Source organism: Vibrio salinus (assembly GCF_021272385.1).
In the GTDB taxonomy this organism is placed as follows: Bacteria; Pseudomonadota; Gammaproteobacteria; order Enterobacterales; family Vibrionaceae; genus Vibrio; species Vibrio salinus.
Genome location: NZ_JAJSDZ010000005.1, coordinates 576713 through 633612, shown reverse-complemented (window position 1 = coordinate 633612; position 56900 = coordinate 576713). Strand labels below are relative to the sequence as shown.

The 56900-nt window shown below is 42.4% G+C and carries 61 protein-coding genes, 1 tRNA gene and 1 riboswitch (2 of these 63 running past the window's edge); of the genes, 30 read left to right on the top strand and 32 right to left on the bottom strand.

The window, feature by feature from the left end; all coding sequences use genetic code 11:
- The 4 genes from rsxC to LRQ06_RS03060 all read right to left on the bottom strand — a co-directional run.
- On the bottom strand, nt 1-1647 hold the 5' portion of the coding sequence (gene rsxC, locus LRQ06_RS03075) for an electron transport complex subunit RsxC (RefSeq protein WP_232764971.1). The gene continues 690 nt to the left of window position 1, outside the view; only the first 1647 of its 2337 coding nucleotides appear in the window; it begins with the start codon at nt 1645-1647; its stop codon lies beyond the left edge, outside the window.
- 9 nt (nt 1648-1656) lie between these two features.
- The gene (gene rsxB / locus LRQ06_RS03070) at nt 1657-2247 is read right to left on the bottom strand and encodes an electron transport complex subunit RsxB (protein WP_232764970.1); all 591 of its coding nucleotides are present in this window, start codon (nt 2245-2247) and stop codon (nt 1657-1659) included.
- The gene (gene rsxA / locus LRQ06_RS03065) at nt 2247-2828 is read right to left on the bottom strand and encodes an electron transport complex subunit RsxA (RefSeq protein ID WP_232764969.1); all 582 of its coding nucleotides are present in this window, start codon (nt 2826-2828) and stop codon (nt 2247-2249) included. The genes rsxB and rsxA overlap by 1 nt, the downstream gene beginning before the upstream one ends.
- Before the next feature lie 351 nt (nt 2829-3179).
- Nucleotides 3180-3255 (bottom strand) — tRNA-Asn (locus LRQ06_RS03060).
- Nucleotides 3256-3832: 577 nt separating this feature from the next.
- Here LRQ06_RS03060 and uvrB point away from each other — a divergent pair.
- From uvrB to LRQ06_RS03045, 3 genes are all read left to right on the top strand, one after another.
- Nucleotides 3833-5869, top strand: coding sequence for an excinuclease ABC subunit UvrB (gene uvrB / locus LRQ06_RS03055; RefSeq protein WP_232764968.1), 2037 nt, complete (start codon nt 3833-3835; stop codon nt 5867-5869).
- Nucleotides 5870-6130: 261 nt separating this feature from the next.
- A complete protein-coding gene (gene luxO / locus LRQ06_RS03050; RefSeq protein ID WP_232764967.1) occupies nt 6131-7537 on the top strand; it encodes a quorum-sensing sigma-54 dependent transcriptional regulator LuxO in 1407 nt (468 codons plus the stop codon).
- On the top strand, nt 7537-7872 hold the full coding sequence (locus LRQ06_RS03045) for an Hpt domain-containing protein (protein WP_232764966.1): 336 nt from the start codon (nt 7537-7539) through the stop codon (nt 7870-7872). The genes luxO and LRQ06_RS03045 overlap by 1 nt, the downstream gene beginning before the upstream one ends.
- On the opposite strand, the gene LRQ06_RS03040 is transcribed toward LRQ06_RS03045, so the two are convergent.
- Nucleotides 7854-8753, bottom strand: coding sequence for a gluconeogenesis factor YvcK family protein (locus LRQ06_RS03040; RefSeq protein ID WP_232764965.1), 900 nt, complete (start codon nt 8751-8753; stop codon nt 7854-7856). The genes LRQ06_RS03045 and LRQ06_RS03040 overlap by 19 nt on opposite strands.
- A gap of 304 nt (nt 8754-9057) precedes the next feature.
- On the opposite strand from LRQ06_RS03040, the gene LRQ06_RS03035 reads away from it, so the two are divergent.
- A complete protein-coding gene (locus LRQ06_RS03035; protein WP_232764964.1) occupies nt 9058-9477 on the top strand; it encodes a CBS domain-containing protein in 420 nt (139 codons plus the stop codon).
- 162 nt (nt 9478-9639) lie between these two features.
- Nucleotides 9640-10407 carry a uridine phosphorylase gene (udp, locus tag LRQ06_RS03030; RefSeq protein ID WP_232764963.1) on the top strand — a complete coding sequence of 256 codons (768 nt, stop codon included), beginning with the start codon at nt 9640-9642 and terminating at the stop codon, nt 10405-10407.
- Nucleotides 10408-10490: 83 nt separating this feature from the next.
- On the opposite strand, the gene LRQ06_RS03025 is transcribed toward udp, so the two are convergent.
- Together LRQ06_RS03025 and metG are read right to left on the bottom strand one after the other, a co-directional pair.
- Entirely contained in the window at nt 10491-11300 is an 810-nt protein-coding gene (locus tag LRQ06_RS03025) for a hypothetical protein (RefSeq protein WP_232765463.1), read from the bottom strand.
- A 200-nt stretch (nt 11301-11500) separates the two neighbouring features.
- Nucleotides 11501-13534: a methionine--tRNA ligase gene (gene metG, locus LRQ06_RS03020; protein WP_232764962.1), complete on the bottom strand. Its 2034-nt coding sequence runs from the start codon at nt 13532-13534 to the stop codon at nt 11501-11503.
- Nucleotides 13535-13691: 157 nt separating this feature from the next.
- Here metG and apbC point away from each other — a divergent pair, with 157 nt between their 5' ends.
- From apbC to LRQ06_RS03005, 3 genes are all read left to right on the top strand, one after another.
- Complete coding sequence (gene apbC / locus LRQ06_RS03015; protein WP_232764961.1) at nt 13692-14759, top strand: iron-sulfur cluster carrier protein ApbC; 1068 nt, start codon at nt 13692-13694, stop codon at nt 14757-14759.
- A 168-nt stretch (nt 14760-14927) separates the two neighbouring features.
- Nucleotides 14928-15569, top strand: coding sequence for a uridine kinase (udk, locus tag LRQ06_RS03010; protein WP_232764960.1), 642 nt, complete (start codon nt 14928-14930; stop codon nt 15567-15569).
- 86 nt (nt 15570-15655) lie between these two features.
- Entirely contained in the window at nt 15656-17800 is a 2145-nt protein-coding gene (locus LRQ06_RS03005; protein WP_232764959.1) for an AsmA family protein, read from the top strand.
- Nucleotides 17801-17846: 46 nt separating this feature from the next.
- On the opposite strand, the gene cobO is transcribed toward LRQ06_RS03005, so the two are convergent.
- The gene (cobO, locus tag LRQ06_RS03000) at nt 17847-18446 is read right to left on the bottom strand and encodes a cob(I)yrinic acid a,c-diamide adenosyltransferase (protein WP_232764958.1); all 600 of its coding nucleotides are present in this window, start codon (nt 18444-18446) and stop codon (nt 17847-17849) included.
- Nucleotides 18447-18612: 166 nt separating this feature from the next.
- Nucleotides 18613-19290 carry an energy-coupling factor ABC transporter permease gene (locus LRQ06_RS02995; RefSeq protein ID WP_232764957.1) on the bottom strand — a complete coding sequence of 226 codons (678 nt, stop codon included), beginning with the start codon at nt 19288-19290 and terminating at the stop codon, nt 18613-18615.
- A gap of 38 nt (nt 19291-19328) precedes the next feature.
- A riboswitch (cobalamin riboswitch) is annotated at nt 19329-19527 on the bottom strand.
- 197 nt (nt 19528-19724) lie between these two features.
- Between LRQ06_RS02995 and nifW the strand changes: the two genes are divergently transcribed.
- Entirely contained in the window at nt 19725-20000 is a 276-nt protein-coding gene (gene nifW / locus LRQ06_RS02990) for a nitrogenase-stabilizing/protective NifW family protein (protein ID WP_232764956.1), read from the top strand.
- A 35-nt stretch (nt 20001-20035) separates the two neighbouring features.
- Here nifW and LRQ06_RS02985 read toward each other — a convergent pair whose 3' ends face one another.
- Complete coding sequence (locus tag LRQ06_RS02985) at nt 20036-20518, bottom strand: Lrp/AsnC family transcriptional regulator (RefSeq protein WP_232764955.1); 483 nt, start codon at nt 20516-20518, stop codon at nt 20036-20038.
- Between the two features lie 137 nt (nt 20519-20655).
- On the opposite strand from LRQ06_RS02985, the gene LRQ06_RS02980 reads away from it, so the two are divergent.
- Entirely contained in the window at nt 20656-21255 is a 600-nt protein-coding gene (locus tag LRQ06_RS02980) for a LysE family translocator (protein ID WP_232764954.1), read from the top strand.
- 158 nt (nt 21256-21413) lie between these two features.
- Here the strand turns inward: LRQ06_RS02980 and LRQ06_RS02975 are convergent, their stop codons facing one another.
- On the bottom strand, nt 21414-21617 hold the full coding sequence (locus LRQ06_RS02975) for a hypothetical protein (protein WP_232764953.1): 204 nt from the start codon (nt 21615-21617) through the stop codon (nt 21414-21416).
- A gap of 253 nt (nt 21618-21870) precedes the next feature.
- Between LRQ06_RS02975 and LRQ06_RS02970 the strand changes: the two genes are divergently transcribed.
- Nucleotides 21871-22335 carry a low molecular weight protein-tyrosine-phosphatase gene (locus tag LRQ06_RS02970; RefSeq protein ID WP_232764952.1) on the top strand — a complete coding sequence of 155 codons (465 nt, stop codon included), beginning with the start codon at nt 21871-21873 and terminating at the stop codon, nt 22333-22335.
- 37 nt (nt 22336-22372) lie between these two features.
- On the opposite strand, the gene LRQ06_RS02965 is transcribed toward LRQ06_RS02970, so the two are convergent.
- Nucleotides 22373-23629, bottom strand: coding sequence for an outer membrane protein transport protein (locus tag LRQ06_RS02965; protein WP_232764951.1), 1257 nt, complete (start codon nt 23627-23629; stop codon nt 22373-22375).
- A 659-nt stretch (nt 23630-24288) separates the two neighbouring features.
- Nucleotides 24289-25164 carry a LysR family transcriptional regulator gene (locus LRQ06_RS02960; protein ID WP_232764950.1) on the bottom strand — a complete coding sequence of 292 codons (876 nt, stop codon included), beginning with the start codon at nt 25162-25164 and terminating at the stop codon, nt 24289-24291.
- Nucleotides 25165-25444: 280 nt separating this feature from the next.
- Here LRQ06_RS02960 and LRQ06_RS02955 point away from each other — a divergent pair, with 280 nt between their 5' ends.
- From LRQ06_RS02955 to recR, 6 genes are all read left to right on the top strand, one after another.
- On the top strand, nt 25445-26542 hold the full coding sequence (locus LRQ06_RS02955; RefSeq protein WP_232764949.1) for a response regulator: 1098 nt from the start codon (nt 25445-25447) through the stop codon (nt 26540-26542).
- 21 nt (nt 26543-26563) lie between these two features.
- Nucleotides 26564-26932, top strand: coding sequence for a YbaN family protein (locus LRQ06_RS02950; RefSeq protein ID WP_308218811.1), 369 nt, complete (start codon nt 26564-26566; stop codon nt 26930-26932).
- Nucleotides 26933-27095: 163 nt separating this feature from the next.
- The gene (gene apt, locus LRQ06_RS02945; protein ID WP_232765461.1) at nt 27096-27641 is read left to right on the top strand and encodes an adenine phosphoribosyltransferase; all 546 of its coding nucleotides are present in this window, start codon (nt 27096-27098) and stop codon (nt 27639-27641) included.
- Nucleotides 27642-27662: 21 nt separating this feature from the next.
- Nucleotides 27663-29732: a DNA polymerase III subunit gamma/tau gene (gene dnaX, locus LRQ06_RS02940; protein WP_232764948.1), complete on the top strand. Its 2070-nt coding sequence runs from the start codon at nt 27663-27665 to the stop codon at nt 29730-29732.
- A 98-nt stretch (nt 29733-29830) separates the two neighbouring features.
- Entirely contained in the window at nt 29831-30160 is a 330-nt protein-coding gene (locus tag LRQ06_RS02935; RefSeq protein ID WP_232764947.1) for a YbaB/EbfC family nucleoid-associated protein, read from the top strand.
- A gap of 18 nt (nt 30161-30178) precedes the next feature.
- Nucleotides 30179-30781: a recombination mediator RecR gene (gene recR, locus LRQ06_RS02930; RefSeq protein WP_232764946.1), complete on the top strand. Its 603-nt coding sequence runs from the start codon at nt 30179-30181 to the stop codon at nt 30779-30781.
- A 32-nt stretch (nt 30782-30813) separates the two neighbouring features.
- On the opposite strand, the gene LRQ06_RS02925 is transcribed toward recR, so the two are convergent.
- Complete coding sequence (locus tag LRQ06_RS02925) at nt 30814-31062, bottom strand: YkgJ family cysteine cluster protein (protein ID WP_232764945.1); 249 nt, start codon at nt 31060-31062, stop codon at nt 30814-30816.
- Nucleotides 31063-31209: 147 nt separating this feature from the next.
- On the opposite strand from LRQ06_RS02925, the gene LRQ06_RS02920 reads away from it, so the two are divergent.
- The 4 genes from LRQ06_RS02920 to LRQ06_RS02905 all read left to right on the top strand — a co-directional run bounded on the left by LRQ06_RS02920 (nt 31210) and on the right by LRQ06_RS02905 (nt 33699).
- Nucleotides 31210-31641, top strand: coding sequence for a YcgN family cysteine cluster protein (locus tag LRQ06_RS02920; RefSeq protein WP_232764944.1), 432 nt, complete (start codon nt 31210-31212; stop codon nt 31639-31641).
- A 556-nt stretch (nt 31642-32197) separates the two neighbouring features.
- Nucleotides 32198-32827, top strand: a complete 630-nt coding sequence (locus tag LRQ06_RS02915) for a LysE family translocator (RefSeq protein WP_232764943.1) — start codon at nt 32198-32200, stop codon at nt 32825-32827.
- A gap of 49 nt (nt 32828-32876) precedes the next feature.
- Nucleotides 32877-33248 (top strand): MmcQ/YjbR family DNA-binding protein, encoded by a 372-nt coding sequence (locus LRQ06_RS02910; protein ID WP_232764942.1) that lies wholly within the window; start codon nt 32877-32879, stop codon nt 33246-33248.
- Between the two features lie 19 nt (nt 33249-33267).
- Nucleotides 33268-33699 (top strand): DUF2000 domain-containing protein, encoded by a 432-nt coding sequence (locus LRQ06_RS02905; protein ID WP_232764941.1) that lies wholly within the window; start codon nt 33268-33270, stop codon nt 33697-33699.
- A 33-nt stretch (nt 33700-33732) separates the two neighbouring features.
- Here the strand turns inward: LRQ06_RS02905 and LRQ06_RS02900 are convergent, their stop codons facing one another.
- The 11 genes from LRQ06_RS02900 to gap form a co-directional block, all read right to left on the bottom strand.
- Entirely contained in the window at nt 33733-34143 is a 411-nt protein-coding gene (locus tag LRQ06_RS02900; protein ID WP_232764940.1) for a GFA family protein, read from the bottom strand.
- Nucleotides 34144-34227: 84 nt separating this feature from the next.
- Nucleotides 34228-34830 carry a Fic/DOC family protein gene (locus tag LRQ06_RS02895; protein WP_232764939.1) on the bottom strand — a complete coding sequence of 201 codons (603 nt, stop codon included), beginning with the start codon at nt 34828-34830 and terminating at the stop codon, nt 34228-34230.
- Nucleotides 34820-34978, bottom strand: coding sequence for a hypothetical protein (locus LRQ06_RS02890; protein ID WP_232764938.1), 159 nt, complete (start codon nt 34976-34978; stop codon nt 34820-34822). Before LRQ06_RS02890 ends, LRQ06_RS02895 begins: the two co-directional genes overlap by 11 nt.
- Before the next feature lie 131 nt (nt 34979-35109).
- Complete coding sequence (locus tag LRQ06_RS02885; protein WP_232764937.1) at nt 35110-35346, bottom strand: thioredoxin family protein; 237 nt, start codon at nt 35344-35346, stop codon at nt 35110-35112.
- Nucleotides 35347-35356: 10 nt separating this feature from the next.
- Entirely contained in the window at nt 35357-36355 is a 999-nt protein-coding gene (locus LRQ06_RS02880) for a permease (protein ID WP_232764936.1), read from the bottom strand.
- Nucleotides 36356-36498: 143 nt separating this feature from the next.
- Complete coding sequence (locus tag LRQ06_RS02875; protein WP_232764935.1) at nt 36499-37098, bottom strand: sigma-70 family RNA polymerase sigma factor; 600 nt, start codon at nt 37096-37098, stop codon at nt 36499-36501.
- A 113-nt stretch (nt 37099-37211) separates the two neighbouring features.
- On the bottom strand, nt 37212-37973 hold the full coding sequence (locus tag LRQ06_RS02870) for a potassium channel family protein (RefSeq protein WP_232764934.1): 762 nt from the start codon (nt 37971-37973) through the stop codon (nt 37212-37214).
- Between the two features lie 154 nt (nt 37974-38127).
- On the bottom strand, nt 38128-38499 hold the full coding sequence (locus LRQ06_RS02865) for a hypothetical protein (RefSeq protein WP_232764933.1): 372 nt from the start codon (nt 38497-38499) through the stop codon (nt 38128-38130).
- Between the two features lie 114 nt (nt 38500-38613).
- On the bottom strand, nt 38614-39432 hold the full coding sequence (gene rlmA / locus LRQ06_RS02860) for a 23S rRNA (guanine(745)-N(1))-methyltransferase (RefSeq protein ID WP_232764932.1): 819 nt from the start codon (nt 39430-39432) through the stop codon (nt 38614-38616).
- Nucleotides 39433-39511: 79 nt separating this feature from the next.
- Nucleotides 39512-40396 (bottom strand): D-hexose-6-phosphate mutarotase, encoded by an 885-nt coding sequence (locus tag LRQ06_RS02855; RefSeq protein WP_232764931.1) that lies wholly within the window; start codon nt 40394-40396, stop codon nt 39512-39514.
- A 128-nt stretch (nt 40397-40524) separates the two neighbouring features.
- Nucleotides 40525-41520: a type I glyceraldehyde-3-phosphate dehydrogenase gene (gap, locus tag LRQ06_RS02850; protein WP_232764930.1), complete on the bottom strand. Its 996-nt coding sequence runs from the start codon at nt 41518-41520 to the stop codon at nt 40525-40527.
- A gap of 332 nt (nt 41521-41852) precedes the next feature.
- Between gap and msrB the strand changes: the two genes are divergently transcribed.
- Nucleotides 41853-42263, top strand: coding sequence for a peptide-methionine (R)-S-oxide reductase MsrB (gene msrB, locus LRQ06_RS02845; protein WP_232764929.1), 411 nt, complete (start codon nt 41853-41855; stop codon nt 42261-42263).
- Nucleotides 42264-42277: 14 nt separating this feature from the next.
- On the opposite strand, the gene LRQ06_RS02840 is transcribed toward msrB, so the two are convergent.
- From LRQ06_RS02840 to purU, 4 genes are all read right to left on the bottom strand, one after another.
- Nucleotides 42278-43102: a DUF2989 domain-containing protein gene (locus LRQ06_RS02840; protein ID WP_232764928.1), complete on the bottom strand. Its 825-nt coding sequence runs from the start codon at nt 43100-43102 to the stop codon at nt 42278-42280.
- Between the two features lie 237 nt (nt 43103-43339).
- The gene (ansA, locus tag LRQ06_RS02835) at nt 43340-44353 is read right to left on the bottom strand and encodes an asparaginase (RefSeq protein ID WP_232764927.1); all 1014 of its coding nucleotides are present in this window, start codon (nt 44351-44353) and stop codon (nt 43340-43342) included.
- Between the two features lie 117 nt (nt 44354-44470).
- The gene (sppA, locus tag LRQ06_RS02830; protein ID WP_232764926.1) at nt 44471-46318 is read right to left on the bottom strand and encodes a signal peptide peptidase SppA; all 1848 of its coding nucleotides are present in this window, start codon (nt 46316-46318) and stop codon (nt 44471-44473) included.
- A 193-nt stretch (nt 46319-46511) separates the two neighbouring features.
- The gene (gene purU, locus LRQ06_RS02825; protein ID WP_232764925.1) at nt 46512-47345 is read right to left on the bottom strand and encodes a formyltetrahydrofolate deformylase; all 834 of its coding nucleotides are present in this window, start codon (nt 47343-47345) and stop codon (nt 46512-46514) included.
- A 187-nt stretch (nt 47346-47532) separates the two neighbouring features.
- On the opposite strand from purU, the gene LRQ06_RS02820 reads away from it, so the two are divergent.
- The 8 genes from LRQ06_RS02820 (at nt 47533) to rnd (ending at nt 55193) form a co-directional block, all read left to right on the top strand.
- The gene (locus LRQ06_RS02820; protein WP_232764924.1) at nt 47533-47733 is read left to right on the top strand and encodes a hypothetical protein; all 201 of its coding nucleotides are present in this window, start codon (nt 47533-47535) and stop codon (nt 47731-47733) included.
- A 101-nt stretch (nt 47734-47834) separates the two neighbouring features.
- On the top strand, nt 47835-49757 hold the full coding sequence (yoaA, locus tag LRQ06_RS02815) for a DNA repair helicase YoaA (protein WP_232764923.1): 1923 nt from the start codon (nt 47835-47837) through the stop codon (nt 49755-49757).
- A gap of 13 nt (nt 49758-49770) precedes the next feature.
- Nucleotides 49771-50472, top strand: a complete 702-nt coding sequence (tsaB, locus tag LRQ06_RS02810; RefSeq protein WP_232764922.1) for a tRNA (adenosine(37)-N6)-threonylcarbamoyltransferase complex dimerization subunit type 1 TsaB — start codon at nt 49771-49773, stop codon at nt 50470-50472.
- Between the two features lie 44 nt (nt 50473-50516).
- Nucleotides 50517-50828: a chromosome partitioning protein ParA gene (locus tag LRQ06_RS02805; RefSeq protein WP_232764921.1), complete on the top strand. Its 312-nt coding sequence runs from the start codon at nt 50517-50519 to the stop codon at nt 50826-50828.
- A 33-nt stretch (nt 50829-50861) separates the two neighbouring features.
- A complete protein-coding gene (locus LRQ06_RS02800) occupies nt 50862-51413 on the top strand; it encodes a Slp family lipoprotein (RefSeq protein ID WP_232764920.1) in 552 nt (183 codons plus the stop codon).
- Nucleotides 51413-52246 carry an alpha/beta fold hydrolase gene (locus LRQ06_RS02795; RefSeq protein ID WP_232764919.1) on the top strand — a complete coding sequence of 278 codons (834 nt, stop codon included), beginning with the start codon at nt 51413-51415 and terminating at the stop codon, nt 52244-52246. Before LRQ06_RS02800 ends, LRQ06_RS02795 begins: the two co-directional genes overlap by 1 nt.
- Nucleotides 52247-52321: 75 nt before the next feature.
- Nucleotides 52322-54055, top strand: coding sequence for a long-chain-fatty-acid--CoA ligase FadD (fadD, locus tag LRQ06_RS02790; protein WP_232764918.1), 1734 nt, complete (start codon nt 52322-52324; stop codon nt 54053-54055).
- Nucleotides 54056-54065: 10 nt separating this feature from the next.
- Nucleotides 54066-55193 (top strand): ribonuclease D, encoded by a 1128-nt coding sequence (gene rnd, locus LRQ06_RS02785; protein WP_232764917.1) that lies wholly within the window; start codon nt 54066-54068, stop codon nt 55191-55193.
- Between the two features lie 74 nt (nt 55194-55267).
- Here the strand turns inward: rnd and minE are convergent, their stop codons facing one another.
- The 3 genes in view from minE to minC are tightly spaced (at most 18 nt apart) and all read right to left on the bottom strand, a layout consistent with a single transcriptional unit that may run on beyond the window.
- Nucleotides 55268-55531: a cell division topological specificity factor MinE gene (gene minE, locus LRQ06_RS02780; RefSeq protein WP_232764916.1), complete on the bottom strand. Its 264-nt coding sequence runs from the start codon at nt 55529-55531 to the stop codon at nt 55268-55270.
- Nucleotides 55532-55540: 9 nt separating this feature from the next.
- Nucleotides 55541-56353, bottom strand: coding sequence for a septum site-determining protein MinD (gene minD, locus LRQ06_RS02775; RefSeq protein WP_232764915.1), 813 nt, complete (start codon nt 56351-56353; stop codon nt 55541-55543).
- 18 nt (nt 56354-56371) lie between these two features.
- A protein-coding gene (gene minC, locus LRQ06_RS02770) for a septum site-determining protein MinC (protein WP_232764914.1) crosses the window boundary here: on the bottom strand, nt 56372-56900 show its 3' portion. 161 nt of this gene lie beyond the right edge of the window; 529 of the gene's 690 nt are visible here — the last part of the coding sequence; its start codon lies off the right edge, out of view — the gene reads right to left on this strand; its stop codon occupies nt 56372-56374.

The window sequence follows — 56900 nt, the reverse complement described above, 5'->3', positions numbered from 1 at the left end:
TATATCTGAGTTATCCGGTATATCTGCGTTCTGAGCGTCGCTTTGTCTCGCTTTGGCTCTTGCAATGGCGGCTGCAACTGCTGGTTTATTTTGTGGTGGTGTCTGTGCAGATTTCTGTTCTTTCACCCGGGCAATCGCAGCCGCAATGGCATCCTGTCCGTTATTTTCAGCTTGTAATTGGTGGCGTCTGGTATCTGCGGCTTTTTTAAATCGGTTTGCGCGCTCGTTTTTTTCTCTTTCCAAGCGTTCTTTTCTTTCTTCGAAGCGTTCTTTTGCCCGTTCTGCTGCACTGGCTTCCTGTTGCTGGGTGCGTATTTCCGCTTTCGCTTTACGATAGTAGTGAACCAGCGGTATTTCACTAGGGCAAACATAGGCACAGGCACCGCACTCGATGCAATTTTTTAAATTCAGTTCCTTACACTTATCATATTCTTCCGCCTTTGCATGCCAGTATAATTGTTGCGGAAGGAGTGAAGCCGGACAAACCTCTGCACAGGCTCCACAGCGAATACAGGCAAGTTCATTACTTGTGGGGGCTAATTCTCTTCTTGTCGGTGCCAATATGCAGTTTGCGATTTTCGTAATGGGCACCTGTCCATGAGGCAGGCTAAATCCCATTAGTGGTCCTCCCATAATGAGACGGGGTAACCTTTTATCTTCTTTATAGCCAAACTCGTCCAGTAATGACTGTATCGGTGTTCCCAGTCTTGCCCAGACATTTTTTGGTTGTCTGAAAGCATTGCCTGTCAAAGTGACCACTCTTTGTATGAGCGGTTCGGCATCGTATATTGCCCGCTTAATGGCGTGGATAGTTCCGACATTCAAAACCATCTGACCGATATCCGTTGAGCGACCGCCATCTGGTACTTCCAGATTTGTTAACACTTTAATGAGCTGTTTAGCTGCACCTGATGGATATTTTGTGGGAATCACCCGGATAACAATATCTTCCCGTCGGGATGCCGCTTTGTCTAAAGCTTTGATGGCTTCCGGCTTGTTATCCTCGATACCAATAACGGTGAGCTTTGGAAGCAAAATGTGCTCAACAATTTCAATGCCCTGAATGATTTCGTCGGCATGTTCACGCATCAATGCATCATCTGCCGTAATATAGGGTTCACACTCGGCGGCATTAATAATGAGAACATCAATTTTAGATTGTCCGGATTCGATTTTTCTGGCTGTTGGGAAACCGGCACCACCCATCCCTGAAATCCCAGCTTGTCTGATTAGCTCAACAAGTTCTTCCGGAGAATGCTGACGATAATCGGCGATGGGTATTTGGGGCAGCCATTTATCTTCGAAATCGGGTTCAATAACAACACAAAGTTCGGATAGTCCGGACGGATGAGCCACTGTACGAGGTTCGATTGCTTTGATAATTCCCGAAGTTGGAGCATGAACCGGAACGGTAAATGCGGTATCGCATTTTGTTAGTGGTTGACCTTTTAAAACTGGCGTACCGCTTTTCACCTGTAAACGGCCAACTTTGCCTATGTGTTGTTTTAAAGGCAGTATAATTTCGTTCGGAATGCTGGCAATTTCCAGTGGCGTTTTAGTTGATTGTTTTTTGTTTTCTGGTGGGTGAATACCACCATGAAAATCCCACAGTTTGCCGGCTTTAATTTGTTCTATTAGTGACAGCATTACCCGTCCTTACTTCACGGTGTTCTGAGTGTGTTGTTCTGTATCGGTAATATTAATGACCGGAATAGTGTCCAATTGCCATTTCCAACTTTCCGGAGTCGTTTCTACCGGAATCATGTCAATACAGTTTGTCGGGCAAGGTGCAACGCATAAATTGCATCCGGTGCACTCATTTTTTATTACGGTATGGAGTGCTTTCGTACTACCTACAATGGCATCGACAGGACATGCCTGAATGCATTTTGTACATCCAATACACATATCCTCGTGAATGAAAGCAACTTTTTTTATATCTTCATCTTCCAGTTCATGGGCTGATTCAGGTTCATCCACGCCCATCAGATCAGCAAGTTTTTTTATTGCGGCCTGCCCTCCCGGAGGACATTTGTTGATGTCATCACCATTCGCTATTGCTTCAGCGTATGGACGGCAGCCGGGATAACCACACTGGCCGCATTGAGTTTGTGGAAGTATCGCGTCAATTTGATCAACGATAGGATCGCCTTTTACTTTGAATTTGACAGAAGCAAAGCCAAGAATAGCACCAAAAATTGTAGCCAGAGCAACTACGGCTATCACAGCAATTAGTATAGTAGCCATTACAATTTAACCAATCCGGTAAAGCCCATAAAAGCAAGAGACATCAAACCTGCGGTAATCATAGCGATTGATGCACCTTTGAATGGGACAGGAACATCGGCAACATTAATTCTTTCACGAAGAGAAGCAAAAAGAATGAGTACCAGTGAAAATCCAAGCGCCGCGCCAAACCCGTATATAATCGATTCGATAAAATTGTGATTCTCATTGACATTGAGTAACGCAACACCAAGAACGGCACAGTTCGTTGTGATGAGAGGTAAAAAGATACCTAAAAGTCGGTAAAGCGTCGGGCTGGTTTTATGTACGACCATTTCAGTAAACTGAACAACGACAGCTATAACCAGGATAAAACTCATCGTTCTTAAATATTCGATATTAAGAGGTTGTAAAATATAGGTCTCTATCAGGTATGAACACACTGAAGCCAAGGTCAGAACAAATGTTGTTGCCAACCCCATGCCTATTGCTGTTTCCAGCTTTTTTGATACACCCATAAAAGGGCATAACCCCAAAAATTTTACCAGGACAAAGTTGTTAACCAGAACTGTACCGACTAACAACAACATATATTCGGTCATAGTGATATAAGATTAATAATCTGAATGCTTTATTATCCCGCTTTACCTTTCTAATAACAACCAAAGAAAACTAAGGTTTTAATCAATGTTTAAAGGGGAAATAGAAAGTGAGCTTAAATGTTTGAGTGATACGATAAAAAACTTTTAATATCAATGTAATGAAAGAAAATCAGAAAAACAAACCAATACATATTTAAATACAAAACCATGCTTTATTTAAGGTTTTATGGCTGTTGAGAAAAATACATTATGAGCAGTAATTATATTAAAGTTTCTGTTGTGAATTTCTTGCTTTGTTTTTCGGGAGTCATCAAACGAAAAAACCCAGTCATTTTGACTGGGCTTTAAATTTGGCTCCCCCTGCGGGACTCGAACCTGCGACATACGGATTAACAGTCCGCCGTTCTACCAACTGAACTAAGGGGGAATTCTGAAACGCCGCGAATGTTAACCACCCAGACAATCAATGTCAATGAAAGCATGAAAAAAAATATGAAAAAAAAGTCTTTACTTTCCTGTATCCCTTATCGTTTCTTACTTAGATGCGCTTATCCACTGATTTTGTGGATAAGTGTGTTAATTACCTTTGATTAAAATATACTGAAGAAATTTTAGAGTCACTAAATTAGCTGAGTAAGGTGTTTTTATTTTATTTAAGCTATTGATTTTTAATTATTAATTTTTGATATTCACAACCATTATCATATAAAGATTAACAATAAATCTTGACATGGAATTGACAAAAACGATCACGATTGGGGAAAACCAGTGGATTAATTTGGTGCAACTTATGAGGGATTAATTAAGAAATGTCTTTTAGGGGGGAAAGATAATAGCAAAACCATTTCAGGATAGCTATAAAAAAAACAGTTAATTCAAAATAGCTTCCAGTAATGATTGAATCTTATTATTGTATACGTAGAAAATCGGGTTATTCAGATGTCAAAACGTTATCAGGATAAAACGCTTCACTTTATAAAGTTGTAAAGATAAACGGAGGTGCTATGAGCAAAAGTTTCGAACTGGTTTCGGCATATCAGCCATCAGGCGACCAGCCAACGGCTATAACAAAATTATTAGATGGTCTGGATGCCGGGCTTGCTCATCAGGTGCTGTTAGGCGTTACTGGCTCAGGTAAAACATTTACGCTGGCAAATGTCATAGCTAAAGCGCACCGGCCTACAATTCTGCTTGCACCGAATAAGACTTTGGCAGCCCAGTTGTATGGAGAAATGAAATCTTTCTTCCCAAATAATGCGGTTGAATACTTTGTTTCTTATTACGATTATTATCAGCCGGAAGCTTATGTTCCTACCACTGATACATTTATTGAAAAAGATGCCTCTGTAAATGCTCATATTGAGCAAATGCGTTTGTCGGCAACTAAAGCCTTACTTGAGAGAAAAGACGCTATTATTGTGGCTTCTGTGTCTGCTATATATGGTTTGGGTGATCCCGATTCATATCTTAAGATGATGTTACATGTCCGGCGTGGAGATGTTTATGATCAAAGAGACATATTGAGACGTCTGGCAGAACTTCAGTATACGCGTAATGACATTGGATTCGAACGGGGTCAGTTCAGAGTCCGAGGGGAGGTGATTGATATTTTTCCTGCAGAATCAGAACAAGAGGCCGTCAGGATAGAAATGTTCGATGATGAAGTGGAAAATATCAGTTTGTTTGATCCGCTGACGGGAGCGGTTAATCAGAGCAATTTACCCCGGTTTACCGTCTATCCTAAAACCCACTATGTCACGCCACGAGAGCGACTTTTAGAAGCCATTGATAAAATTCAGGATGAATTACGGAGCCGAAAACAATATTTTCTGGAAAACAATAAATTACTTGAAGAGCAAAGAATCAGTCAGAGAACTCAGTTTGATATTGAGATGATTAATGAACTGGGCTTTTGCTCCGGAATTGAGAATTATTCCCGCTATTTAAGTGGTCGAAATGAAGGTGAGCCACCACCGACATTGTTTGACTATCTTCCTCATGATGGCATGTTAATTATTGATGAATCGCATGTTACGGTTCCGCAGATTGGTGCTATGTACAAAGGTGACCGTTCCCGGAAAGAAACGTTAGTTGAATTTGGTTTCAGGTTACCATCTGCTTTGGATAACAGGCCGCTTAAGTTTGAAGAGTTTGAATCACTGGCTCCTCAGACTATTTTCGTTTCTGCTACTCCCGGCCCTTATGAATCTGAAAAAGCATCGGGTGAGATTGCGGATCAGGTTGTCAGGCCGACGGGGTTACTGGATCCTGAGCTGGAAATCCGTCCGGTATCAACTCAGGTTGATGATTTATTATCAGAAATTCATTTACGTTCAGCAAAAGATGAAAGAGTTTTAGTGACAACGTTGACTAAGCGAATGGCAGAAGATTTAACGGAATATCTGAATGAGCATGATGTCAGAGTACGTTATCTGCACTCTGATATTGATACTGTTGAGCGTGTTGAAATTATCCGGGACTTACGTTTGGGTGAGTTTGATGTATTGGTCGGTATTAACTTACTAAGAGAGGGGCTGGATATGCCAGAGGTTTCTCTGGTCGCGATTTTGGATGCAGATAAAGAGGGCTTTCTGAGGTCTGAGCGTTCGTTAATACAGACAATCGGTCGCGCTGCCCGTAATATAAATGGCAAAGCGATTCTGTATGCAGATAAAATCACCGGTTCGATGAAACGTGCTATGGATGAAACGAATCGTCGTCGCGAAAAACAGAAACAATACAACCTGGATAATGGGATTGAGCCTAAGGCATTACATCGTGATGTAAAAGATATTATGGAATTAGGTGATATAGCGAAAGCTCATGGTCGAAATCGCAAACAATCCAAAGTGGTACCATTGTCTAAAGTGGCTGAAGAAGGTGCGTCTTATGAGAGTATGTCACCTCAGGAACTGGATAAAACAATAAAAGCGCTTGAGGAACAGATGTATCAGTATGCACAAAATCTGGAATTTGAATCTGCTGCTAAAAAGCGTGATGAAATTCAGCAACTGAGAGAGCAATTTATTGTAAATAGTTAGAAAAAAGAGACTGAACAGGTAAAAAAAAAGCCAATAGAAAATCTCTATTGGCCATTATTTGTGAATAATTATTCACTAACAACGTCAGTTGGCTAGGTGACTCTTTCGAGTCATATTAAATTAAGCACAAAGCATGCCAACACATTATGTCAATAAATGTAAGAATGAGAGCTTGTTTCAAGGTTTTTCTATAAATCTATTTGCAAAATGCAACTCAAGATGCAATTATCATGCAAAACGCAATGATTCAGTCGGCTAGAAATGCAGCTTGAAAATATTCCTCAAAAAACAAAATATGTCTTGATGGTTGAAGATACTGCCTCCGTAGCAGTACTTTATCGATCTTATCTAACTCAGCTTGATATTGATATCAATATCGTTGGAACAGGGCGGGAAGCGCTGGAAAGTTTAGCTCAAAGAGAGCCGGATTTAATTCTCCTCGATCTAAGGTTACCGGATATGACCGGAATGGATGTACTCAAAGAAGTGAAGCTGCATACTCCGGACGTGCCAGTAATATTCATGACCGCACATGGTTCGATAGATACGGCTGTTCAGGCGATGCGTTATGGTGCTCAGGACTTTTTGATTAAACCCTGTGAGGCTAACCGGCTGCGCGTTACCGTGAATAATGCCATCCGTAAAGCCAGTCATATTAAAGCCCATTCTGAGAGTAGTGTAGGGCAAAACTACAAAGGATTTATCGGCAGTAGTCATACTATGCAAGCGGTTTATCGTACGATCGATTCCGCTGCGGCAAGTAAGGCAAGTATCTTCATTACCGGAGAAAGTGGAACGGGTAAAGAAGTGTGTGCGGAAGCGATTCATGCGGCAAGTAAGCGAAGTGATAAACCTTTTATAGCGATTAACTGTGCCGCAATTCCAAAAGATTTGATCGAGAGTGAACTTTTTGGTCACGTGAAAGGCGCATTTACCGGTGCTTCTACTGACAGAAAAGGGGCGGCAGAACTGGCCGATGGGGGTACTCTGTTCCTGGATGAACTCTGCGAAATGGATTTAGACTTACAGACCAAATTACTCCGGTTCATTCAGACAGGGACATTTCAGAAAGTCGGGTCATCCAAAATGAACAGTGTTGATGTCCGTTTTGTATGTGCTACAAACCGTGATCCATGGAAAGAAGTTCAGGAAGGACGTTTTCGGGAAGATTTGTATTATCGGTTGTATGTTATTCCATTGCATTTACCTCCATTAAGAGAGCGTGGTGATGATGTTATTGAGATTGCTTATTCATTGCTCGGTTTTATGGCTAAAGAAGAGGGAAAAGATTTTGTTCGTCTTGCCCCTGAAGTGATTGAACGGTTTATTCAGTACGAATGGCCTGGTAATGTCCGGCAGTTACAAAATGTGTTGCGTAATGTTGTGGTTTTAAATCATGGCAAAGAGATTATTCTTGATATGTTACCGCCACCACTTAATCAATTGAATAAAACTGACATATTAGTAAATACCGATAAAGAGTCTGATAATGATGATCAGGTGTCAATTCAGGATATATTACCATTATGGATGACGGAAAAAGCGGCTATCGAGAAAGCCATTGAAGCCTGTGATGGAAATATATCCAAAGCAGCGGGTTATCTGGATGTCAGCCCTTCCACTATTTACAGGAAATTACAGTCCTGGGATCAAAAAGAGAAGAATTAATGTTATTGAAAAATCAGAGCACTATTGAACAGTTGTCGCAAGAAATCGGGCCTGATAATGTTTCAATGCTTTTCGGAATTTTTGTGAATGAGCTTCGAGGCTATTTAGCCTTATTTGAAGAGGCGGATGAAAGTCATTTATGCCAACATTTAAAGGAAGTAAGTCACGCTTTAAAGAGTAGTGCTGCGAGTTTTGGTGCCGATGCACTGTGTTCACTGGCAGTTGATATCGATGCCCGTGTTAAAGCCGGAGAAATACTGGACTGCGACAAAGAAGTACACGATTTGGTTGCTGTTATGAAAGAAACCTATGGGGCTTATGAAGCATGCCTGTAGCACTTTCTTTTATTCATAATGTCATTGAGTGTTTCTCTTAACTTTTCTTTGTCGTGTCTCCAGCATTGCTCTTCTGAAGCAAGTTGTTTCTGGATAAATTGAGTATGTGAGGCTGCTTTGAATGGGATGTTTCCCAAAACAATATTGATATTTCTTCCACCACATGCTCTTTCACACCAGGCTATTTTTTCCTCAAAAGGCATGCTATCAGCAGGGCTGTGCTCCGGTGCCAGGTTTTGAATAAAAATCAGTACTGCATCTTTGTTTTGTGCGATAGATTTACTGATTTCTTTTAGTAACAAAGGAGGCATAACACTGGTTAGAAAACTGCCAGGTCCGAAGATAATAATGTTAGCGTGTCTGATTGCCTGAGCGGCTTCTTGTGTTGCGGGGACAAGCGGGTCAATATAAAGTTTATCCAGAGGTTCTTCATTTGAATCTATATTGATTTCACCATTTACGGTTTGTCCTGATTTTGTTATTGCGGCCAAGTTAGTGGTCTTCTCTGACATCGGTATGATGTTCACATCAATGCTTAGCAAATTGGTTATGTATTCGATTGCTTTTAGTGGGCGTACTGACAAATCATCAAGTGCTGATAGCATTAGGTTACCCAGATTATGTCCTTCTAATTCCCCGCGTTCTTTAAAGCGATATTCAAACATCTTTGATGAGACCGTAGGTTCCGTCACTAACTGATTGATACAGTTTCTGGTATCACCCCAGGCAATTCCACCTTGTTGCTGCCTTATTCTGCCCGTTGATCCACCATTGTCAGTTGTTGTTACTATTCCTGTGACATTACTACCATAATCTTTTAATGCCGAAAGAACACGACCTAAACCGTGTCCGCCACCAATTGCTACAATTTTTGGATCCATGTTAAATATCATATTTTGAAATCGATCTACCTAAGTTATAGATTAGCGTAATATTCAGAAAATAATGACAAAATGGATGAATTTCATAGAAATAATCTCTGCTCATGAGGTTTTTGGTGGAATTTTCTGCAAATTTTCCTACAAATATATTCAATCCGGTTCAAATGTTTCTCAAATAAATGTGGCAAAGTGCTTAACAGATAACATCTATAAATAAAATAGTGCTGTTCTATTTAGTAATTTGACGATTTTCGATCACAATTACACAAACGGCTTTTTAACTTGCCGCGAATAGGAGACTGTTATGGAATCACTGAAAGTAAAAGATTATATGATTCATCATCCTGTAACCTTTAAACAAAATATGTCTTTAACAGCTGCACTGGATAAGGTTATTGAGTCAGAAAGTTTAGGCGGACCGGTTGTTGATGAAGTCGGAACTTTGATTGGCTTTATTTCTGAGCACGACTTATTAGAGAAATTGGTGAAGGTAAGCTATATATGTCAGGACAGCTATATTGTTGGGGATTGTATGTCCACGAATGTCGTGTCTGTTCATCCCGATATGTTAATTATTGAGCTGGCAGAAATGATGAAAATTGGTAAGCCGAAGGTCTATCCGGTTGTTGATGATGAAAACCGTCTGGTTGGGTTGATTAACCGAAGAGCCGTTTTAAGAGCGATAAATAAGAATCTGAAGGCTTGCTTCTCTCATCAGATATAGAGTGGACAAGGATTATTTTTGTGTGATTTAGATCTCATAAACATCACATATGTTACTTTTGTTTCCTTATGAGTGTGATCTTTATAGTGTTTGTCTGTGATTTTTTACGTTAAAGTCGCCAATCATAACCAATATAAAGACACATTCAGTCTGGGAGGATAAATGTCACAAGAAGTATTTCATCTGGGTATTACAAAAGAGTTACTGGAAGGGGCTAAAGTCGCTATATTACCCGGAGACCCAGATCGGGTGGAAAAAATTGCTGCACATATGGAAGCCCCTAAACATCTTGCCCGTCATAGAGAATACAATATTTATCTCGCCAGGTTAAATGGATCACCTATTGTTGTATGCTCTACAGGAATTGGGGGTCCGTCAACTTCTATTGCCGTGGAAGAACTGGCTCAGTTAGGGGTCACGACGTTTTTGAGAGTAGGAACGACTGGCGCAATTCAGCCTGATATTTCCATTGGAGATATTATTATTACGACGGGATCTGTCAGACTGGATGGAGCAAGTCTTCATTTTGCACCCATGGAGTTTCCGGCGGTTGCGGATTACCAGGTAATGAAGGCATTTGAACAATCTGCTAATAAGATGAATTTAGTCTCTCATACCGGTATTACCGCTTCGAGTGATACATTTTATCCCGGGCAGGAACGTTACGATACTTTTTCGGGGCGGGTTGTAAAACGTTTTCAGGGCTCTTTAGAAGAGTGGCAGGAAATGGGAGTGCTTAACTTTGAGATGGAATCGGCGACATTGTTTACCATGTGCTCCAGTTCAGGGCTGCGGGCTGGTTGTGTTGCGGGTGTTATTGTTAACCGCACTCAGGCTGAGATACCGAATCATGAGGCAGCAAAAGAAGCCGAACTGAATTCGATTAAAGTAGTCATCTCGGCAGCTGAGTCATTAACGAAAACGGCTTAACTGACAAAGTGAGCATAGGCCAGGCCGCATTCTTGTAGCAGAAAACGGTAAGTGGGTGGATAGTATGCCCACCCGTTTTTACCTTATGCGGCCATCAACTTTGGGAGGGGTTGGTACAGTGTTTCGGTTAACTCCGTTAGCATATGATCATAAACATGTGCAATGCTTAAAGATATATCTGATGTCAGCTGATACATATCGTTTGCGTTAATGTTATCAAAGCTCTTATTTTCATTAACTTCAGTTAATACATCAATAGCTTTTGAACATGCTGGAGACGATATAGATAAAGGACTGATTAGTGCCAGGAGTCCCAGCTTTCTTCTTACCATTTCAGAATAACGCTGAAGTCTGGAAGTCCCTTCACTGGAGTTCATATCATCAATGCATATTCTCAACTGTGTCAGTGCATCCATTGTATCGATTATCTGCTGCCAGTTCATATGGTATTCATCACTTAGATCTTCCCGGTTAACATCTACCAGCCAGGCTAACATAACTTCATCCATCAGAAACATACAATGTCTTATTGCTTTGCCATGAATCATTTGATTTCTTGCAATACTTCTTTTTTGCCAGTCTGTAATTAATGCTTTTAGTTTTAGTTGCAACACCCGGTACATTGGTTTGCTATCCAATGGTGCCGTCGAGATCAAATGATTGGTCTTTTCCAGAAGTAGCGTCTGAAAATTCTCAAGTTCTGAGTTTTTATCTTCTTTATTTGCCAGTGCACTGTGGCTTGTGCTTCTGTGTTGTCGGCAGAGGTACAGAACTTGTCTCAGATCGATTAAAAGGTCGTATTTTTTTTGAAGAGTCGATTCACGTTGTTTTGCCAGATAGAACATAAAACCGAGTATGCCTACTGATATCAACATCGAAAAGATAACAAACATAACCAACTCCTTGCTAGTATCCATACTAATTCCTATGATGCATAGATAGTGCCAGAAAAAAACTGCTTGTATTCCAGGTTCTTAACTAATATTTAACATTTATAAAGCACCATTTTGGTGCAATAAGCATCGATGATATTTTTATTAATAATTATGATAAAAAAATCCCCAATATCGGGATATTGGGGATTTTTAGTAAATCACATGATTCTCATACCAGGTTGAGCACCTTCATGTGGTTCTAATATCCACAATTCGCTGCCGCCGGGGCCAGCTGCTAATATCATTCCCTCAGACATCCCGAACTTCATTTTCCGGGGTTTCAGGTTGGCAACCATTACCGTGTGTTTCCCCACTAAATCTTCAGGTTTGTACGCGGATTTTATGCCAGAAAATACCTGTCTTATTTCACCACCAATATCAAGTTGAAACTTCAAAAGTTTGTCTGCTTTTGGCACAGCTTCACATGAAATAATTTTTGCTACTCGTAAATCCACTTTTGCAAAATCATCAAAGCTGATTTCATCAGCAATTGGATCTTTGCTGAGCTCGGTTTCCGGCTGGCCTTTCGCTTTTTCTGCCGCCGCATCTTCCTTCGAAGCTTCAATCATGGCATCAATGTGTTTTGCCTCAATACGGCTGAACAGTGCTTTAAATTTCGTGATGTCATGATTGACCAGAGGTGTAGTGAGTGAATCCCAGGAAAGCTCCTGATTCAGAAACGCTTCACTTCGGATGGCCAGCTCAGGCATCACCGGTTTCAGGTAAGTCATTAATACTTTGAACAGGTTAATCCCGACGGAGCAGACATCCTGCAATTCCTGGTCTTTGCCTTCCTGTTTTGCGATAACCCATGGCGCTTTTTCGTCCACATATTGGTTTGCTTTATCTGCTAATGCGGTGATTTCACGAATGGCACGGCTGTATTCCCGGTTTTCGTACAACTCAGCAATACGCTCGGAGACTGCCGAAAACTCGTTGTAGAGTTCCGGTTCTGCACAGGTTTCGGATAATTTACCGTTAAAGCGTTTGGTGATAAATCCAGCGTTACGTGAAGCCAGATTGACGATTTTATTAACCACATCGGAATTAACACGTTGGGTAAAATCATCGAGATTCAAATCCAGGTCATCGATCCGGTTATTGAGTTTGGCGGCATAGTAATAACGCAGGCATTCCGGATCCAGATGGTTCAGATACGTACTGGCTTTAATAAAGGTCCCTTTGGATTTGGACATTTTGGCACCGTTAACGGTGACGTACCCATGAACAAAAACATTATTAGGTTTACGGAAGCCGGAACCTTCCAGCATCGCCGGCCAGAACAGGCTGTGGAAGTAGACGATGTCTTTACCGATAAAATGGTAAAGTTCTGCTGTGCTGTCTTTTTTCCAGTATTCGTCAAAATCGATATCATCCCGTTTGTCACACAGGTTTTTAAATGAACCCATATAACCAATCGGGGCATCCAGCCAGACATAGAAATATTTACCGGTTTCACCGGGGATTTCGAAACCGAAATAAGGGGCATCGCGGGAGATATCCCATTGTTGGAGGCCGGACTCAAACCACTCCTGCATTTTGTTTGCGGTTTCATTTTGCAGAGAGCCAGAGCGGGTCCATTCTTTCAGCATTTCTTCGAACTGAGGGAGATCGAAGAAGAAATGCTCGGAATCTTTCATGATTGGCGTGGCACCAGAGACCGCTGATTTAGGATTGATTAAATCTGTCGGGCTGTATGTTTCTCCGCAAACATCACAGTTATCGCCGTATTGGTCTTCTGACTTACATTTCGGGCATGTGCCTTTGACGAAACGATCCGGAAGAAACATCTCTTTTTCCGGATCATAGAGTTGAGAAATGGTCCGGCTTGAAATGTAGCCATTTTCTTTTAACTGAAGGTAAATGTAAGAGGACAGCTCACGGTTTTCGTCACTGTGAGTGCTGTGGAAATTATCAAAACTGATATCAAACCCGGCGAAATCCTTTTGATGTTCTTCACTGACCGAAGCTATCATTTCTTCTGGAGTAATACCCATCTGTTGAGCTTTAAGCATGATTGGCGTGCCATGCGCATCGTCAGCACAGATGAAGTTTACAGTATTGCCTCTTAGGCGTTGGTAACGAACCCAGATATCCGCCTGGATATGCTCGAGCATATGACCGAGGTGAATAGAGCCGTTTGCATACGGCAGGGCGCATGTTACCAAAATTTTTCTTGGATCAGTTGCCATACTTAATTATTCGCTTTATTTGATAGGTATAAAAATGTCTGACAATACTACCCGATGAGGCGTTTTCCGCCAAGGTTCAACAGGGGATTACCTTAAAATTTTCAGGGTTCTGTATTGCCGGAAGAGGTGATAGCATATCAGAAACGGGAGGTTGGGTATGCGACAATTTGAAACGAAAGACGATTTTATTATCTGGCTAGATGAATTTTCTCACTCATCACTGATTTCCGGATGGCCATCGACGCCTGGTGTTGTTAGTTATGAAGAGTCAACTCTTAAGATTACTATTCCTTTTGCCGCTAATTCTCTGGTGCAGGAACTGCAAATCTGGATAGAGAATCAGAAAAAAGAAGCCGGTTTTGAGTTGGAATATCGCATTAAATGCCAACCCGGTAAAATGGAAACACACCTTAATCAGTACGTTAAGGGTGTCAGGAATATTATTGCGGTCTCCTCTGCTAAAGGGGGGGTTGGCAAGTCTACGACGGCCGTTAATCTGGCGTTGGCTCTGGCACAATCGCATTCAAAAGTCGGATTGTTGGATGCGGATATTTACGGCCCGTCGGTGCCCATCATGTTAGGGCTTCAGGATGCGTCACCGGATATTGTTGAACAGAAATGGATGAAACCGGTAGAAGCCTACGGTCTCTTTACCAACTCGATTGGTTATTTGGTCAGCAGTGATGATGCCGCTATCTGGCGCGGCCCGATGGCGTCAAAAGCATTACAACAGCTTCTTAATGAAACACTCTGGCCGGATTTGGATTATCTGGTTATTGATATGCCTCCGGGTACCGGAGATATTCAGCTGACATTGGCTCAGGAAATACCGGTGACTTCTGCTGTTGTTGTCACAACACCTCAGGATTTGGCTCTGGCAGATGCCCAAAAAGGGGTTGCCATGTTTGAAAAAGTGGATGTTCCTGTTGCCGGGTTGATTGAAAATATGAGTTATCATATTTGCAGTCATTGTGGTCACCGGGAAGCGATATTTGGTACGGAAGGGGTTGAGGACCTTGCTCAGAAACATCACTTGCCTGTTTTGGCTCAGTTACCGCTTCATATCAGTATCCGTGAAGATATTGATGCCGGTTGTCCTACTGTCATTCGTCATCCAGATTCGCCCTATACGTCATTGTATGTTGAGTTGGCAGAGCGGCTGGCCAGTCAATTATTTTGGCAGGGGAATGTGAAGCCTGATGATATTCCTGTGATGACTATTTGATGTTTTCGGTTCCGGGGAATGTCATCGGTTTTATGCTGGCAGATGGTGTTCCGTAAGAAATTAATTGCTGTTTTGCGTGAAACGGAACTGGTATCGTGACCGGGTTGTTACTATAATCACGCCGCGAATTCATTCCTCATCATATAATCACTGACTGGGTGCACATACATGTCTGAAAATAATCAATGCGTCATTATCGGCATTGCTGGCGCTTCTGCTTCCGGAAAAAGCCTAATAGCGAGTACTATCTATAACGAATTACGTGCAAAAGTCGGCGATCACCAAATCGGAGTAATCACGGAAGATTGCTACTATAAAGATCAAAGTCATCTGAGTATGGAAGAACGGGTTAAGACAAACTACGATCACCCGAGTGCGCTGGACCATAATTTATTGTGTGAACACTTAGAGCAATTAATGCGTGGTGAAGCCGCTGACGTTCCTGAGTATAGTTATACAGAGCATACCCGAACCGAGAACACAATAAGAGTGACGCCAAAGAAAGTCATTATTCTTGAAGGGATTTTATTATTGACGGATCCCCGATTGAGAAACTTAATGCATGCAACTATCTTTATGGATACGCCACTGGATATCTGTTTACTGCGCCGGGTTAAACGTGATGTGGAAGACAGAGGAAGAACAATGGAATCCGTTCTGACTCAATATCAGAAAACGGTTCGTCCGATGTTTTTACAGTTTATTGAACCATCAAAACAGTATGCAGATATCATTGTGCCCCGGGGTGGAAAAAACAGAATTGCGATTGATGTTTTAAAAGCCCATATAGCAAGGCTGCTGAAATCTTAATGCGATAGATATCCAATCAGCACTTTATTTTTTATTCTTTTAGTGGCACTTTTTCAGTGCCATTTTTTTGAGGTTAGGTTCTGGTGATGAAGAAATTAATTATTACACTGGCGGTCATTGTTTGTCTTTTGTTTACCGCGATAGTGACGTTAGTGCTTGTCGTTGACCCCAATCAGTTTAAGCCTCTTCTGGTTCGGGAAGTCAAAAAGACGACCGGACTGGATTTGTCGATTAATGCTGATATCAGCTGGACGTTTTTCCCGACATTTGGTCTTGAGGTCGGCGATATTGCCCTGAAAAATCCGCACGGTTTTAGCCGGACGAATCTGGTGACGGTGGATACGGTTTCTTTTAATGTCGAATTGCTACCATTACTCGATCATGAGTTACAGGTTGGGGAAGTTAGCCTGAAAGGGGCGGATATTCAACTGGAAAAATTGAAATCTGGCCTGACTAACTATGAATTCAAATCACCTCAGACTCAGACGGAACCTAAACCCCAGATAACCGCCAATGAGAATTCGTCATCCGGCGCTGAAAAAACCAGTGCTGACGAGAAAAAAGAGGCAAATCCTTGGCGTATTTCCGTTGCCGGGGTTGATATTGACCATGCGAAATTTTCCATGATTGATCAGGTGAAAAACAGCAAAACGGATATCAGCGATTTGACCTTCAGTCTGAGTGATTTTCAATTTGATCGCTGGGCACCTTTTTCGTTTGCGATCGCCGGGGAGATGGATCAGCAGGTCTTTCATCTTGACGGTAATGGCGAATTCAAGATTGACCAGCAATTTAAAAAGTATGCACTGCAGAAGATTCACCTCAATACGTCTTATCGTAATCCGGAGTTTGATGTTAATAAAGCCGCTCTGACAATGGCGTCATTTGAACTGGGAAAACCGGGATTGGTTCAGCTATCCGTTACGATGCAAGGGGATAATGTCTCCGGAAAAGTGGAAGGACAGTCGGGGCTGTTGATTGAACCATCAATGAAGACGATTCAACTGTCGGAAATTGCGTTGAATGGTGACTTAACCGGTTCTATGGTACCTGTGAAGCCTTTTAAATTTGATTTTAATTCAAACATAACGGTGAATACAGAGAGTCAACATATTAGTGTCACGATACCGCAGTTCGTCTTGAATGACATGACATTGGATGGTCAGCTTCACGCGACCTTGTCTGATATCCCTAAGGTTCGTTTCGATTTTCATAGTAATAAGCTTGATCTGGATAACTTACTTGCTTCCTCCGGTGCCAGCCCGCAAAAAGCAACGGGCAGCCAAAAGCCGGCGCAGTCTGCATCTGTTTCCGGGACCTCGGTTGAAAGCCGGACATCTTCAGGGTCTGGTGAGCCGGATTTGTCTGTGTTGAAGCAGGTTGATATTGCCGGTTCTGTGCGCATTGATGATGTGAAAGCGAACAATGTGACGTTATCAAATCTGATGACATCAATGCATATCAACAAGGGGAAAGCGGTATTAAGCCAATTCCGGGCCGATTTATATGATGGAACGGTTCAGGCGAAGGGCGTGCTTGACGCGACGAAAAAGCTTCCTGTGTATAACATGGATGCAGATATTGAGAGTGTTCAGGTTCAACCCTTGCTGATTGCTCTCGCTGACAAAGACATTTTAGAAGGGTCCGGTACGATTAAGGCCGTGTTGACGGGTAAGAGTTTATCGACTGATAAGCTAGTGAAAAACCTGGCAGGTACCGTTGATATCGATTTTGCAGATGGTGCGGTTAATGGTATTAATGTGCCGCAAATGATCCGGGTGCAGTATGCAAAATTCAAAGGTGAGCCAATCACCACGGAAGAAGAGGCGGCGAAAAAAACAGACTTTAGCTCCTTAACCGCAACCGTCAATCTGAAAGAGGGGCAGGCCACGACCAATAATCTGAAGATGGCGTCGCCACTTCTTCGTATCAGCGGGAAAGGCAGTGCCAATTATATACAGCAAACAACCGATTTTGTGGTAAGAACCTCATTGGTTAAGTCTCTGGAAGGTCAGGGTGGTCAGGGAATCGATAAACTTCGTGATGTGACGATACCCATCAAAGTCACTGGTCCATGGGCAGAGCCTAAATACCGTATCGTGTTTGATGACGTACTGAAACAAAAGGCGGAGAAAGAACTCGATCGGGGCCTGAAGAAGTTGGACAGCAAGATTAAAGATGAAAAAACCAAGAAGGCTTTAAACAGTTTGCTCAAAGGGTTGCTGAATTAGAGAGGTTCCCCCGGCGCTTCGGCTGGGGGGCTTTTTATTCGGGGAGTTACCAGTCAATGCCTTTTCTGGCTTTTATTCCCGACTCGAACGCGTGTTTCATGTTTTTGACTTCAGAGACGGTATCGGCCAATTCGACCAGACTCCGGTGGGCGGCTCTTCCGGTAATGACAACCGATTGTTCTTTGGGCCGGTTGTTTAATGCTGTGATGACTTCATCCAGCTCAATATAGCCATAATTTGTCATATACGTCAGTTCGTCTAATAAAATAACATCAATGGACTCATCGCAGAGCATCCGTTTACATTCTTGCCAGACACTTTGTGCGGCCGCTGTATCGGTTTCTTTATTTTGAGTCTCCCAGGTAAATCCTGTCGCCATTACATGAAATTCAACGCCTGACTTTTCAAGCAGATTTTTCTCGCCGTTGTCCCATGTGCCCTTGATAAACTGTGCCACCGCACATTTCTGATCATGACCTGTTGCTCTGGTAATGATGCCAAAACCCGCCGTGGACTTGCCTTTTCCATTGCCGGTGATGACTAACAGTAATCCTCTTTCTTCCTGAGCGGCTGCAATTTTGTCATCGACTCTTTGTTTCACTTTTTGTTGCCGTTCAATGTACCTTTGATTTTTTGTGTCTGTCATGACGGTAATCCTTTGATGCCGTGTTTTGTGCATCATAACGCATCTTTAAGGATGCAAAAACCATGAATAACAAGGGGACTAGATGAATTTAAAGCAGGTAATATGAATAAAAAATCGCTCTTGTACCGGAATACAGAGCGATAATTCGTAATAGGATTAACGGGATTCAGGCCGCGTTATAAAGGCGCCGGCCAACAAACAGCGTGTCTTTGAATGCATGGGCAAATTTGGCAAAAGCCAGCACACCGACATCGATAAGTGGCTCGACAATGATAACGCTCATATAGGCGATACCAAATGTTAAAATGCTATGAATGTTATCGGCAGACAATCCCTGTCCATACAGAGCCCAGAACCCTACCCATAAAACAATCCCCCCCTGATAGGTAACAGAAAGGCGCAGTGCCTGATGGTATTTTAAATCCACATAGGCGGTGTTTTTATCGATAACATTGCCGGCCAGAGCGTACATTGCAAACAGGGGTACCAGTAACGTAGTCACATTCATTCCATATTGGGGAAGGTCGAATGGCGCAAAAAACAGCCCCTGAATCAGTAAACCAATGCTTAAGCCAAAACCCGCAGCAGCCGGACCAAACAAAAGGAAAAGCGTGGAACCCAGAATCAGGTGAACTTCCGATACGCCAATAGGATGATGAGGTAATACTTCAAAGAAACAAAAGACAAGGGCAGCACAAATCAGAGAACGAAGAGTCGTGGATAACAATCCCCGTTCTTTTAATTCCTGCCAAAACAGTCTGGTCAGATAGCCAATAGCTGCCGTCGCAGTGGCATAACTTAGTACGATTTTTTCGGGGCTTACGAGCCCTGGTTCAATATGCATGGTTTTCTCCTTTGTTCTACATCCCCGTAGAACATGTTCAAATTGGTCAGAACCGGGTAAGTCTCCGGACTTTACGTTATCACACAAACTGACCTTCCCGGCGAGTTTCCCAGTGGTCAGTTATCATTCTTCCTTAATACGTTTACCGTTGCGGGGGCAGTAACTGCTTCACTTAATCCTTTGAGCAAACAGTTTTCCTTATGATAAATTTTTATCTCCCGGTCCTGTTTTAGAAACAATATGTTCCGCAGTTAGTATATTAGGGGGGACGTGATAGATAATGATATGCATCAAGAGCTGGTAATTTTCAATTAACGGAATGTACAAATTTTATTTACAAATTATTTGCCTGGTACCATGGTATACATAAGTGTAAAGCTTTCAAAAGTTAAATTTTAATGTGTTTGTCTATATCAGATAGTGATGATGAGGATATGAGTAAAACAGATATTCAAAGCATAATAGAGAGTTTTACTTCTATAGAGCAGGCTCTGGATTATTTTGAAATTGGTTATGACAGCCAGTTTATTGATGAGTTTCGGACCCAGTTAATCAAACGGTTTAACGGCTATCTGATTCTGGATAAACCGGAAGACTGGTTTGCTGCCCGCCGTGCTCTGAAAAATGCGTATTGTAAAATTCAGCGTTCCCGGTTGGATAAGCACACCCGTCAGGCCTGCCGTGGGTGTACTACCTGTCAGAGGCGATAAATAAAACGAAATTTCTTTCGGATTCGGGTAGGAAGTTAATCCAGCGGGAGATGGTGACTGGTTTTAATTTCTTTAACAGAGATGTTTGAATGCAGAGCACTGACACCTTTTACCCGTCTTAGCTGACTTATCCGATCATAGTATTCATCTAAATCATGGGCTATCACTTCAACGATGTAATCTGCACCACCAGCGATGCAGTGACACATTGGTATCCAGTCAGTCGATGAAACAAATTGTTCGAAAAAGTCTGTATTTTCAATTTCATGGTTGCTCAGGGTGACCAGAGTAAACCCAACCATACTGAACCCCAGTTTTTTCCGGTTCAGGACGGCGATATATTCTTTGATGTATTCAGAGTCTTCCAGTCTTTTCCAGCGTCTCCAGCAAGGGGTTTCGCTCAGATTCACCTTTTCAGATAACTTACTGTTGCTGATACGCCCTTCGCGCTGGATATGCCTGAGCATGGATAGATCGGTATCATCAAGTGTGTTGTTGGTTAATTCTTGCTTGTTCATGATTATTTTTGAAATATATTGCCCTTTCGTGGGGGGATTATAGCGTAAAAAGCAAATTTATTCCTGCTCAGTTCAATAAACTATTCAGGTCATCAAATGACATTGTACAAAGCTACTTTTGAAAGGAGTTGGGGAATATGAGTACCGAGGTTGTTATTGCATTTTTGTTTTTTTCTATATCAATGTCGATTACACCGGGAGCCGGTAATATCACACTGTTGGGCATCTCAAACCGATATGGCTTTTCTGCGGCTTTGCCTTTTGTTGCCGGGACCTCTTTTGGCGTTTTTATTGTGTTTGGAGGGACCAGCGCCGGATTGATCAGTGTTCTGATGAATTATCCGGAATTGTATTTGATGCTGAAATATATGGGAGCCGTTTATTTACTGTATATTGCCTGGAGTATTACTCAGTTTAAGATGAAAGAAAGCAATAATGAGGATAACGCTGCAGGATTTTTATCCGGGGCACTTGTGCAGATATTAAATCCGAAGGCATGGATTGCTGCAATGACGGTTTTTTCTCAGTTTACCGATATGTCAGGTAATTATTTGATTCAGGTTGTCGTTATTATCGTTACATTTTTAGTTATCGTTACACTGTCCACTCTTATATGGGCGTATTTTGGTTCAGTACTAAAACGTTTATTACAATCTTCACACCAATTGCTTTTGGTCAATCGGTGTTTAGGGGGAACATTAGCATTGACAGTGATTTTTATGCTGGGCCAGCCGTAATAATGGTTAGGTCGTGTTTATTTGAGAGGGATTCAGGTGACTGAATTTGCAAAACGATAGTATTTGATTGTTCCTATTAATTACATAAAAGCAAAAAGGAACAATCATCGTAAAGATTGTAGTGCAATGTAGTAAATAATGTCATTCATATTAAATAATCAGACACAATCATCCTCCTCTGGAAGTAATTTTTTAAAGAAAACAGCCAATGCAAAAGAAGGCCAAATCATAACTAAAGAAATTACAACAGTAAGAGAAGCTAAAACAGAAGCTTCGCTAAAATATTCTAAAGCATTACTTTTTATAATAATATACTGAAAGAAAAAACAACCAATTATCATATATATAGCTAGTCCGTTCATATTGTTATAGTTACCTCTGTTTTTATTATTTAATATTTTTTAAAGTAAGAGGAAGTTGATACTCCTGATAAAATTGAAACAATGGGTTTCATTGTATTACATTATTGCCAACAAAAACGTTATTCTCTCCATAGTTAGGCTATGCTAGTTTTACGTAGTCATTAGTGGAAAAAGCTTTCTTTCGGCTGAGTGATGAGACCAGTGATAAACGGTTTTTGTTCTTATTTAAAAGAGATAAGATGATTTTTAATTTATGAAAAACCAAAGAAATACATCAATACTTATCGTTTGTATGGGCAATATCTGTCGTTCTCCTACCGCAGAGGCTGTTCTGAAATCGAAAGCAGCTGATATGGGGAAAAAAGTTGAAATCGATTCTGCCGGAACCATTGCGTATCATCAGGGGAATCCGCCGGATACCCGGGCCCGGATTGCCGGAGAAAAAAGAGGCTATTCCTTTGACAATATCTTTGCCCGTCAGGTCACGGATAAAGACTATGAATACTTTGACATGATATTGGCTGCCGACCGGGACAACCTCGACGACTTACGTTCTATGTGTCCGCAGAGGTATCAGCCCAAACTGTCACTGTTTTTAAGTCACGGTCATTCTAATTATGAAGAAATTCCGGATCCTTATTACGGAGGAAACCAGGGATTTGAGCTGGTTTTAGACTTAATTGAAGATGCCGCAGAATCGATTTTAAGAAAAGTATAAAACCCGCCGGGTAGCGGGTGTTAATCCGACACGTTTATTAAAGAGAATGGCTGTACTGAATACCGAACATAATGGCATCAGCATGGGTTGTCCCTGTCAGTGTCGAAACGGTTTTGGATTCACTGACATCAACGTCTTTCCCTAACAGGTAGGTAAAACCAACATCGATATTGGACTTCTCTGATAAGTGGTAGGTAAAGCCGGTAGAGAACCATTGTCTGTCTGAGTCAGGAACTGAGATAGAAGTGAGGTTATCCTGTGCGCTTGTGTCGTACATATAGCCAGCCCGAAGTGTCCAGGTGTGGTTCAGATAATACGTTCCACCTATCGCATAATGCCAGCCATCCTGCCACTGATAGCTATTTAATGTTCCGCTTATCTTGGCATTAAGATTGTCAAATTCTGACCATTTAATCCATTGAATACTGTAATGGACAGCAAAATCATTATTCAGGCGGTGGTAACCGGAGAACTCGGCGATGTCCGGCAGAGGAATGATCAGGGTATCTGAGATGCTGGTACCGGAAGCAGTATATCCGGCATAATTAATATCACCATCGGCCTTTAAATCAGGGCTGTAATGGTAATCCAGCCCAAAGCGGTTATTGTCGTTTAACTCGAAAACAGTGCCCAGATTATAGCCGACGGCCCAACCGGCTGCGTCGACATTTAATGCCTCGTCCGGGACTGCAGAAGAAGCCGCCGCCAGTGTTGGCTCAAAGTTACGGGATAACTTCCCTTTTCCATATATGAAGTCCAGACCGGCACCAATGCTCCATTGCTGATTGATGCGGTAAGAACCGGTGAGACCGATATTTAAACTCTGAACATCGGTGTTACCACCATATTCATAGCCCTGATAATTATTATCAAAACTGGTTCTGGTGCCAAAGTTGGAGTAGGTATTTAATCCCCAGGCAAAGCGATCATTCACTGGTACAATCAGGTATAGATTGGGTGCCACGGAAGTGTCGCCAGCGTTGTCATAAGAGGCATCAAGAGTGTTGGCCACTGGATTTTTATAAACACCATCCTTTACTTCAATCATGGTCGAAATGGTTTCCAGACCGATAGAAAAGGAAATGTCATCAAAAAGTGCCATCGCCGCTGGGTTGCGGGCAACAACGGAGGCATTATCCGCAATAACGGCATCACCGGCATAAGCCCGGCCCAGACCGGTAGCAGACTGAGCATTAAGCTGAAAACCGGCAGCACAGACATTAGTGCTGTTAAGCGCACAGAGAGATATTGCAGCGAGCAGAGCTGAACGGCGAAGAACAAAAGATCTATTCATTTAGTTACAAATCCTATCTTTGAGGCAAATACAGATAACCTCAATCCAGCGAATCTTTTTTGAGTAATTACTCAATTGGGCCGGAGATACTATGCGTTTCCTGATGAAAGACAAATCCGACCATTGACCATCTGAATGAAAATTGTGAGTAACACCGTGAAAGAACAGAGAATATCTTTTGGTAACAAAATAGTTCAAAATATCAAAAATGGAATCATATTTTTATAAAATGATCAATCATAGACTTATTTATACAGGAGAGGTGGCTTTTTATTGTGATATGCATTAAATCAAAACAAAATTGATCTAATTCAATATTTAATAGCAGAAAGAAAGTATATTGGTTCATGTCATCTGGTTAGTCGTAAGACTAGCATGTTGAGCAAGATGACACTTCCTTTTGAAGGCTGACTTTACTTTCTCCTAATCAGGAAACTGATTTTCAATTGGCGTAAGTTAATTGTTTTATAATTTCCAACCACACAGTTTTGTGTGGTTTTTTTTTACTTAAAATATATGATCAGGAGTAGTCATACTACCATTTCTGAGTCAGTAGCAAGGTGAGGTGAAAGGTAAAGCAGAATAGAAAGCAAAGATAGGCTCATTTTCATCGTGTCAGACTGAAGTATAACACGATGAAATTTAATAAAGTTATTGGGTTAATCAATATTATATGAAATGACGAAGTCAATGAATAATCTGACTTTCTCGGGAAGATGATCCTTGTGATTATACAGCATATATATTTCCCGGGCATTAGCACTCCAGTCATCTAAGATTCTGATTAGTGACCCGTTTGCAAGATATTCCTTAATCATCACATTTGGCATCAGAGTAATGCCTAACCCTTCTGAACAGGCCATCCTTACCACATCCAGAGTGTTTGCCTGAAAACGTCCCTTATCAGTATTAATGATGGTTTCGCCTTTACTGTTAGCCAATTGCCATTTCATCAGCGGATAGCCCTTTAACAGGGAATGTTCGTGTAATTCTTCTGCATGTGTTGGTGGTGGATTACTAATAAGGTATTCCGGGCTGGCAACTAAAATGTCTTCAACCTGATTAATTTTTCTGGCTATCAGTGACGAATCCCGTTGTGGTCCGACACGGAAAATGACATCCCATTCGGTAGGATCTAACTGATCAGCCATATTATTTGTTGTCAGTTCGAGGTTGATGTCCGGATATCGCTTCATAAACGCATTAAACATTGGCATCATCATTCGCTTAGTCAGATTGGATGGACCTGATATACGAATTTTACCGGATGCACCCCGACACTCGTCGCTGATTTCTTCCGTTGTGACTGAGAGTTGGTGCAATAGTGGAGAACACTCTTTAAAAAACATTTCACCCGCTTCAGTAAGTGATAGTTTCCTTGCGTGGCGGTTGAGAAGGCGTAGATTAAGCGAATCTTCCAACGCTTGAATACGGCGTGTTATCGTGGCAACAGGAATCATCGTCTTACGAGAGGTTGCGGTATAACTGCCATTTTCTACGACTAAGCGAAAGAGATTTAGATCATCTAATTTCATGTCTACGGATACATCTTTATAGGGGGTTCAACTACTGTATACGTAACTAAATTGTAAAATTTTGCGTCATATCAACATGTTTGCTGAAAACTCATTTTTCAATCTTAAAACGAAATTGTTTATAAAATTGTCATATTCCCGAATATTTGTATAAATCCTTTTCTGGTTCTATTTTTAATACAGTGGTTTTAAAAATATCAATAATAAATATTACGATGTTGCAATAATAATAAGTGACTTAAGCTCTAGCTCTGCTATTGGCATTTAGTGAGGTTGTACTATGTTGAAACCAGGTCAGGAACCTAGCAAGGTGGCTTCGGATGCAAAAGCACTTGAAGGCAAAAGAATATTGATTGTTGATGATGATCCTATATTCAGAAGAATTACCGGTGGTTTTTTAACAGCGCAGGGATGTGAAATCTGTGAAGCTGAAAACGGACTTGACGGTCTGAGAAAGCTTAAGTCTACTAGTCCGGACTTAGTAATATGCGACCTTGCAATGCCCATTTTAAATGGTGTTGAATTTGTTGAAGAAGTCAGCATGGCTTATCCCTCTCTTCCTCTGATAGTGGTTTCTGCGACAGAGCAAATGTCAGAAGTTGCGAAAGCCTTGAAGTACGGAATAAGAGATTTTTTACCAAAACCAATTGAAAATTTTTCTCATTTGTCATCAGCAATTATTAATACATTGGAGGACAGTGATAATCATTTAAGTGATTTAAGGGATTTTTCCAGTCAGTGGTTTCGTGTCGACGATGGTGGTGATGTCGAAGAAGAGCAGGAACTGTACTGGCACCTAGAATATCTACAGTCTAATCCGGGCGCGGCCAGACATCTTCTGAAAGCTCTGATGCCTGAAAATGATTCCAAACAGGGAGTCTGGCACTGCAATTACCGGCTTCTTCAGTCTGCTGAAGCAATGCCGGTTGTTTTTGATTACATCTGGCTGATTGACGGACAGTTTGCCTTTTATATTGTGGATGCGGAAAATCATTCTGTTGCTACGACCCTGATGGTCCGGGCTTTGTTTCATGATTATATGCGTAACCTGAAAAGCTACAGAGCCGATCTGAAAGATCTGGCGGAGATTATGGAAAAAGGACTGCAGTGTTCGGATTATACATCGAAGGCGTCAGTGTTACTCGGATTTGCGGATTTAACCTATGGTCAGTTGTCTATCATGCCTGCCGGTCTTGGTTGTGACTGGTCGAACGGTTTGAGCTGTCTGCATATTGAAGGGGGGGCTCATTTAGGTGATCATTGTCTGAAAAATTTTATCACGAAGGATTTGCCTATCAGAAGTAAATCACAAATAACGCTTGATCATCTGGGTGAAGGCTCTTTTGTTCTCGAGTTATCCCGGCAAGATGCCCATTAGATGCCCATTAAGGGATGAAATGTGTTGAGAATACTACTTGTTTTTTCCGGAATGGTGTCCGTTATTCTTGGTGTTCTCGGAATTTTCCTTCCGTTATTGCCAACCACTCCGTTTTTGTTATTAGCCAGTGCCTGCTTTGTTAAAAGCAGTCCAAGGTTTAATCACTGGTTGATAACTCATAAAAAGTTTGGTCCTGTTATTCAAAATTGGCAGACAAACAGGGCAGTGAGTTCTACCGTACGACGAAGAGGTGCTGCGGCCATTGTTGTGAGCTTTTGCTGGTCTATATGGATAGTCCCTCTGGTATGGCTGAAAATCATTCTTTTTTTGGGACTCATGCTGGCTTTAACCTTTTTTCTTCGCCTTCCTGTTAACGACCTGGTTGATTAAAACGGAAAAAATCAATAGCATTACGCCGAAGCGTGCCCACTTCTGACAGTGGGCGTTTGTGTTTTTAGCAGAGTATAAATTGCAAATTATTGCTTTTGCGTAAGGTGTGATGGTTCTGAAACCGTTATACTAAGCACCTCTGAAAATGAAAGTTACAGAAGTTATGACAACCGAAACTATCTCAAAGATTAAAGGCAGCATTAAAACGATTGCTGATTATCCTACTCCCGGCATCCTATTTCGTGATGTAACCAGTTTACTCGAGGATGCAGAAGCCTACCGCGCAACGATTAAGCTATTAGTTGAAAAGTATAAAGACCTTGGTTTTACAAAAGTGGTTGGTACGGAAGCTCGTGGTTTTTTATTTGGTGCTCCGTTGGCGATTGAGCTTGGTATCGGTTTTATTCCGGTTCGCAAACCGGGGAAATTACCTCGTGAAACATTGTCTGAGTCGTATGAACTTGAATATGGAGTGGATACACTTGAGATTCATGTTGATGCGATTGAGAAGGATGATAAAGTGCTTGTTGTTGACGACTTGTTAGCAACGGGTGGTACGATTGAAGCCACTACAAAATTAATTCGTCGTCTCGGTGGTGAAGTCAGCCATGCTGCATTTGTCATCAATCTTCCAGATATTGGTGGTGGAGATCGTCTTAAAAAGTTAGGACTTGAAGTGTACAGCATTTGTGATTTCGAAGGTCATTAATAAAAACAATCGGAATATTGGATGAGTTATCTAGCATTAGCAAGAAAATGGAGACCGGCGGCTTTCTCTGAAGTTGTCGGTCAGGCTCATGTGCTAACTGCATTAGAAAATGCATTAGATCAGAACCGGCTTCACCATGCTTATTTGTTTAGTGGTACCCGTGGTGTTGGTAAAACGACAATTGCGCGTTTGCTTGCTAAAGGACTGAATTGTGAGAAGGGCATTACTTCGCATCCATGTGGTGAGTGTCCGACATGTAAAGAGATCGATGAAGGGCGTTTTGTTGATCTGTTAGAAATTGATGCGGCGTCGAGAACCAAAGTTGAAGATACCCGAGAATTGCTAGATAACGTCCAGTACAAACCAGCCCGTGGTCGTTTTAAGGTGTATTTAATTGATGAGGTGCATATGTTGTCCCGTCATAGCTTTAATGCATTGCTTAAAACGTTAGAAGAACCACCGGAATACGTGAAATTTCTGCTTGCAACCACGGATCCTCAGAAACTGCCGGTGACGATTTTATCCCGTTGTCTGCAATTCCATCTTAAGCCTATTAGTATTGAAAATATTGGTGCTCAGCTAGAGCATATTTTTAACGTCGAATCCATTGGCTTCGAGAAGCGGGCTGTGAGCCTGCTGGCTCATGCGGCTGACGGCAGTATGCGGGATGCGCTGAGTTTATCGGATCAGGCGATATCCTTAGGAAACGGGCAGGTAACGGTCGATCACGTTGCCAATATGCTTGGGACCATTGATACCAATCAGGCCCTGCATATTCTGACTGCGCTAAGCCATAACAATCCCCAGGAAATTATGGAGCAGGTTGACGCTCTTGCCCAAAATGGAACTGACTGGGATGAATTGCTCAAGTCATTAGCAGAGCAGTTACACCGTCTGGCTATGTTTCAGGCTCTGCCGGGGACAATGGATAAAAGTTCCCCCGATAGCGAAAAGATCCGCATACTGGCAAAAGCCATTGCTCCGGAAGAGATTCAGCTTTATTATCAGATTGCGTTGAAAGGCCGGGACGATCTGGCGTTATCACCGACACCGAGAATCGGTCTGGAGATGATTTTATTGCGTATGGTTGCGTTCAGGCCTGCTGAAATCAGTCCTTTGCATGACATTCGTCCTCCGGAGAAATCGACAGATTCGGCAGCCCAGTCAGTAGAGCCGGTATCACCGCTTTCTCAGCCATTGCCTTCCCATGTGGCACCGGAGGTATCTGAGCCGGTTAATGTACCGCCGCCACAGGCGCATTACGAAGGCAATAACAGTGTTGTCCATCCGGAGTCTGAGCCTCTTCAACCGTCACCGGTTCCTCAGCCTGTGGAAAAACACAAAGAAGAAACTGTCCGACCGGTTACCCGTTCTTCTATCGGTGGACTGAGACATCAGTTGCGTTCTCAGCGTCATTCGTCACCAGACAGTGGAAGTCCGCGGGGAAAAAAGTCTGAAGCGGCAGCCAAAAATGCAACGGTTTTTGAAAGGCTGGCAAACATCTCTACTCAAAATGATGTTTCGCCGGCACCTTCACATTCCCAGGCGTCTGTTCCCCCTGTCGAAGAAAAGAGAGACAAGCCTTACCGCTGGACCCCTATGTTACCGGATGAGCCGGAAGATACACAGAGTCAGCAGCTGACGCCATCAGAATTAAAATCAGCGGTTGAACACGAAAAAACGCCCGAAATGACCCGGAAGCTGGTTCAGGAAGTGGCAGAAAAAGATGACTGGGCCCGTCTGATTCAGCAAATGAATATGCCAAAATTAGTGGAACAGCTTGCATTGAATTCTTCATGCGTTCGTGATGGTTCTACTGTTAAACTGACGCTGCGGGCAAATCAGCAGCATCTGAATACTGAAAAAGCGTTTGTTGCACTTCAGCAGGCGATTTCAGATTTATCCGGTGAACCCTGTCATCTGGAGATTACAATTGGAGAACAGGGGGATACCCCTCTGGAATTAAGAGAAAAGAATTATCAGGAAAGGCTGCATCAGGCTTATAACAGCCTTAAGCAGGATGATATTGTTCAGTTTATTGAAACCCGGTTTAATGCAGAATTAGAAAAAGAGACGGTTCGGCCAATCTAACGGGCTCTGAACCACATCGATTTATTGGTTAGGGTTGAATTTTATAATATTACCCCCACAATTAGTGAATCAGTCAACATAGTACTAGAGAGACAGACATGTTTGGTAAAGGCGGTATGGGCAACTTAATGAAGCAGGCCCAGCAAATGCAAGATCGCATGCAAAAGCTTCAAGAAGAAATCGCAAATATGGAAGTAACGGGTGAATCCGGTGCCGGTTTAGTTAAAGTAACCATCACTGGTAGCCACAGTGTTCGTCGTGTCGAAATCGATGATAGCCTGATGGAAGACGACAAAGAAATGCTGGAAGACCTGATTGCCGCTGCGTTTAACGATGCTGCCAGACGTATCGAAGAGACTCAGAAAGAGAAAATGTCTGCTGTTACCGGAGGAATGCAACTGCCTCCTGGTATGAAAATGCCATTCTAATCCTTAAGAAGGTATTCAATGCGGACCAGTTATATGCTGGAGCAGTTGATGGAGGCCTTACGTTGTCTGCCCGGGGTTGGTCCCAAGTCGGCTCAGCGTATGGCCTTTCATTTGTTGCAGCGAGACAGAAAAGGCGGCCTGCAGCTTGCTGAGGCGCTATCCAAAGCCATGACGGAAATCGGTCATTGTCAGGAATGCCGGACGTTTACCGAAGAAGACGTCTGTCATATCTGCAATAATCCTAAGCGGCAGGAAGGTGGGCAACTGTGCGTGGTTGAAAGCCCGGCAGATATTGCGGCCGTTGAAGCCACCGGCCAGTATGCCGGACGTTATTTTGTTCTGATGGGGCATTTGTCGCCTTTAGATGGTATCGGTCCCAGTGACATCGGTCTTGACTTGCTGGATTACCGGTTGCAGAGTGGCGGGATTAAAGAAGTCATTCTGGCAACAAACCCAACAGTAGAAGGGGAGGCCACCGCCCATTACATTGCAGAGCTATGTAAAGAGCATAATGTGCCGGCAACCCGAATTGCCCATGGTGTGCCTGTCGGTGGTGAATTAGAGCTGGTGGATGGTACAACCTTGTCACATTCTATTCTTGGCCGTCAGAAATTATATTAATGCCCGGGGGGCGTGTGATTGGTTAGTGGCGGCTATGTCAGGCTTTCGAGCAAAACTAAATTGTCCAGCGCTTCCTGAGCGGTGTTTCCGCAAACATCGTCACAGGCTTTGAATTTATGGCAGACGGCCGGACGCTCCGGTTTTCCGAATAACCGGCATAAATTTTCTTCATTTAGCTGAACGCAACGAACTCCTGCGGGTTTCCCATCCGGCATTCCGGGAATGGGGGAAGAAATACTCGGTGCGATACAACACGCGCCACAACCAAGCCGACAATTCATTTTATTTTCTCCAGAGCATTTAGGGGCGGAAAGTCTAGCAAAATCGCCGATGAAGGGAAATGATGTTTTTTCAGCTTGAGTTTTCTTTGCCCTATAGGTATAAACAACACCCTCCTGTTTTCAACTCCATACAGAGCGACATTGCCGATGACTTTATTCTGGGAACAAAAAAGTTTAGAAGAGATGACGGAAGAAGAGTGGGAATCTCTTTGTGACGGATGCGGGAAGTGTTGCCTGCATAAGCTCATGGATGAAGACACCGATGAGGTTTACTATACCAATGTGGCCTGCAGTTGGTTAAACAGCAAAACCTGTGCCTGCAAAGACTATCCTAACCGTTTTCAGTCAGGAGAAAACTGTCTGAAACTGTCCCGCGAAAATATCAGTGAGTTTAACTGGTTACCGGATACCTGTGCTTATCGTCTTCTGGCCCAAAATCAGCCATTACCGCCATGGCACCCCCTGATCTCCGGCTCAAAATCGGCCATGCATGCCGCCGGTGAAAGTGTCCGGAATAAAGTGGTGTATGAAATTGATGTGGTTGACTGGGAAGATCATATTCAAAATTTACCTTCATGAACTGAAAATAAGACCTTTAAACGCTGGGAATAGAATGTCCGATATCGTTGATCTGACTGTACGCTCTGCTCCTGACTCGTGCGTAATTCACATAGTCTGTCTATTTTTACATCGTTTGAGTTATCCACTCTGCGGTTATCTTTCATCTTATATCGCTCGGTTCTGGAGATGGAACGTATCGGCGGGTACTCAATGCTCTTAGTTGTGCCGGGAACCGTCTGTGAATGCTTTTTTCACTTTAATACATGATCGGCAATCACTGCCCATAACCACCTTATCTGTCTCGAGCGCAATTCCGTCAGCTTTATAATTAAAGGGGCTATGGCTTTATTCATGATTGCCGGTCATTAACCGGGCTTACTCCCGCTCAGTTACGGCAACAGCTACTCGGGGGCCCAAATTATTATCACCCGTCTTCCCGCAAGCCGACATAAATGTAGCGAGAAACTCAGATGAAGGGTATGCTCGTATCACGAAGATACGATTATTTCGTTGGGATATCAGGGACAGATAGCCTTGTTCAAAGTTATGAATTCGGGATTCAAATGGAATTGTTATGGATTATGCACTGTTTTTAGTCACATGTCTGGCTGCCACCTTTACCCCGGGACCGGCGGTATTATTAGCCGTTAAGAACTCGACTCACTATGGAGTAAGAAAAGCCATGGTAGGCATTGTCGGTAATATGGCCGCAATGATGACATTGGCCGGGTTATCCGCTGCCGGGCTGAGTGCGTTATTAATGGCATCGGATACGCTTTTTACGGTGTTGAAGCTTATCGGTGGCGGATATCTTTTCTATATTGGTATTAAGACCTGGTCAGCGAAGCCAAATCGTTCCGGTTTCAGGAATGATAGCCCGAAATTAAAGGGTCGGGGTATGACAAACCGGAAGTTATTTACTGAAGCGTATCTGACCGGAGTGAGCAACCCGAAAGCGTTGTTATTTTACTCTGCATTATTTCCACAATTTATGGATGTTAATCACCCTGTGTTTGAGCAGTTTTCTTTATTGGTACTTATCTTTTCTGTTTGCTCGTTTAGTGCACTCCTGATTTATGCTGTTGTTGCTGAGCATCTGGTAAACAGCTTGTCAGACGGCAGTGTCGGCAGGATATTTAACAGAATTACCGGTGGGACTTTTATGGCTTTTGGTGGCGTATTAATATTGAGTAACCGATCTTAATATGTGTCTTTATTTGTATTATGGTGTGCCGGTTTGAAAGGATATTTAGATGGAACATGACGAATTTAATCACTTTTGCTGTTCATTTCCGGCAACCAGTCATGTGATTCAGTGGCGAGGTTCGGAAGTATGGAAAGTGGGCGGAAAGGTGTTTGCTATTGGAAGCCGGAATAAACAAGGGCATCCGGTTTATTCCTTTAAAACGTCGGCTATCAATTTTGATTTTCTGAGCGATGCGGAAGGGTACATACCCGCTCCGTATTTTGCCAGTCGTGGCATTAAATGGATTCAGCAAACCGGGACATCCGGAGAGCTTGATGACGATTTAAAGTATTACTTATCGGAGTCCTATCATTTGGTTTCCCTTGGCCTGAGTAAAAGAAAACGTAAGGAACTGGGTATTGATGACCAAAGACGTTGAATATTTATAAGGAAAAAAGATGACTGATTTACCGGATGAGAGTAGTAAACGGTTTATTGCGGTATTGAATAAGAAAATGGACATTGGAAGAACGTTGAATGTTTTGGGGCATCTGAGTGTCGGGTTATCTGATTTATTAGAAACAGGCAGTGCCGAATATGTTGATTACAAGGATATGGATGGAAATTGTCATCCGCACTTATCTCATTATCCATTTATTGTGCTGAAAGCAGATAACTCTAATAAAATCCGGAAAATTCGCGAAGAGGCGTTATCCCGTGGCATTCCGTTTACAGATTTCACTCATACGATGACAGAAGGAGGCTCTGTTCATCAGCAATCGATCACCAATGAGACAAGAGAGACCGATCTTGAATATCTTGGAATATGTCTGTTCGGTCATACTGAAAGTTTGCGTGAATTTACGAAGAAATTCAGTTTATATAAGTAGGGCTTCTGCTTTCAATTATAAATAAGCGGATTCTTACTTTTTAAATGCTGAAAATTTTGGGGCATGTATTCCCTCTTTATGCCATTCAGCCTGCTCTTTACAGAAGATCTGAGCATCCGGTTTTTTCTCTGGTTCGCAATCCAGACTGCCTGCGGGTACGATCAGTGCTTTTCCACTCTTTGACTCGTAGGGTAAGCCTGAACCGCATTCTGTACAAAATACTTTTGAGAATCGTCTGTCAGGGTGTTCATATCTCTTCGTAAACTCTTTGCCCTGTAGCCATGTGATATTATCTGTGCGGGTAAATAAGTTGCTGGCATTTGCTGACCCTGTCATCTTACGGCATTGCTCGCAATAACACAGGAAAAACTGGCTGAAGTCATCTTCAAGCTCAAATTTGACTGCACCACACATACAGCCGCCGGTGATTACCTTGGTCATCATTATTCCCTTTTGCAGTGAAAACCTTCCGGATGAACCATATCATGTTCCTATAAAAGGGAAAAGAGAGAGGAATAGGTGAATATGTTATGACTGAATATGACGGGAAATGGCTTGATCAAAAATATGGATAAGCGGGGAGAGGTTCATGTGAACACCTGCAATGTTGGCTTCCAGCCACTGTTGCCGTGAGATGGAGGGCCAGATAAGCTCATAATCTAATATAAAGAGCATTTCTTCAAAAAATAGCCTCTGCACCCGTCCATTTCCTTCCCGGAATGGATGAAGCAGGTTTATTTCACAGAAAAGATCTGCTACGGATTCAATTAATTGGGATCGATTTGTAATCGTTGACAGCTCTGGTAGTCGTCCGAACAGTTTTTTAGCTTCGGGTTCAATCCGGCTGGAGGTACAAAAACGAGTGTGACCTTTTGAAATATCAACATCTCTGATTTTTCCGGCCCATGAATAAATGTCCTGAAAGAGGTGAAAGTGTAAGTGTTTCAGGTGGTCTAAGGTGAATTCTTCAATGGATGAAATGGTGCTTTTATAGGTCAGATAGCGTTCGGCGGTAAACGCCGCCTCTGCCCGGGCGAGTTTATCTGCATCATGAATATGAAGCAGATTGATTAAAATATCAGTGCCAGCATAGCAATATTTATCATGTCGTGTGGCGTATTTATCTCGCATATTTTTGCTTCAACTCAGTAATCGAGCGATTCTCATCTTTTGTACTCAGTGTCAGTCCTTCATATTGCAGGCTTGTCTTATAGTTATCCAGTTTGGGGGTGAATTTTTTTTTCTTCTCTACCGATAGTTTAGCAGACGTATTCGTCATTCTGACTCCATGTTTGAAAATTAGCCTGTCTCAGCCTGTTTAGTGTAAGGGATATAGTATTTGCAATCAAACCTCGGACAGGGAATGCAAACCCGTGCAGGTAAAGTCTGCATCCCTGTAAAGTATAGTCTTTAGCGGTTTAACCAGGTAACAATATCCTGTTCTTTCGGGACACCTCCGGAATGAACGACTTGCTCATCCATAACGACACCGGGAGTGGACATAACGCCATAATTCATGATCTGTTCTAAATCCGTCACTTTTTCTACGGTGATGTCGATACCTTGTTCCTGAGCTACTTTTTCAATTAATTTGGCTGTATTAACACAGTTGGTACAGCCTGAACCCAGTACTTTAACTATTTTCATTGTTTTCCTCCTAAAAATTCCATATGGATAAATTAAATATCCAACCAATTGCGACAAAATCGACAAGTAATACCAAAAACAGAACACATAACAAACGCCATTGCATCACTTGTTTCAGCATAACGAATTCCGGAACACTGGCTGCTACCGTACTCATACAGAATGCCAGCGTCGTACCGATAGGCATGCCCTGTTTTAACAGGCTTTCCATTATTGGTATGACGCCGGTTGCATTAGAGTAAAGCGGGATACCTAATACAACGGAAACCGGTACGGACCACCATTGTCCGGAGCCTAAATTATTTTCTATCCATCCATCCGGCACAAAACCGTGAAGCGCAGCACCGATACCAACACCGATGATGACCCATTTCCATACCCGACCAACAATGTCAGACATCTCTTGTTTTGCAAATGTATGACGTTCCCGGAATGTCATTGAAGTATTTTCGGATTCCTGCCTGGAGGAGGCAATATTGCTGCCTTTACTGTTTTGCATCGCTTTAGTGACGAAAGGCTGAAGCCAGCGTTCGGCACCAATTGCATCGAGAAACCAGCCGCTTAAAATACCAATGCACATACCGACCAGAACGTATAAAAGCGTAAATTTCCAGCCAAGCAAGCTGAACAGCAGCAGAACAGCGACTTCGTTAATTAACGGTGAAGTGATTAAGAATGCCATAGTGATGCCAAGAGGAATTCCGCCGGAAGTAAACCCGAGAAATACCGGGATGCTTGAGCAGGAACAAAAAGGCGTAATAGTTCCGAAGAAACTGCCGGCAGTGTAGCCAAAGAGGCGTTTTTTACCTGCCAGATAATCCCGTACTTTTTCAACATTCAGTGATGCCCTTACCAAGGCAATCAGATAGATCATGACAACGAGCAGACAGAGGATTTTGCTGACATCTTCAATAAAGAAGTGCACGGCACCGGATAATTTGTGTCCCTGTTCTAATCCGAATAGCTGATACGTGACAACATTGGCAAGCAAGGTAAATATTTCGAACATCTTTTCTCCTTAATATCGGATACTGAGTCAGGATATTCAGTACCGTATTTATTAAGACGTACAGGTGAAGAAAAAGACGCATCATTTTTTCGTCATTTTATTGTTATAGCACTATTCGGAAATAAACATGACGATTGTGTAATTTACCGGGATGGTTTTGCTTTGCCGGGCAGTGGATGTGTCTTTTGGGGAGAAAAGCAGCAGATCTGTTGAGATTCATCGAAACGGATCTGACACTGACATTTTAAAATGTGCTTCAGTTTCTTTCTGGCCCTCTGAATTCGTGATTTTACCGCAGAAGGGGATAGACCATGAGAGGTGGCATAATCCTGTTGTTTCATTCCTTTCAGATCACAGGATTCCAGAATGTCTTTATCTTCAGGGGACAATTTGGTTAATGCTTTAGGTAAGCACTGGGCAAGGTCATCAACCGGCCGGTGTTCATCCTTTTTGTGATGAATCTGGTGCAGGGCATGGTTATCATTGAATCGGAAACGGCTTTGTTTGCGCTGTTCATCCGTTAGTAAGTTACCGGCAACCCGGTAAAGCCAGGCCCTCTGATTTTTTATTGCACAAAATCCGTCTTTTTGCGTCAGTGCTCTGATAAACGTTTCCTGTAATAAATCGGCAGCCAGCTCGTTATCTCCGCTTTGTTTGACGAGCCAGCGGTAAAGATCGGATGTGGCATTCTGCCACGTTTCACTCAGGCAAGGTACTACGCTTGAAAAAGGCTGTTTTCTCATAAATGAGTATATGACCATTAATGAATAAGGTTAGGTTAGATCGAAAATGAACAACGGGCAATCACAAAACCGGTGTTGAATAGTATCAGGTATTGATTTCCGTTCAGATGACACTACTTTTGCCCGTTTTGCTGCACAATGATGGCCTTCAATTCGGAGATTTCCTGCTTGAGTTCGGCCACTTCATTTTCCAGATTGTTCATCATGTGATGATCTTTTCTATCGTCATTATCTTCAAGGAACCATGAGGCGACAAATCCGGTAAAGGTGCCAAATAATCCGACGCCTGCGGCCATCAGAATGGCAGCAATGATTTTGCCTTCATAGGTCACCGGGTAGCAGTCGCCATATCCGACAGTGGTAATGGTAACGAAAGACCACCAAAGTGCATCAACGGCATTGTTAATGTTTGCTCCCTCGACACCTCTCTCAAATTCTAATACGGAGATGGCCCCAAAAATAACTAAGAGGATTGAAACGGATGAGACCAGAGAGAAGGCCCCGTGAACCCGGTTTTGAAACAGATAATGAATGATAACTTTGGTGGAGCGAAGAATTCTTAATACTCTGAAGACTCTGACCACCCGACCATAGTGAAACATATCCAGCATTGGAATACTGGAGATTAAATCAATCCATCCCCATTTCATGAAGGCCACTTTGTTTTTCGCCGCTTTTAGCCGGACGAAAAAATCATACAGAAAGAAGATGCAGATAATATTATCGGTAATATACAGTATTTTTGTGGCAAAAGCGGGGAGAGCAAAAATGCTTTCAATACTGAGAGCGAGCAGTACATAAATGGATAGAATTAATACAAAAATTTGAAATGGGCCGATTGCGAGCTCTTCCGCATTGCTATTTTTCGTTAGCATATTAATCGCCAGTGACTTTTCCGGGAGTTGTTATCAGTGAAGGAGATAACTATACCACGACCACAGTCTCCGGGTCTCTGGTTGGATATCACGAAAGAAAAAAGCTAGTGTGCCGTAACAACTGCTCCGGACGGCACACTAGATGTGAAAACGGTCAAACGATAGCAAGTAGAATGGTACCAATTGTTGCCGCTGCGGAAAGATATTGCCCCGCTGAGTATGATGAATCCTGCTCTTCTTCTGCTTTATCCGGGTGCTCCATGCCAAGTGCCCCATAGGTAAACGACTCTACTTTATCGCCTACGGACTTATCTTTTTCTGCCTCAGTTTTGCTTTCCTTATCTATTTGTTTTAGCGCTTCTAACAGCGCTTTGCCTTCTTTAGACAGCGTGACTTTATTGTCTTCAACCTTCATTAATGAATTGGCTTCTTTTTCCGCTGTTTGTTGCGGCTTCGCCAGTGACTGAGCCTTTACTGACTGAGGCGAATACAATGAAGATGATGAACCTACTTTTACTGGATCCATAACGTCCTCCTACCAGGCTCCTGACTTAGTTATCGGAGTGGTTCTGAAAAACTTGAATAATTTTTAGAGTTTCTGGGTAAAATTCTGATATGGATTATTTAGCAATATGCGTGCCTATTCTGATTTTTTGTAAACACGGATTGAAAAGTCTGCTTCGCAGAGAAAAGATGTCTGATTTTTAATGGATGATTTTATCTCTTCTGAGGCCCGCCAGGCGAAAGGAGTCATTTGTAGTAAATCGAAAGCACTGTTTCCGTCCAGAGACATTGTATAGTGTAATTTTTCGTTTTGGATAAGGCTGAATCCCTCGATAATTTCAGGAGTCTCATCGTGCAGAAGAACGTTTGGATAAATTAATTTTTTTAGCTGAAACAAGTGTTTCCCTGCGGGAGTAACGGTAATGATAATACCATCAGGGGCAAGACAGCGGTTGAGCTCTTCGGTTTTACATGGAGCATAGATACGGATTATTGCCTGAAGGGAATTATCCGGGAAGGGTAAGCGGTGGCTTGAGGCTACACAGAAATGGCAGTCATGATAGCGTTTCGATGCGTACCGGATGGCGACCTTTGAGATATCAAGGCCATATGTTGCTGATGTTGTTTTTTTTTCCTGAAGACGCCGGGAGAATTCATGGGTGTAATACCCTTCACCACAACCAATATCCAGAATACTGATACTTTCCTGGTGGGTATGCATCACCAATTTTTCTGCTACCTTGCTACGCATTTGATCATAATGTCCCTGTTCAAGAAAACGGCGGCGCGCCTGCATCATTTCTTTGTTGTCACCAGGAACTTTGGAACGTTTATGCTGTACCGGCATTAGGTTGACATAGCCTTCTTTTGCAAAATCAAACTGATGATTATTTTGACAGATTAAACCACGTTCTTTTTTTGCCAGTAGGTTATGGCAAAGGGGACATTGATACACGAAAGGACCTCAAAAATTGAATTGTTAGCCGGAACGAGAGTTTACTAAAAAAGGCGGCTGTTTTCCGCCTCTGATCAAGTTATTTTGCTGATATCTGAGTTGAAAGGACATGAGTTTCACCAGGCTGAAGTGTTTGTCCGGCGGACAGACAATTGGAATAGATAACGGATTCAACGCACAGCATGTTCTGGTATCCGTCATTGTTCATATCCGTCATATTCTCAGCCCCATTTTTCCAGGGATTCCAGGCAACAGCAGAGTTATGACCTTCATTCTTGACAACTAACGCCCGGTTCCATGTGTCATCATGGATGGTGATGAGCGATTCTGGCTTGGTATAAACCCGGTCTATAGTATCCGTCAGAATTAGAGTGTCTTCACCAATGCACTCTTTCCCTCCCTGTAAACTGTCCAGATAGTGAGTACCCAGGCCTTTTGTCTGGGTTGTTAAGATATTCCCAACATTAAGGTATGTATGTAATGCTCCGGAAAAAGTCCATGGACGTTCATCGGTATTTTTGACAGTGAGGCTGATATGGGCAGTTTCTTTTATTTCGAAGGTGATCAGTGTTTCAAACTCATATGGCCAAATGTTTCGGGTTTGTTCATTATGCTGTAAAGATAGTTGAATAATAACGCCGGCCTCGTTTTCCCTATGTTCTTTTAACTGCCACTCGGAGGTCCGGGCAAAACCGTGACTGGGCTCTGCGAGTTTGTTGAACCAGGGCCAGCACACTGGGATTCCACCGCGAATAGGCGTTTCGCCATTAAATTGAGCGTCTTTGCTCAGAAATAAACATTCCTGATGGCCATGGGGTTGATATGAGATCAGATGAGCTCCGAAAAGGGATATGGCTGCAGTGGCCTTCTCGTGAAGGATTCTGATGACTTTTACAGTATCAATTTCAACAATACTGATGTTGTCAGACAAAACACTAATTGCCGGTAAGGATAGTAAATTCATGACATCATTCCTTTTATTTGGCGATAGATGATTTACTTTAGAGCTGCTTTTGTATGCAGATCAAACAATAGATACAAAAAAGGCGACACAAGGCCGCCTTTTTTACAAATGTTTAGACTAATCGTCAATTATTTAGAAATGTGAGCGATTAGGTCCAGAACTTTGTTTGAGTAACCGATTTCGTTGTCGTACCAAGATACAACTTTAACGAATTTGTCAGTCAGAGCGATACCAGCTTTTGCATCGAATACTGAAGTGCAAGTTTCACCGATGAAATCCTGAGAAACAACTTGATCTTCAGTGTAGCCAAGAACGCCTTTCAGGTCGCCTTCAGAAGCTTCTTTCATTGCTGCACAAATAGTTTCGTAAGATGCAGCAGTTTTCAGGTTAACAGTCAGGTCAACAACAGAAACGTCAGCAGTTGGTACGCGGAAAGCCATACCAGTTAGTTTGCCGTTTACTTCAGGAAGTACAACACCTACCGCTTTAGCAGCACCAGTTGAAGATGGAATGATGTTTTGAGAAGCACCACGACCACCACGCCAGTCTTTCATTGAAGGACCGTCAACAGTTTTCTGAGTTGCAGTAGTAGAGTGAACTGTCGTCATAAGACCAGATTCGATGCCGAATTTGTCGTTAAGAACTTTAGCAATAGGTGCTAAACAGTTAGTAGTACAAGAAGCGTTAGAAACGATGTCTTGACCAGCGTAAGAATCAAAGTTTACGCCGTTAACGAACATAGGAGTTGCATCTTTTGAAGGACCAGTCAGAACAACTTTTTTCGCACCAGCAGTGATGTGTTTACGAGCTGTTTCGTCAGTCAGGAAGATACCAGTTGCTTCAGCAACTACGTCTACACCGATTGCATCCCATTTCAGGTCTTCTGGGTTACGTTCTGCAGTTACGCGAACTGTTTTGCCGTTAACAATCAGGTTACCGTCTTTCACTTCAACAGTACCGTCGAAACGGCCGTGAGTTGAGTCATATTTCAGCATGTATGCCATGTATTCAACGTCGATAAGATCGTTGATACCAACAACTTCGATATCGTCACGTGCACAAGACGCACGGAAAACAAAACGGCCAATGCGGCCAAAACCGTTAATACCTACTTTGATAGTCATTATAGTTGCTCCACAACTTAATTTCTGATTAAAGATAACTGGTAGTAAAATTACAGAAACCAGCAAAATCTGCAATAGATAATCCGATTTAAATTGTCTAAAGTCAAAAAAAAGCGATGCTTTTTTTATTCAGAGATTGTATATGTTTATTTTTTAAACTTATTTTGTTTCTGAATACTAACAGTTGAGTTAAATACCTAAAAATCCGTGGTAATTATGGCTAATATTAATGGAAAATGTTTAGCGTTAAAAGTATGTGCTACATATAATGTTTAGTGCAAGTTTTTCCTTTATTAAAATTTAATTCTTACCCATACAAGCGAGGCTATTTTTTGAATAAGATTGATAAACCGGATGAATACTGGAAAGAGCGTTTGAGTGACGATGCTTATCGCATCTGCCGTGAAAGGCATACGGAAGCGCCGTTTTCCGGAAAGTTACTATTTAATTCTGAGACCGGTATTTATTGTTGCACATGCTGCGGCGAACCGCTTTTTCGGTCTGAGAATAAGTTTGAATCAGGATGTGGATGGCCCAGTTTTGACGCACCAATTAAAGAAAATGCCATTCGATATTTAGAAGACAAATCGTGCGGAATGATCCGGACAGAAATTCGGTGCAACTGCTGCGATAGTCATCTGGGACATGTATTTGACGATGGTCCGCAAACAACAGGCGAACGCTACTGTGTTAATTCTGTGTCGTTAATTTTCAACAAAACAGGCGAAAAAGCACCCGATTAATTTAGTTTTTGTAATTAATTTAAATTTTTCGGAATCAGAGTTGAATGAAATTCTCCGTCATTGATGGCATCAATGACTTGTTCTGCGATGACATCCAGCTGATCTTTTCTCTTTTCGTCAAAACCGTAAAGCAGAAACAGTTGTTTGTCATCAGCAACCGCGGCTCCGAACTCTTTACTGACTTTAGCCCAGATGTAAGATTTTTCTTTTTCTTTCATTAGGTTATAAAGGCTTGCAAGGGATTCAATTACCTGAAGATTCAGATTTTTAGAGGAATGGGTCAATTCGAGAGAATGGTTAAGGAACTTAACTGTTTTTTCAGGATCTCGGTCAATATAAAAGGTTGCTAGTGCGTATTGTAAATAGGGTGTTTCCAGTTCTTTTGTTCCTTCAAGCTGAAGGAAGCGTCTTCTGGAATCGAGATCACCTATCTGACTCCACAGGAAATACAGAGAGCGGGGAGTTTTGTATTTTTTGAGTTCATTTTCCAGACGTTTTAGATTCGCCCCGGAGTTGACCAAAGCGTTAAATCGCCTTCTTTTCAGTTCTGCCTGTTCAATCGGCTGAATCTGGGCTGCGACTTCCAGACATTTTTTGTATGCCTGAGTTAATTTGTATTCTTTAATTTTACTGAGGTCTGTCGGTTTTTTTATCACATCCAGGCGATGCCAGATTAAATTAGTCCGTGGGATTCGGCATTGTCCGTCATCCATATTGAGTTCTTCGCATTTTAGCAGCGGATGATCGGCACATACCTGTTCGGTGTTCCTGCGATCTTCAAAACAACCAGACAGAAGACCGGCAGCGACTGTCATTACAACTAATGATTTTATTTTCATACCATGAGCTTTTAGTGTGTATATATATGAGCTGGGATACATAGTTAATTATATTGTTCAGCCTGAATATGTTGGTATAAGCATAATCCAGATTCATAAGATATAACAGAAGAAAGCAGGGAACAGATGTTTTTTTATTCAAATATGTTATGGGAAAAGATGGAGTTAGGCGAAATCCCGGGTTGCATCAACTAAATTGCCCCAGGCGCGACGAAAGCGAATGAGGCATTTGTATTTTTATTTATTCATTTCGCCACGAAGCACTTTTTGCATTTGAATTTTTACTTCTTCATAGCTGAGATCTTTGCTCAGCAGATAGTGTAATTTAGCCAATGCTGCCTCATGTGTCATGTCATAGCCACTGATTACTCCGGCGTCTGCCAGTGCACATCCGGTGGCATAACCGCCCATATTGACCTTTCCGGCCAGACATTGAGTCAGATTAACCACGATGACTCCCCGTTTAGATGCATTTTCAAGTTGCTCCAGTATTTCGGGATTCTGAGGTGCATTACCGACTCCAAACGTAAGCAGAATCATTGCATTAACAGGTTGAAGCAATGTGTTACGTATTACTTCGTATGAGATCCCCGGATACATGGTTATAACCCCAACAGGTTGAGGAGTGATATGACTGACTTTGAATTTTCCATCGGGTTTTTTATCAATTTCAACACCGTTGCCGATGCGGATATTGATGCCGGCTTCCAATAAAGGAGGCAGGTTAGGAGAGGTGAAAGCATTGAAACCATCTGCGTGTGATTTTGTGCTACGGTTTCCGCGCATCAACTGGTTATTGAAGAATAAAGTCACTTCGTTGATGGGGTAATTTGCCGCAAGATGAAGGGAGTTGAGAAGATTAGCCTGACCGTCTGAGCGCAGTTCGGCAATGGGTATTTGAGAACCGGTCACAATCACAGGTTTGCCAAGGTTTTCCAGCATAAATGATAATGCCGATGCGGTATAAGCCATCGTATCGGTACCGTGCAAAATCACAAATCCATCGTATTTGTCATAGTTGTCACCAATGTCATTTGCGATTTGTTGCCAGTGTGCCGGCGTCATGTCTGAAGAGTCAATAAGAGGCGCATATTCATGGATAGTATATTCCGGCATTTCTGGCCGGTGAAATTCCGGCATGTTTGCCAATTGTTTTTCCATAAAACCAGCGACAGGGACATATCCGTGACTGGATTTTTGCATTCCTATTGTTCCGCCGGTATAGGCGATGTAAATGTGTTTTCTGGACATGATGATTTCTTTGGTCCGACTAAGAAACAGGGCTGCGATTATAACGAATTACTATTCAATAAAAAGGGGAGAAATGCATTTCTCCCCTTAAAACAACCATAATCATTAACCAGTCAGTTATTTAACGTGACAGGTAAGGCACAGTGCATATTGACCTTTGGGATCATTTAACAGATTCAGCAACTCAGTTTGTTGGTTTACCGTGCTTATTAAGGGTTGCATACTTTTCGGCAGTACACTGGTCATATCGATACCTAATGATGCTTTTGCACTTTGGGAAAATTCGACCATTAGCCGCTCCAGTGTTGATAGTGGTTTTTTCATCCAGTTGAGCTGATAGTGATCAATCTTAGCCAGTTTAGCCGCTAAAGTAACAGCGTCATCAAAATCACCTAATTTATCAACTAAACCAAATGACAATGCATCTTTCCCTGTCCATACATGCCCCTGGGCAATTTTGTCGACATTGTTCAGAGGGATATGACGGCTTTGAGACACCAGACTGATGAAGCGGTGATAGCCATGATTAATGACGAGTTGTATGCTTTGTTGAGCGCCTTTAGACAGCCCGGTAAATACTCCCTGTTGAGAGAACGGTGTGGTTCCCACGCCATCAGTACTGATACCAATATTTTTGATGGTTTTTTCGAACGTTGTTATTACACTGAAAATACCAATTGAACCGGTTAGAGTGGTTGGTTGAGCAATAATTTTATTGGCACTCATTGAAATCCAGTAACCACCGGAAGCAGCTAAGCCAGACATGGAAACGACAACGGGTTTTCCTGCTTGTTTCAGCGCGACCACTTCGTTACGAATGACTTCTGAAGCGAAAGCACTGCCTCCCGGACTGTTCACTCTCAATACCACACTTTTTATATCGGGATTATTACGTGCTTCTCTGAGTAATTCCGCGATAGTATCACCACCGACGGTGCCTCTTGGTTGATCTCCGTCCATGATGGTTCCGTCAGCCACAACAACCGCTATTTCATTATGCCGGAAGTGATTTTTCTGAACCGAACCGTCGTAATCGTAGTAACTAATGGCCTGATAGCTGTTGCTTCCATCGCTACCAAACCGCTTGATCAAGGCCTGGCGGATCTGAGGTCGGTTGGCTAGTTTATCAACCAGCCCCATTTTCAGGGACAATTCAGCGAGATTTCCTTTTACAGCTTCAAGCTTATGAACAAATTGATCCATATTGAAATTCAGTGTAGAAGGGCGGATTTTACGGTTACCAGCAACATCATCAATGTAAGTGCCCCATAACTGATTAAGCCATCGTTGGTTGGATTCTTTTGCTGCCGGAGACATGTCTGTTCTCATAAATGGTTCGACAGCAGACTTGTAAGTACCAACCCGGAAAATATGGGCATTTATATCCAGTTTATCCAGCAATTTTTTATAATATAAAGCATTTGCGCTGTAGCCCTTGAGTAATACGGCACCGTCAGGTGATAAATAAATTTTATCGGCATAACTGGCCAGATAATATTGACTCTGAGTATAGAATGAACCAATGGCAATGACGGGTTTCCCGGACGCTTTGAATTCAGTAATCGCTTTTGCGATATAGCGTAATTTTGTCAGGCTTGTGTCCGACATATCAGCTAAAGATAAAACCAGACCGGTAATGTTTTTGTCTGTTTTTGCTGCTCTTATCTTATCGACAATATCGAATAATACATTCTCTTTCGGGAGAGAGCCGACTAGTAACGACTTATTTAATGATTCTACAGGGCTGCTGTAGCGTTGCTGTTCAACGATAGGACCCTGTATATTAAGAACTAATGCTGAAGGGGATACTGGTGGCTCGACCGTGGTTTCTGTACCTGTTATTGCATAGTAAATTAATCCAATGATTAATAAAAAAACAATATTAAGTAATGCCTTTCGAGCAAAATTAATGCTTTTCCACAGAACTTTGAAAATTAGGCCGATGAATCTGAAGATGGACTTCATTCTCTCTCCGTTCGATATCCTGCTATAAGAAACTGATGCTTCTTAAGTGTATGTGATGATGGCACTCATCCTACGTGATTCGTCTGAGATGGACAACCGGTTGCGATGGAAAACTGGAGGGATGCTGTACAAATAAAACAACGCACAAAATACCAGGATGACATTTTGTGCGTTATTGTTTTTTAGAGTGCGATTACAAGATGACTGTTTTATTACCATGCACGAAAACATGATCGCCAATTACTTTGTTAAGCGCTTTACTCAGAACATTTTTTTCAACGTCGTGACCGGCCTGAGCCATGTCCTGCGCTCTGTAGGTGTGGTCAACGGTAATCACGTCCTGCCCGATGATAGGGCCTTCGTCTAAATCATTGGTAACGAAGTGAGCGGTTGCTCCAATGATTTTAACACCACGATCAAATGCTTGTTGGTAAGGTTTGGCCCCGATAAAAGCAGGAAGGAAGCTGTGATGAATATTTATAATCCGATGATGGAAATTTTCAACGAATGCTGGTGTCAGCACCCGCATGTATTTCGCCAGAACCAGATAGTCTGGTGAATATTGTTCAATTTCAGCCAGCAGTTTCTGTTCATGTTCTTCCCGGTTTAAACCTTCATGAGAAACATGATGATATGGTATGCCAAATTTTTCTGTCAGGCTTTGCAGGGTATCGTAGTTACCGATAACGGCTGCAATGTCAACATCCAGACTTCCATCAAACATTTTCATTAAAATGTCGCCAAGGCAGTGTGCTTCTTTTGTGACCAGAATGACAACCCGTTTTCTTCCGGAACTGATTAATTTATAGTTTGTGTCCTTAGGGAGTGCCTGCTCGATATCTGCCAGAAAGGTTTGATCATTAAAATAGCCTTCTAATTCGGTTCTCATAAAGAAATCATTGGTCGTTGTGTCAACAAATTCTCTGTTATGAATAATATTAAGCTGGTGTTTGTAACAAATATTGGTGACCTTAGCGATCAATCCAGGTGCATCTTTGCAATGCGTAAGAAGGGTTTTCTTTTCCATTAGTGACGAATTCCGACAAATTTTGAAACAAAAATATGATATACAGAGGTGCCAAATGACAACACACTTATCAAAGATAGTGGCTATAATTAATCTATATTGACAAGAGATTCAACAAAATCTCAAAACAATTTTTCCCCGGCTTGAAGTATAGGGACCTTTTCCGCTTAAAAATGAGGAAGGTACTATGGACAGAGAGCAATTAGCAAAAAGACTCTATTCCGAGAGAGTTCATGAACTTATGGGTGACCAGCTTGTAGATGAAGCCATACTGGAACAGCTTTGGGAGAGCAAAGCGTCTCCGCAGGAGGCAGTAAAAGCGTTACAATCGCAAGATGTTCCTTTTTCCGGTTCTCCCTGGCTACACCGTTATTTAAACCGGAAATAGTCGCCGAGAGAGAATATACACGGTGTGATCGTTTTTAGAGATCGCGCTGTGGGGATAAAACTGCCATAATTCGTGACCTGTTCTTGAAACGTTCCGGTGTCATGATATCTGAAATTTTTTCTCAACAGGGCGCTTTAGGTAAAGCGATTCCCGGTTTTCATCCTAGGCAGGCGCAAATTGATATGGCTGAAGCTGTTCATAGTGCTATTGGTGCAGAACAGCAACTTGTTGTTGAAGCCGGTACTGGTACAGGTAAAACATTCGCTTATTTGGTTCCTGCTTTAAAAAGTGGCAAAAAAGTTGTCATCAGTACCGGTTCTAAGAATCTTCAGGAACAGTTATTTCACCGTGACCTGCCGCTTATCGTCAAAGCTTTGGATTTTTTCGGGCATATAGCGTTACTGAAAGGCCGAAGTAATTATCTGTGTCTGGAACGTCTGGATCGCCAGATTTTAGAAAGTCATACTGGTGAAGTTGACACAGCTCAGTTTTCTGAGTTGGTGAAAGTTCGCCATTGGTCGTCGGAGACGAAGACCGGGGATTTGGGGGACTGCGATGATGTCGCAGAAGATAGTCTTGTCATTCCTTTAATTACATCAACAAATGAAAATTGTCTGGGGAAAGAGTGCCCCAGATTTGCTGAATGCTTTGTCTCTAAAGCCAGAAAAAAAGCAATGGATGCCGATGTTGTGGTGGTTAATCATCATTTGTTTTTGGCGGATTTAGCAATAAAAGAAACCGGGTTCGGAGAATTAATTCCGGAAGCGGAAGTTTTCATTTTTGATGAGGCGCACCAGTTGCCTGATATTGCCAGCCAATATTTTGGTCAGTCTCTTTCTAGCCGGCAACTTCATGAATTAGCTAAGGATATTGAAATTGGTTACCGGACAGAAGCAAAAGACATGCGTCAATTGCAAAAGGTAGCTGAAAAACTCAGGCAGACCTCGATGGATATGCGTCTTGAACTGGGTGAGCCGGGATTCCGGGGAAACTGGCGTGATGTTGTGAATCAGCCATCGATTCAACGTAGTATCGAGCGTTTGCAGGATGCACTTCAGTTTGCTTTTGATGTCCTCAAACTTGCGTTAGGTCGAAGTCAGCTTCTGGATTCTGCTTACGAACGGGCAACGGTTATTTCCGGTCGTCTGAACCGGATCTGTGATGTTTCTATCACCGGATATTCTTATTGGTTTGATACGACGCCCCGTCATTTCAGTTTGCATATTACTCCGTTGTCCGTCGCTGATAAATTTCACGAACAAATGACTATCAAGCAGGGGGCGTGGATTTTTACCTCGGCTACTTTGGCTGTGAATGATGATTTTGGTTATTTTTGTCATCGTCTTGGTTTGAAGCCGGTCCGGCAATTTTCTTTGCCAAGTCCATTTGATTATGAAAAACAGGCCCGGTTATGCGTACCTCGATATTTACCTGAACCAAATTATTTCAAAATGTCGGATGTTCTGGCCGACATGCTGGGGCCTGTAATCGAAGGTAACGGAGGGCGGTGTTTTTTTCTGTGTACATCACATCAGATGATGAAACAACTGGGTGAAAAATTCAGGGAAACACTGAGCATTCCGGTATTAATGCAGGGAGAAACCAGTAAACAAAAAACACTGGCTGAGTTTATGTCTCTGGGAAATGCTTTGCTGGTTGCGACCGGAGCTTTTTGGGAGGGAATCGATGTTAGGGGTGACACATTAAGCTGTGTTATTATCGACAAATTGCCCTTTACTGCTCCTGATGATCCATTGCTAAAAGCTAGAATTGAAGATTGTCGTCTTCAGGGCGGAGATCCATTTAGTCAGGTTCAGTTACCGGATGCCGTGATTACTCTTAAGCAGGGGGTTGGCCGTCTGATTCGCGATGCTCAGGACAAAGGGGCATTAATTATTTGTGATAACCGACTGGTTACAAGAGATTACGGACGGTTATTTTTAGCCAGTCTTCCTTCCATTCCCAGAACCCGTGATTTGGCGGTAATTCAGGATTTTTTAAAAACTATTTCTCAGAAAAATTAAGTTAGAGAACAGAATGAGCGTAAAAATTTTAGCTATAGATACTTCGACAGAAAATTGTTCGGTTGCATTGCTTGTTGATGATCAGTGTTATGTCCGTCGGGAAATAGCCCCTCGGGATCATACAAAAAAAGTATTGCCCATGGTGGATGAATTGCTAAAAGAAGCTCAGTTAGAACTGAATCAGGTTGATGCTTTAGCCTTTGGCTGTGGTCCGGGCAGCTTTACTGGTGTCAGAATTGGTATTGGAATCGCTCAGGGGATTGCATTGGGAGCTGAATTGCCCATGATCCCTGTTTCGACATTAAAAGCGATGGCTCAGGGGTGTTTTCGGGTTCATGGTGCTACGTTTGTTGCTCCGGCAATTGATGCCAGAATGTCAGAGGTGTACTGGGCGAGATATGCCCGTCAGAAAAATGGCGAATGGTCGGTGGTTGACCCGGAAACGGTGATTGCGCCTGCCGAACTGACCGAATCATTGAAAAAAGATGAAGAGAGCTGGTTTTCTGCGGGGACCGGATGGCAAACGTATCGGGACTCTTTAACTCAGTTGCCTTTTGAGGTGACATCAGGCGAAGTGTTGTATCCAGATGCAGAAGATATTGCTTGTTTAGCTAAACTTGAATGGCAAAAGGGTAATACGGTTGCTGTGGAAGAGGCTTCTCCGGTCTATCTGCGTGATACCGTTACCTGGAAAAAGTTACCGGGTCGGGAATGATTTTTGCTTCATAAAAGGCATTGTTTATTTGATTGAGGGCGCTTATGGTTTCTATTAATGGTTTACCTCCATCATCAGGTTTGTTCAGATCCAATAAAGCGTCAAAGGCGCAGAGAAAGGATAAGAAGCCCTCTTCGGCAGATGAGTCAAAACCGGCAACGCATCCTACTGCGGTTGCAAAAGCAGTCGCAAATTCAATTCAGCCTATTGATGAATCGGAACTGGAAAGCAGCCGGATCCATTACGATCTCCCTGAAGGAAAATCTCAAAAGGCATTGCAGGAATATTATGCTGTTTATAATCAGGCGAAGCGGGATGAACTCGCACAGATGTTAGGTGTCGATATCTATATATAATTTGATGCTGCTATTTATTGTTGGGGAAAAGAAATGCGTTTCTTTCTGTCACTAAAGTGTTGTTTTTTAATCGTTGTCACTGTTTTGTTGAGCGCATGTGCAACGATCCCTCCGGAATTAACTTCTTCAGATACCAGTTTGGTTACCAGTTATAAAGTCTGGAAAACAGGCATTTCTGATGGTCGTGAAATCCGGTTAGGTGGTGTGATTGCGACGGTTGAAAACCTGAAAGATAAAACCCGGCTGGAAATTGTTAATGTGCCTCTGACTGGCAGTGGAAAACCAGACATAAATGTTGAACCTGAAGGCCGTTTTATTGCTTATATCAAAGGATTTATGGATCCGGTCACTTTGTCTAAAGGGCGTTTGATTTCTGTATTGGGACAGACCGCTGGAACGGAAGTGGCCAGGGTCGGACAATATCAGGGCACATTTCCGGTCATGAATGTCACAGGGTTTCATCTGTGGAGAATCGAGAATCAGGTTATCATTAATCACTTCGGTTCTTATCTTCGGCCTTGTCGTACCTTATCCTGCCATGAAGATGATTTAGAGCGGGGACGCGTTATTCAGGTCGTTAAATAATGGAATTGGCCGGTATTGAAATGGGAGAGGCGGAAGGTTCGCCTTTTTCGATTGTTTTCATTCATGGCTGGCTGGATAATGCTGCCAGCTTTCAGGTTTTATTATCGAAACTTCATAATAGTCTTCCGGATGTTCATCTGTACGCGCCTGATTTGCCCGGGCACGGGCTTTCTAAGCACAAAGGTGAATATTACTTCTATCCTTTTCATGACTATCTGGATGATATTCATCAGGTCATATCGGCATTACCGACAAAATCTTGTGTTTTAGTCGGTCATTCACTTGGTGGATTGATTGCAAGTTGTTATAGTGCCGCCTTTCCTGAAAAGGTTAGCGCATTAGTGCAGATTGAAGGTAAAGGTCCGTTAAGTGAGTTGCCGGAGCTGAGTCTCAAGCGGTTAAGAAATGGTTTGGAAAACCGGGAACGCATGCGTAAGAAAAAGCGTAAAGGCTATCCAACCTACCAAAGTGCGCTTGCCCATAAAAGCAAAAGAGCTAAGTTGCCGGAAAGCCTTGTTGAGCCTATTGTGCAAAGAGGAATTGAAGAGTTGGATGGCCACTGGTTTTGGCGTGCTGACACTAAACTGAGTTGTCAGTCTCTTTTCCGGATGTCTCACGAACAGGCTCAGGAAATAGTGAATCATATTTTGTGTCCGTACCACATTGTGCTCGGCCATGATGGGTTTGAACATTTACGTAATAATGGCAATGTCATATTACCTGCTCAAAGTGTGATTCATACAGTCAGGGGAGGGCATTATTGCCATCTTGAATCTCCTGATGCAATTAAACAAATTATATTAAACGTAGTTAAAGATGTGCGCTCTGAATAACTCGGGGTCAATAGACCCCTAACAAACAATTATAAAAATAAGAAGCACAATTATATTTTTACGAGGAGTATCTGAGTGGATAAGCTGTGGCTTGGCCGTTATCCGAGTGGTGTACCAGAAAACATTGATCCTGATATGTATTCATCTCTGGTTGAAATGTTTGAAAATGCGGTAAATAAATTTGCAGATCAGCCAGCATTTATCAATATGGGAACGGTAATGACGTTCCGTAAGCTGGAAGAGCTCAGCCGGGCTTTTGCTGCTTATTTACAGAACGACCTGGGGTTGCAGAAAGGTGATCGGGTTGCTCTGATGATGCCAAATTTGCTCCAGTATCCGGTCGCTTTGTTTGGTATTTTAAGAGCTGGTCTGATTGCAGTAAATGTCAATCCACTCTACACCTCACGTGAGCTTCAGCATCAGTTAACGGATGCAGATGTTAAGACAATAGTGATTGTTTCTAATTTTGCCAGTTCACTGCAGAAAATACTCAGGAAAACACCGGTCGAGCACATTATTATTACCAGTTTGGGGCAGATGTTGCTAAAACCGAAAGGGACATTGGTTGATTTTGCGGTAAAATACGTTAAGCGATTGATTCCTAAGTATCATTTACCCCATGCAGTATCTATGAGAAAAGCGCTTCGCAAAGGGCGGCGCATGCAATATGTCAAACCCGACCTCGGGGGAGATGATATTGCATTTTTGCAGTATACCGGAGGAACAACCGGTGTTGCTAAAGGTGCTATTCTGACGCACAGAAATATGATTGCGAACGTTGTCCAGGCCAAAGGTGCTTATGGTTGTTTGTTGAAAGAAGGACGAGAACTTGTCGTTACGGCATTGCCGCTCTACCACGTTTTTGCTTTGAGTGTTAATTGCTTACTCTTTATCGAAATGGGTGGAAGAAACCTGTTAATCACAAATCCCAGGGATTTATCCGGCTTTATTAAAGAGATGCAAAAGTATCCGGTGTCGGTTGTCACGGGGGTGAATACCCTGTTCAATGCGCTTGTACACAATGACGAATTCAGAAACATGGATTTTTCTAATCTGCATCTTTCTGTTGGTGGCGGGATGTCTGTGCAGCGTTCTGTTGCTGAAAAATGGGAAGATATTACCGGTATTCACCTGCTTGAAGGTTATGGACTGACCGAGTGCTCTCCTTTAGTGACAGGTAATCCTCATGATGCGAAAGATTATTCCGGTTCTATTGGCCTTCCGGTTCCGTCAACGGATATTCGTTTGGTGGATGATGAGGGTAACGTTTTGCCGTTTGATCAGATTGGTGAGCTTCAGGTTCGGGGACCACAAGTAATGAAGGGGTACTGGAACAGACCCGAAGATACGGTTGAGGTGCTTGATTCTGACGGCTGGCTTTCTACCGGCGATATCGTCAGAATGGATAAAGAGGGTATGATTTATATCGTTGATCGTAAAAAGGATATGATTTTAGTGTCTGGTTTTAACGTCTATCCAAACGAGATAGAGGATGTTATCGCTATGCATGACAGTGTTCTGGAGGTGGCCGCCATAGGACAGGCCAGTGATATAACCGGAGAAGCAGTCAAAGTGTTTGTTGTCGCAAAACACAATCATTTGACAAAAGAAGACATTATTAAGCATTGTCGTAAACACCTGACAGGATATAAAGTGCCTAAACTCGTTGAGTTCCGTTCTGAATTACCAAAATCAAACGTTGGTAAAATTTTAAGAAAAGTATTACGGGAAGAAAATGAGAAAAGTCTTAAAGTGAATAATCGACATCGTAACGAACCGTTAGAAACGTTTCAGCAAATAACCGAATAGTGAGCCATCTGTGAATTATACCATCATAAAGGAAGTCAGCGAGTTGGAACGAGTCTGTAAACAGGCTCGTGAGCAAGAGGTAGTCATGCTGGATACGGAGTTTGTCCGTATTCGTACCTTTTATCCTCAACTAGGTTTAATTCAGCTGTATGATGGACGGGAAGTCTCGCTTATCGATCCGTTAGTGTTATCTGACATGAGTGCTTTCGTGAATTTGTTGCAAGATTCGTCTGTATTGAAAGTCTTGCATGCCTGTGGCGAAGATCTGGAAGTTTTTTATAACAGCTTTGGATGTTTGCCAGAGCCTTTTGTTGATACTCAGATCATGGCCGCCTTTCTTGGATATGGTTTATCAACCGGATTTGCGGTGTTGGTGAATGAATTTGTTGGCGTTGAGTTGGATAAATCGGAATCAAGGGCTGACTGGTTGGCAAGGCCTCTGACGGACAAGCAACTGGAGTATGCGGCCGGAGACGTTTATTATTTGCTCCCGGTTTATGAGCATTTGAAAGCGAAGACCAATCAGGCAGGATGGCAGCAGGCCGTTCTTGATGAATCGAAGCAACAGGCCGAAAAGCGCATTGCTGACTACAATATTGATAATGCTTACCTGGATGTAAAAGGGGCATGGCAGCTTAACCGAAAACAATTATCGACGTTGAAATTGCTGGCCTCATGGCGTTACAGGGAAGCAGTGAAACGAGATTTGGCCCTGAATTTTGTGGTCAAAGAGCAGGACTTGCTGACCATTTCTAAACAGGGCCTGGTGAACCCTAAACGGATGGAAGATGTATGCATTGATATCCGGTCGATCCGGAGACATGGTAATACGATCAGTCAGCTTGTTTCCAAAAGTTATAAATTACCGGAGGATAGTTACCCTGAGTTAATTATTCCGATACATGATTATTCGGGTTATAAGCCTTTGTTTAAGCAGCTCAAAGAAGAAGTAAAAAAGGTTTCGGATAAAACCGGGTTGGCCACGGAATTTTTAGCGTCAAAGAAACAGTTGAACCAGTTGATTAGTTGGGTCTGGAAGTCAGACCGAACGTCTGAGTCCGTACCAGATTTGATGAAAAACTGGAGAAAAGCGTTGTTGGGTGACGCGCTTGATCGGATGATCAATTCGAGAAGTTAACGATTGGTGTGACAGTGTTAAAAAAGAAATCGGATATCCGATTTCTTTTTTATAATCAAACAGTAGGATGATGATTATTTTTCGTCTTCTGGAAGTTTAACATTTAATTCCAGAACTGAAATGTCATCGTCCTTATGTTCCAGAGATAATTCCACCATATCCGGATCGATAGCAACATACTTAGCAATGACTTTTAGAATGTCTTCTTTCATCTGGGGAAGATAGTTGGGCGCAGGATCATCCTGACTGCGACGCTCAGCGACGATGATTTGAAGACGTTCTTTAGCAAGACTGGCAGTAGTTTTCTTATTGGAACGAAAAAATTGTAATAACGACATTATGTATGTTTAGCCCCCGAACAATCGTTTGAAGATGCCTTTCTTAGGCTCTGTCAGAAAACGGAATTCAATCTCATTTCCTAATAATCGTTCTACCGCATCAAGATAAGCCTGTCCCGCATCTGACTGCTCGTCAAAGATGACCGGAACCCCTTTATTGGACGCGTTCAGAACTGCCTGGCTTTCTGGTATCACACCGACTAAAGGAATATGAAGAATTTCTTCAACATCTTCTACACTTAGCATTTCACCCTGATTGACTCTTGATGGGCTATAGCGGGTTAGCAGCAAATGTTGTTTAACTGGTTCTAAGCCTAGCTCAGAACGTAACGATTTCGAGTCTAATATACCAAGAATACGGTCTGAGTCGCGAACTGAAGAGACTTCCGGGTTGGTGGTAACAATAGCTTCATCTGCAAAGTAGAGAGCCAGAAGCGCACCTTGTTCGATACCTGCCGGAGAATCACAGACAATAAAATCAAATTCCATTTCATTGAGTTCATCCAGAACACGTTTTACGCCTTCTTTACTTAATGCATCTTTATCACGGGTTTGTGAAGCCGGAAGGATGTAAAGATTATCAGAGCGTTTGTCTTTAATCAGAGCCTGGTTCAGAGTGGCTTCACCATTAATTACATTAACGAAATCATAAACGACCCGGCGTTCACAACCCATAATCAGATCAAGATTTCTTAATCCTATATCAAAATCGATAACAGCGGTTTTTTTGCCTTTAAGGGCCAGACCTGAAGCAATAGCTGCGCTCGACGTCGTTTTACCTACGCCGCCTTTTCCTGACGTAACAACAATAATGCGTGACATTTGTTTCCCTTATTAAACTTAAGCTGTGAATATTTCGAAGTGTAGTGTTTCGTTGGCTAAACTCAGCATCACTTTCTTATGCCAATATTCACTTGTAATTTGGTCACTTAACCAGTAATTACCCGCAATAGAGACAAGCTCGGCTTGCAGGTCGTGACAGTATATTCTAGCTTCTTGCAGGCCACTAGCGCCAGCAATTGCTCTTCCCCGTAGACTACCATATATATGGATAGAACCATCCGCAATAACTTCGGCGCCTGCACTCACATTATTCAGCACCACTAAATCACAGTTTTTAGCGTAAATTTGTTGTCCTGAACGAATTGGGTGAGAGATGACTTTCGTCGGGGTCATTGGTGTGGATTTGGGTTGATTTGAAGATGGAGCTGATTTTATCTTTGAAGGTTGGCTGTCAGTCATTACAGCAAACCCGGCTTCTGAGGCCCGGCTCTGTGTTTCTTTATTTTTGGAGCCAGTGACACCAACAGGTACAATTCCAGTTTGAGACAGACCTTTTTTTAGCTGGCTGAAGTCAATATCTTCGGAA

Bases quoted from the DNA above. Each gene is read 5' to 3' on its own strand.
- LRQ06_RS02890 (WP_232764938.1), bottom strand. From the start codon at position 34,978: ATGACGAATACGTCTGCTAAACTATCGGTAGAGAAGAAAAAAAAATTC.
- gap (WP_232764930.1), bottom strand. From the start codon at position 41,520: ATGACTATCAAAGTAGGTATTAACGGTTTTGGCCGCATTGGCCGTTTT.
- LRQ06_RS02910 (WP_232764942.1), top strand. From the start codon at position 32,877: ATGGAACATGACGAATTTAATCACTTTTGCTGTTCATTTCCGGCAACC.
- LRQ06_RS02900 (WP_232764940.1), bottom strand. From the start codon at position 34,143: ATGATGACCAAGGTAATCACCGGCGGCTGTATGTGTGGTGCAGTCAAA.
- LRQ06_RS02840 (WP_232764928.1), bottom strand. From the start codon at position 43,102: ATGAAAATAAAATCATTAGTTGTAATGACAGTCGCTGCCGGTCTTCTG.
- tsaB (WP_232764922.1), top strand. From the start codon at position 49,771: ATGAGCGTAAAAATTTTAGCTATAGATACTTCGACAGAAAATTGTTCG.
- udp (WP_232764963.1), top strand. From the start codon at position 9,640: ATGTCACAAGAAGTATTTCATCTGGGTATTACAAAAGAGTTACTGGAA.
- LRQ06_RS02955 (WP_232764949.1), top strand. From the start codon at position 25,445: ATGTTGAAACCAGGTCAGGAACCTAGCAAGGTGGCTTCGGATGCAAAA.
- uvrB (WP_232764968.1), top strand. From the start codon at position 3,833: ATGAGCAAAAGTTTCGAACTGGTTTCGGCATATCAGCCATCAGGCGAC.
- metG (WP_232764962.1), bottom strand. From the start codon at position 13,534: ATGGCAACTGATCCAAGAAAAATTTTGGTAACATGCGCCCTGCCGTAT.
- LRQ06_RS02980 (WP_232764954.1), top strand. From the start codon at position 20,656: ATGAGTACCGAGGTTGTTATTGCATTTTTGTTTTTTTCTATATCAATG.
- minD (WP_232764915.1), bottom strand. From the start codon at position 56,353: ATGTCACGCATTATTGTTGTTACGTCAGGAAAAGGCGGCGTAGGTAAA.
- LRQ06_RS02855 (WP_232764931.1), bottom strand. From the start codon at position 40,396: ATGAATTTACTATCCTTACCGGCAATTAGTGTTTTGTCTGACAACATC.
- rsxB (WP_232764970.1), bottom strand. From the start codon at position 2,247: ATGGCTACTATACTAATTGCTGTGATAGCCGTAGTTGCTCTGGCTACA.
- apt (WP_232765461.1), top strand. From the start codon at position 27,096: ATGACAACCGAAACTATCTCAAAGATTAAAGGCAGCATTAAAACGATT.
- LRQ06_RS02915 (WP_232764943.1), top strand. From the start codon at position 32,198: ATGGATTATGCACTGTTTTTAGTCACATGTCTGGCTGCCACCTTTACC.
- LRQ06_RS02880 (WP_232764936.1), bottom strand. From the start codon at position 36,355: ATGTTCGAAATATTTACCTTGCTTGCCAATGTTGTCACGTATCAGCTA.
- LRQ06_RS02935 (WP_232764947.1), top strand. From the start codon at position 29,831: ATGTTTGGTAAAGGCGGTATGGGCAACTTAATGAAGCAGGCCCAGCAA.
- LRQ06_RS02960 (WP_232764950.1), bottom strand. From the start codon at position 25,164: ATGAAATTAGATGATCTAAATCTCTTTCGCTTAGTCGTAGAAAATGGC.
- apbC (WP_232764961.1), top strand. From the start codon at position 13,692: ATGCGACAATTTGAAACGAAAGACGATTTTATTATCTGGCTAGATGAA.
- LRQ06_RS03035 (WP_232764964.1), top strand. From the start codon at position 9,058: ATGGAATCACTGAAAGTAAAAGATTATATGATTCATCATCCTGTAACC.
- LRQ06_RS02925 (WP_232764945.1), bottom strand. From the start codon at position 31,062: ATGAATTGTCGGCTTGGTTGTGGCGCGTGTTGTATCGCACCGAGTATT.
- LRQ06_RS03025 (WP_232765463.1), bottom strand. From the start codon at position 11,300: ATGTTTGTTATCTTTTCGATGTTGATATCAGTAGGCATACTCGGTTTT.
- LRQ06_RS02975 (WP_232764953.1), bottom strand. From the start codon at position 21,617: ATGAACGGACTAGCTATATATATGATAATTGGTTGTTTTTTCTTTCAG.
- minE (WP_232764916.1), bottom strand. From the start codon at position 55,531: ATGTCGTTATTACAATTTTTTCGTTCCAATAAGAAAACTACTGCCAGT.
- LRQ06_RS03045 (WP_232764966.1), top strand. From the start codon at position 7,537: ATGTTATTGAAAAATCAGAGCACTATTGAACAGTTGTCGCAAGAAATC.
- ansA (WP_232764927.1), bottom strand. From the start codon at position 44,353: ATGTCCAGAAAACACATTTACATCGCCTATACCGGCGGAACAATAGGA.
- LRQ06_RS03040 (WP_232764965.1), bottom strand. From the start codon at position 8,753: ATGGATCCAAAAATTGTAGCAATTGGTGGCGGACACGGTTTAGGTCGT.
- purU (WP_232764925.1), bottom strand. From the start codon at position 47,345: ATGGAAAAGAAAACCCTTCTTACGCATTGCAAAGATGCACCTGGATTG.
- LRQ06_RS02865 (WP_232764933.1), bottom strand. From the start codon at position 38,499: ATGGATCCAGTAAAAGTAGGTTCATCATCTTCATTGTATTCGCCTCAG.
- LRQ06_RS02920 (WP_232764944.1), top strand. From the start codon at position 31,210: ATGACTTTATTCTGGGAACAAAAAAGTTTAGAAGAGATGACGGAAGAA.
- nifW (WP_232764956.1), top strand. From the start codon at position 19,725: ATGAGTAAAACAGATATTCAAAGCATAATAGAGAGTTTTACTTCTATA.
- recR (WP_232764946.1), top strand. From the start codon at position 30,179: ATGCGGACCAGTTATATGCTGGAGCAGTTGATGGAGGCCTTACGTTGT.
- sppA (WP_232764926.1), bottom strand. From the start codon at position 46,318: ATGAAGTCCATCTTCAGATTCATCGGCCTAATTTTCAAAGTTCTGTGG.
- dnaX (WP_232764948.1), top strand. From the start codon at position 27,663: ATGAGTTATCTAGCATTAGCAAGAAAATGGAGACCGGCGGCTTTCTCT.
- LRQ06_RS02970 (WP_232764952.1), top strand. From the start codon at position 21,871: ATGAAAAACCAAAGAAATACATCAATACTTATCGTTTGTATGGGCAAT.
- LRQ06_RS03005 (WP_232764959.1), top strand. From the start codon at position 15,656: ATGAAGAAATTAATTATTACACTGGCGGTCATTGTTTGTCTTTTGTTT.
- LRQ06_RS02800 (WP_232764920.1), top strand. From the start codon at position 50,862: ATGCGTTTCTTTCTGTCACTAAAGTGTTGTTTTTTAATCGTTGTCACT.
- LRQ06_RS02985 (WP_232764955.1), bottom strand. From the start codon at position 20,518: ATGAACAAGCAAGAATTAACCAACAACACACTTGATGATACCGATCTA.
- LRQ06_RS02895 (WP_232764939.1), bottom strand. From the start codon at position 34,830: ATGCGAGATAAATACGCCACACGACATGATAAATATTGCTATGCTGGC.
- LRQ06_RS02905 (WP_232764941.1), top strand. From the start codon at position 33,268: ATGACTGATTTACCGGATGAGAGTAGTAAACGGTTTATTGCGGTATTG.
- luxO (WP_232764967.1), top strand. From the start codon at position 6,131: ATGCAGCTTGAAAATATTCCTCAAAAAACAAAATATGTCTTGATGGTT.
- LRQ06_RS02995 (WP_232764957.1), bottom strand. From the start codon at position 19,290: ATGCATATTGAACCAGGGCTCGTAAGCCCCGAAAAAATCGTACTAAGT.
- LRQ06_RS02805 (WP_232764921.1), top strand. From the start codon at position 50,517: ATGGTTTCTATTAATGGTTTACCTCCATCATCAGGTTTGTTCAGATCC.
- rsxA (WP_232764969.1), bottom strand. From the start codon at position 2,828: ATGACCGAATATATGTTGTTGTTAGTCGGTACAGTTCTGGTTAACAAC.
- LRQ06_RS02820 (WP_232764924.1), top strand. From the start codon at position 47,533: ATGGACAGAGAGCAATTAGCAAAAAGACTCTATTCCGAGAGAGTTCAT.
- LRQ06_RS02965 (WP_232764951.1), bottom strand. From the start codon at position 23,629: ATGAATAGATCTTTTGTTCTTCGCCGTTCAGCTCTGCTCGCTGCAATA.
- LRQ06_RS02875 (WP_232764935.1), bottom strand. From the start codon at position 37,098: ATGAGAAAACAGCCTTTTTCAAGCGTAGTACCTTGCCTGAGTGAAACG.
- LRQ06_RS02870 (WP_232764934.1), bottom strand. From the start codon at position 37,973: ATGCTAACGAAAAATAGCAATGCGGAAGAGCTCGCAATCGGCCCATTT.
- LRQ06_RS02885 (WP_232764937.1), bottom strand. From the start codon at position 35,346: ATGAAAATAGTTAAAGTACTGGGTTCAGGCTGTACCAACTGTGTTAAT.
- LRQ06_RS02795 (WP_232764919.1), top strand. From the start codon at position 51,413: ATGGAATTGGCCGGTATTGAAATGGGAGAGGCGGAAGGTTCGCCTTTT.
- udk (WP_232764960.1), top strand. From the start codon at position 14,928: ATGTCTGAAAATAATCAATGCGTCATTATCGGCATTGCTGGCGCTTCT.
- yoaA (WP_232764923.1), top strand. From the start codon at position 47,835: ATGATATCTGAAATTTTTTCTCAACAGGGCGCTTTAGGTAAAGCGATT.
- cobO (WP_232764958.1), bottom strand. From the start codon at position 18,446: ATGACAGACACAAAAAATCAAAGGTACATTGAACGGCAACAAAAAGTG.